General features: G+C 62.6%; 51 protein-coding genes, 4 tRNA genes, 1 other RNA gene and 1 riboswitch (2 of these 57 running past the window's edge). Of the genes, 23 read left to right on the forward strand and 33 right to left on the reverse strand.

The window, feature by feature from the left end:
• On the reverse strand, positions 1 to 1454 hold the 5' portion of the coding sequence (thiD, locus tag PQ627_RS17600) for a bifunctional hydroxymethylpyrimidine kinase/phosphomethylpyrimidine kinase (protein ID WP_274262719.1). 64 nt of this gene lie to the left of the window's left edge; the window shows 1454 of its 1518 coding nt (coding positions 1–1454); the start codon lies at positions 1452 to 1454; its stop codon lies off the left edge, out of view.
• A riboswitch (TPP riboswitch) is annotated at positions 1445 to 1543 on the reverse strand. Its footprint overlaps the gene before it by 10 nt.
• 86 nt (positions 1544 to 1629) lie before the next feature.
• Positions 1630 to 4785, reverse strand: coding sequence for an Rne/Rng family ribonuclease (locus PQ627_RS17605; protein ID WP_274262720.1), 3156 nt, complete (start codon positions 4783 to 4785; stop codon positions 1630 to 1632).
• Positions 4786 to 5268: 483 nt separating this feature from the next.
• Here PQ627_RS17605 and PQ627_RS17610 point away from each other — a divergent pair, with 483 nt between their 5' ends.
• Positions 5269 to 5940, forward strand: a complete 672-nt coding sequence (locus PQ627_RS17610) for a vitamin K epoxide reductase family protein (RefSeq protein WP_274262721.1) — start codon at positions 5269 to 5271, stop codon at positions 5938 to 5940.
• A gap of 68 nt (positions 5941 to 6008) precedes the next feature.
• Here PQ627_RS17610 and ndk read toward each other — a convergent pair whose 3' ends face one another.
• The 4 genes from ndk to ileS are packed head-to-tail and all read right to left on the reverse strand — an operon-like array spanning position 6009 to position 11573.
• Entirely contained in the window at positions 6009 to 6425 is a 417-nt protein-coding gene (gene ndk, locus PQ627_RS17615; RefSeq protein WP_144659015.1) for a nucleoside-diphosphate kinase, read from the reverse strand.
• A 41-nt stretch (positions 6426 to 6466) separates the two neighbouring features.
• Positions 6467 to 6919 carry a DUF4233 domain-containing protein gene (locus PQ627_RS17620; protein WP_144659016.1) on the reverse strand — a complete coding sequence of 151 codons (453 nt, stop codon included), beginning with the start codon at positions 6917 to 6919 and terminating at the stop codon, positions 6467 to 6469.
• Position 6920: 1 nt separating this feature from the next.
• A complete protein-coding gene (locus PQ627_RS17625) occupies positions 6921 to 8282 on the reverse strand; it encodes a bifunctional folylpolyglutamate synthase/dihydrofolate synthase (RefSeq protein ID WP_274262722.1) in 1362 nt (453 codons plus the stop codon).
• Positions 8283 to 8285: 3 nt separating this feature from the next.
• Positions 8286 to 11573: an isoleucine--tRNA ligase gene (gene ileS / locus PQ627_RS17630; RefSeq protein WP_274262723.1), complete on the reverse strand. Its 3288-nt coding sequence runs from the start codon at positions 11571 to 11573 to the stop codon at positions 8286 to 8288.
• 329 nt (positions 11574 to 11902) lie between these two features.
• On the opposite strand from ileS, the gene PQ627_RS17635 reads away from it, so the two are divergent.
• Entirely contained in the window at positions 11903 to 12937 is a 1035-nt protein-coding gene (locus tag PQ627_RS17635) for an endonuclease/exonuclease/phosphatase family protein (RefSeq protein ID WP_274262724.1), read from the forward strand.
• On the opposite strand, the gene PQ627_RS17640 is transcribed toward PQ627_RS17635, so the two are convergent.
• Entirely contained in the window at positions 12934 to 13713 is a 780-nt protein-coding gene (locus tag PQ627_RS17640) for an SDR family oxidoreductase (RefSeq protein WP_274262725.1), read from the reverse strand. The genes PQ627_RS17635 and PQ627_RS17640 overlap by 4 nt on opposite strands.
• Before the next feature lie 72 nt (positions 13714 to 13785).
• Between PQ627_RS17640 and valS the strand changes: the two genes are divergently transcribed.
• Both valS and PQ627_RS17650 read left to right on the forward strand, forming a co-directional pair.
• Positions 13786 to 16407 carry a valine--tRNA ligase gene (valS, locus tag PQ627_RS17645; protein WP_274262726.1) on the forward strand — a complete coding sequence of 874 codons (2622 nt, stop codon included), beginning with the start codon at positions 13786 to 13788 and terminating at the stop codon, positions 16405 to 16407.
• Positions 16408 to 16750: 343 nt separating this feature from the next.
• Positions 16751 to 17626 carry an Fpg/Nei family DNA glycosylase gene (locus PQ627_RS17650; RefSeq protein ID WP_274262727.1) on the forward strand — a complete coding sequence of 292 codons (876 nt, stop codon included), beginning with the start codon at positions 16751 to 16753 and terminating at the stop codon, positions 17624 to 17626.
• Between the two features lie 13 nt (positions 17627 to 17639).
• On the opposite strand, the gene PQ627_RS17655 is transcribed toward PQ627_RS17650, so the two are convergent.
• The 6 genes from PQ627_RS17655 to PQ627_RS17680 form a co-directional block, all read right to left on the reverse strand.
• Complete coding sequence (locus PQ627_RS17655; RefSeq protein ID WP_274262728.1) at positions 17640 to 18284, reverse strand: mycothiol-dependent nitroreductase Rv2466c family protein; 645 nt, start codon at positions 18282 to 18284, stop codon at positions 17640 to 17642.
• Between the two features lie 81 nt (positions 18285 to 18365).
• Complete coding sequence (clpX, locus tag PQ627_RS17660) at positions 18366 to 19655, reverse strand: ATP-dependent Clp protease ATP-binding subunit ClpX (protein WP_144659024.1); 1290 nt, start codon at positions 19653 to 19655, stop codon at positions 18366 to 18368.
• 182 nt (positions 19656 to 19837) lie between these two features.
• Positions 19838 to 20497: an ATP-dependent Clp protease proteolytic subunit gene (locus PQ627_RS17665; RefSeq protein ID WP_144659025.1), complete on the reverse strand. Its 660-nt coding sequence runs from the start codon at positions 20495 to 20497 to the stop codon at positions 19838 to 19840.
• 40 nt (positions 20498 to 20537) lie between these two features.
• Positions 20538 to 21149 carry an ATP-dependent Clp protease proteolytic subunit gene (locus PQ627_RS17670; protein WP_144659026.1) on the reverse strand — a complete coding sequence of 204 codons (612 nt, stop codon included), beginning with the start codon at positions 21147 to 21149 and terminating at the stop codon, positions 20538 to 20540.
• Between the two features lie 220 nt (positions 21150 to 21369).
• Positions 21370 to 22752, reverse strand: coding sequence for a trigger factor (tig, locus tag PQ627_RS17675; RefSeq protein WP_274262729.1), 1383 nt, complete (start codon positions 22750 to 22752; stop codon positions 21370 to 21372).
• Between the two features lie 69 nt (positions 22753 to 22821).
• A tRNA-Pro gene (locus tag PQ627_RS17680) sits at positions 22822 to 22896 on the reverse strand.
• Between the two features lie 126 nt (positions 22897 to 23022).
• Between PQ627_RS17680 and PQ627_RS17685 the strand changes: the two genes are divergently transcribed.
• Positions 23023 to 23096: transfer RNA gene (locus PQ627_RS17685), tRNA-Gly, on the forward strand.
• Between the two features lie 81 nt (positions 23097 to 23177).
• Here the strand turns inward: PQ627_RS17685 and PQ627_RS17690 are convergent.
• From PQ627_RS17690 to PQ627_RS17700, 3 genes are all read right to left on the reverse strand, one after another.
• A complete protein-coding gene (locus PQ627_RS17690) occupies positions 23178 to 24065 on the reverse strand; it encodes an Fpg/Nei family DNA glycosylase (RefSeq protein ID WP_274262730.1) in 888 nt (295 codons plus the stop codon).
• The gene (locus tag PQ627_RS17695) at positions 24065 to 24547 is read right to left on the reverse strand and encodes a ribose-5-phosphate isomerase (RefSeq protein WP_144659029.1); all 483 of its coding nucleotides are present in this window, start codon (positions 24545 to 24547) and stop codon (positions 24065 to 24067) included. The genes PQ627_RS17690 and PQ627_RS17695 overlap by 1 nt, the downstream gene beginning before the upstream one ends.
• Positions 24548 to 24654: 107 nt before the next feature.
• Positions 24655 to 25659: a hypothetical protein gene (locus tag PQ627_RS17700; protein ID WP_144659030.1), complete on the reverse strand. Its 1005-nt coding sequence runs from the start codon at positions 25657 to 25659 to the stop codon at positions 24655 to 24657.
• Between the two features lie 129 nt (positions 25660 to 25788).
• On the opposite strand from PQ627_RS17700, the gene pepN reads away from it, so the two are divergent.
• Positions 25789 to 28350 (forward strand): aminopeptidase N, encoded by a 2562-nt coding sequence (pepN, locus tag PQ627_RS17705; RefSeq protein ID WP_274262731.1) that lies wholly within the window; start codon positions 25789 to 25791, stop codon positions 28348 to 28350.
• A gap of 49 nt (positions 28351 to 28399) precedes the next feature.
• Positions 28400 to 28879 (forward strand): OsmC family protein, encoded by a 480-nt coding sequence (locus PQ627_RS17710; RefSeq protein WP_274262732.1) that lies wholly within the window; start codon positions 28400 to 28402, stop codon positions 28877 to 28879.
• Here PQ627_RS17710 and PQ627_RS17715 read toward each other — a convergent pair.
• Complete coding sequence (locus tag PQ627_RS17715; protein WP_274262733.1) at positions 28876 to 29874, reverse strand: epimerase; 999 nt, start codon at positions 29872 to 29874, stop codon at positions 28876 to 28878. The genes PQ627_RS17710 and PQ627_RS17715 overlap by 4 nt on opposite strands.
• Positions 29875 to 29961: 87 nt before the next feature.
• On the opposite strand from PQ627_RS17715, the gene PQ627_RS17720 reads away from it, so the two are divergent.
• Complete coding sequence (locus tag PQ627_RS17720; protein ID WP_274262734.1) at positions 29962 to 30660, forward strand: mechanosensitive ion channel family protein; 699 nt, start codon at positions 29962 to 29964, stop codon at positions 30658 to 30660.
• Entirely contained in the window at positions 30653 to 31135 is a 483-nt protein-coding gene (locus PQ627_RS17725) for a globin (RefSeq protein ID WP_144659035.1), read from the forward strand. The genes PQ627_RS17720 and PQ627_RS17725 overlap by 8 nt, the downstream gene beginning before the upstream one ends.
• Here the strand turns inward: PQ627_RS17725 and PQ627_RS17730 are convergent.
• The gene (locus tag PQ627_RS17730) at positions 31132 to 31809 is read right to left on the reverse strand and encodes a hypothetical protein (RefSeq protein ID WP_274262735.1); all 678 of its coding nucleotides are present in this window, start codon (positions 31807 to 31809) and stop codon (positions 31132 to 31134) included. The two genes, PQ627_RS17725 and PQ627_RS17730, sit on opposite strands and share 4 nt — an antisense overlap.
• A 63-nt stretch (positions 31810 to 31872) precedes the next feature.
• Between PQ627_RS17730 and PQ627_RS17735 the strand changes: the two genes are divergently transcribed.
• Complete coding sequence (locus tag PQ627_RS17735; RefSeq protein ID WP_274262736.1) at positions 31873 to 32778, forward strand: acyl-CoA thioesterase; 906 nt, start codon at positions 31873 to 31875, stop codon at positions 32776 to 32778.
• Between the two features lie 58 nt (positions 32779 to 32836).
• On the opposite strand, the gene ettA is transcribed toward PQ627_RS17735, so the two are convergent.
• Both ettA and PQ627_RS17745 read right to left on the reverse strand, forming a co-directional pair.
• Entirely contained in the window at positions 32837 to 34519 is a 1683-nt protein-coding gene (gene ettA / locus PQ627_RS17740; protein ID WP_144659038.1) for an energy-dependent translational throttle protein EttA, read from the reverse strand.
• Between the two features lie 56 nt (positions 34520 to 34575).
• On the reverse strand, positions 34576 to 34845 hold the full coding sequence (locus PQ627_RS17745; protein ID WP_274262737.1) for a DUF6993 domain-containing protein: 270 nt from the start codon (positions 34843 to 34845) through the stop codon (positions 34576 to 34578).
• Here PQ627_RS17745 and PQ627_RS17750 point away from each other — a divergent pair.
• Positions 34835 to 35143 (forward strand): hypothetical protein, encoded by a 309-nt coding sequence (locus PQ627_RS17750; protein ID WP_274262738.1) that lies wholly within the window; start codon positions 34835 to 34837, stop codon positions 35141 to 35143. The two genes, PQ627_RS17745 and PQ627_RS17750, sit on opposite strands and share 11 nt — an antisense overlap.
• Before the next feature lie 140 nt (positions 35144 to 35283).
• On the opposite strand, the gene PQ627_RS17755 is transcribed toward PQ627_RS17750, so the two are convergent.
• Positions 35284 to 35356, reverse strand: a tRNA-Arg gene (locus PQ627_RS17755).
• Positions 35357 to 35575: 219 nt separating this feature from the next.
• On the opposite strand from PQ627_RS17755, the gene PQ627_RS17760 reads away from it, so the two are divergent.
• Positions 35576 to 36139 carry a single-stranded DNA-binding protein gene (locus tag PQ627_RS17760; RefSeq protein ID WP_274262739.1) on the forward strand — a complete coding sequence of 188 codons (564 nt, stop codon included), beginning with the start codon at positions 35576 to 35578 and terminating at the stop codon, positions 36137 to 36139.
• 40 nt (positions 36140 to 36179) lie between these two features.
• Positions 36180 to 36863 carry a DNA alkylation repair protein gene (locus PQ627_RS17765; RefSeq protein ID WP_274262740.1) on the forward strand — a complete coding sequence of 228 codons (684 nt, stop codon included), beginning with the start codon at positions 36180 to 36182 and terminating at the stop codon, positions 36861 to 36863.
• Between the two features lie 8 nt (positions 36864 to 36871).
• Here PQ627_RS17765 and mptB read toward each other — a convergent pair whose 3' ends face one another.
• Positions 36872 to 38428: a polyprenol phosphomannose-dependent alpha 1,6 mannosyltransferase MptB gene (gene mptB / locus PQ627_RS17770; protein ID WP_274262741.1), complete on the reverse strand. Its 1557-nt coding sequence runs from the start codon at positions 38426 to 38428 to the stop codon at positions 36872 to 36874.
• Positions 38429 to 38575: 147 nt separating this feature from the next.
• Here mptB and orn point away from each other — a divergent pair, with 147 nt between their 5' ends.
• The 4 genes from orn to PQ627_RS17790 all read left to right on the forward strand — a co-directional run bounded on the left by orn (position 38576) and on the right by PQ627_RS17790 (position 40928).
• Complete coding sequence (gene orn / locus PQ627_RS17775) at positions 38576 to 39211, forward strand: oligoribonuclease (RefSeq protein WP_274262742.1); 636 nt, start codon at positions 38576 to 38578, stop codon at positions 39209 to 39211.
• 132 nt (positions 39212 to 39343) lie between these two features.
• Positions 39344 to 39419: transfer RNA gene (locus PQ627_RS17780), tRNA-His, on the forward strand.
• 120 nt (positions 39420 to 39539) lie between these two features.
• Positions 39540 to 40112, forward strand: a complete 573-nt coding sequence (gene def, locus PQ627_RS17785; protein WP_144659061.1) for a peptide deformylase — start codon at positions 39540 to 39542, stop codon at positions 40110 to 40112.
• Between the two features lie 3 nt (positions 40113 to 40115).
• Entirely contained in the window at positions 40116 to 40928 is an 813-nt protein-coding gene (locus PQ627_RS17790; RefSeq protein ID WP_274262743.1) for an acyltransferase domain-containing protein, read from the forward strand.
• Here PQ627_RS17790 and PQ627_RS17795 read toward each other — a convergent pair.
• From PQ627_RS17795 to rnpB, 4 genes are all read right to left on the reverse strand, one after another.
• Positions 40913 to 41713, reverse strand: a complete 801-nt coding sequence (locus PQ627_RS17795; protein ID WP_274262744.1) for an HNH endonuclease family protein — start codon at positions 41711 to 41713, stop codon at positions 40913 to 40915. The two genes, PQ627_RS17790 and PQ627_RS17795, sit on opposite strands and share 16 nt — an antisense overlap.
• A 122-nt stretch (positions 41714 to 41835) precedes the next feature.
• The gene (locus PQ627_RS17800) at positions 41836 to 42045 is read right to left on the reverse strand and encodes a hypothetical protein (RefSeq protein WP_144659064.1); all 210 of its coding nucleotides are present in this window, start codon (positions 42043 to 42045) and stop codon (positions 41836 to 41838) included.
• A 74-nt stretch (positions 42046 to 42119) separates the two neighbouring features.
• Positions 42120 to 43607 (reverse strand): glyceraldehyde-3-phosphate dehydrogenase, encoded by a 1488-nt coding sequence (locus PQ627_RS17805; RefSeq protein WP_274262745.1) that lies wholly within the window; start codon positions 43605 to 43607, stop codon positions 42120 to 42122.
• Positions 43608 to 43871: 264 nt separating this feature from the next.
• Positions 43872 to 44260: RNase P RNA component class A (rnpB, locus tag PQ627_RS17810), an RNA gene on the reverse strand.
• A gap of 57 nt (positions 44261 to 44317) precedes the next feature.
• On the opposite strand from rnpB, the gene PQ627_RS17815 reads away from it, so the two are divergent.
• Entirely contained in the window at positions 44318 to 45082 is a 765-nt protein-coding gene (locus PQ627_RS17815) for a YaaA family protein (RefSeq protein WP_274262746.1), read from the forward strand.
• Positions 45083 to 45104: 22 nt separating this feature from the next.
• Here the strand turns inward: PQ627_RS17815 and PQ627_RS17820 are convergent, their stop codons facing one another.
• Together PQ627_RS17820 and PQ627_RS17825 are read right to left on the reverse strand one after the other, a co-directional pair.
• Positions 45105 to 45842, reverse strand: a complete 738-nt coding sequence (locus PQ627_RS17820; protein WP_274262747.1) for a zinc ribbon domain-containing protein — start codon at positions 45840 to 45842, stop codon at positions 45105 to 45107.
• A 58-nt stretch (positions 45843 to 45900) separates the two neighbouring features.
• Positions 45901 to 46827 carry a Nif3-like dinuclear metal center hexameric protein gene (locus tag PQ627_RS17825; protein ID WP_274262748.1) on the reverse strand — a complete coding sequence of 309 codons (927 nt, stop codon included), beginning with the start codon at positions 46825 to 46827 and terminating at the stop codon, positions 45901 to 45903.
• Between the two features lie 123 nt (positions 46828 to 46950).
• On the opposite strand from PQ627_RS17825, the gene msrA reads away from it, so the two are divergent.
• The 3 genes from msrA to epsC all read left to right on the forward strand — a co-directional run bounded on the left by msrA (position 46951) and on the right by epsC (position 49104).
• A complete protein-coding gene (gene msrA / locus PQ627_RS17830) occupies positions 46951 to 47475 on the forward strand; it encodes a peptide-methionine (S)-S-oxide reductase MsrA (protein WP_144659069.1) in 525 nt (174 codons plus the stop codon).
• A gap of 67 nt (positions 47476 to 47542) precedes the next feature.
• Positions 47543 to 48478 (forward strand): cysteine synthase A, encoded by a 936-nt coding sequence (gene cysK / locus PQ627_RS17835; RefSeq protein ID WP_144659070.1) that lies wholly within the window; start codon positions 47543 to 47545, stop codon positions 48476 to 48478.
• Between the two features lie 41 nt (positions 48479 to 48519).
• Positions 48520 to 49104, forward strand: a complete 585-nt coding sequence (gene epsC / locus PQ627_RS17840) for a serine O-acetyltransferase EpsC (protein ID WP_144659071.1) — start codon at positions 48520 to 48522, stop codon at positions 49102 to 49104.
• A gap of 105 nt (positions 49105 to 49209) precedes the next feature.
• Here the strand turns inward: epsC and gndA are convergent, their stop codons facing one another.
• On the reverse strand, positions 49210 to 50646 hold the full coding sequence (gndA, locus tag PQ627_RS17845; protein WP_274262749.1) for an NADP-dependent phosphogluconate dehydrogenase: 1437 nt from the start codon (positions 50644 to 50646) through the stop codon (positions 49210 to 49212).
• A gap of 253 nt (positions 50647 to 50899) precedes the next feature.
• Here gndA and PQ627_RS17850 point away from each other — a divergent pair, with 253 nt between their 5' ends.
• Complete coding sequence (locus PQ627_RS17850; protein ID WP_274262750.1) at positions 50900 to 51646, forward strand: FadR/GntR family transcriptional regulator; 747 nt, start codon at positions 50900 to 50902, stop codon at positions 51644 to 51646.
• Here PQ627_RS17850 and PQ627_RS17855 read toward each other — a convergent pair.
• The 3 genes from PQ627_RS17855 to PQ627_RS17865 are packed head-to-tail and all read right to left on the reverse strand — an operon-like array spanning position 51630 to position 54417.
• Positions 51630 to 52679, reverse strand: a complete 1050-nt coding sequence (locus PQ627_RS17855; RefSeq protein ID WP_274262751.1) for an L-idonate 5-dehydrogenase — start codon at positions 52677 to 52679, stop codon at positions 51630 to 51632. The two genes, PQ627_RS17850 and PQ627_RS17855, sit on opposite strands and share 17 nt — an antisense overlap.
• A complete protein-coding gene (locus tag PQ627_RS17860; protein ID WP_274262752.1) occupies positions 52679 to 53449 on the reverse strand; it encodes an SDR family oxidoreductase in 771 nt (256 codons plus the stop codon). Before PQ627_RS17860 ends, PQ627_RS17855 begins: the two co-directional genes overlap by 1 nt.
• 53 nt (positions 53450 to 53502) lie before the next feature.
• Positions 53503 to 54417 carry an NAD(P)-dependent oxidoreductase gene (locus PQ627_RS17865; protein WP_274262753.1) on the reverse strand — a complete coding sequence of 305 codons (915 nt, stop codon included), beginning with the start codon at positions 54415 to 54417 and terminating at the stop codon, positions 53503 to 53505.
• 70 nt (positions 54418 to 54487) lie between these two features.
• Between PQ627_RS17865 and PQ627_RS17870 the strand changes: the two genes are divergently transcribed.
• Positions 54488 to 55555, forward strand: a complete 1068-nt coding sequence (locus PQ627_RS17870; RefSeq protein ID WP_274262754.1) for a D-2-hydroxyacid dehydrogenase — start codon at positions 54488 to 54490, stop codon at positions 55553 to 55555.
• 6 nt (positions 55556 to 55561) lie between these two features.
• Here PQ627_RS17870 and PQ627_RS17875 read toward each other — a convergent pair whose 3' ends face one another.
• A protein-coding gene (locus tag PQ627_RS17875; protein WP_274262755.1) for an acyltransferase family protein crosses the window boundary here: on the reverse strand, positions 55562 to 57199 show its 3' portion. 417 nt of this gene lie beyond the right edge of the window; 1638 of the gene's 2055 nt are visible here — the last part of the coding sequence; the start codon falls outside the window, past its right edge; its stop codon occupies positions 55562 to 55564.

Here is a 57199-nt window from a genome sequence, read left to right on the forward strand (position 1 = left end):
TCCAGCATGTCCGCACGCTCACGAGCGGTAGCTGAGAGTGCAGCTGCGTCCGTGAAGTTGATCGCTTCGCGGGTGGCAGCGGCGAAAGCTTCGTCCGCATACGTCCTCAGCCACTCCGCGTAAGGGTGGGCGGCTGAAGCCCCCGCCTCCACAAAGGCGGCATGGAGCTTCTGCCCTACTTCGGCGTACAACCAGTAGCAAGGCAGGATCGCGGCCAGAACCACTGCATAGCTGCCCGACGTCGAAGCGGCCAGCAGGTGGTCCACATAGGCTTTGGTCACTGGTCCCGTCACGCCCGATGCCTCGCGGGTACTCAGCCAGTTCCTGTGCAGTTCCGATTCCACTTCGAGGCACTGCTGTGATCCCTTGGCCCAGAACAGTTGTTCTTCTTCAGTTGGCGCCAACGCGCCGGCCCGGGCCAGCACCCTGGAATAGCCATTCAAATAGATGGCATCCTGTGCCAGGTAGTAACTGAATGCAGGCTCCGGCAGCTGCCCGGACTGCAGTTCCTGGATGAAGTTCAGCTCATGGATTCTTTCAAGCTCAGGGACGGCTTCTTTCCACAAGATGGCAGCGAACCCGCCCGTTTGGAGCTTGCGCTGGTGATGGAAGTGGTCCACTGGTCCGTTGCCTTCGCCGACCTCCAGCTCAACTGAACCCCTCAGCGCCTGGAGCAGCCACGGCTTTACCTCGCGCAACGACGCTTCCCAGTCACCCGTACGTACCTGGACGGTGGCCATCGCCGACGACAACGAGCACCCAGTGCCATGGCTGTTCTTTGTCTCAATCCGTGGACCGGCTACCTCGACGACATCCTGGTGCAACAAGCCAACGGTGTTGATCAACGCGTCCGGACACTCGGCGCCAGCCAGGTGACCGCCCTTGACCAGGACGGTGTTTCCGCATTCCGCGGCAAGGCGCTTGCCCTGCTCCAGGGCCGAAGCCCAATCGGCCGCCTCAGACTCGCCCAACAATATGGCAAGTTCCGGCAAGTTGGGCGTGATGAGGTCCGCCAACGGCAGCAAGGAACGAAGGGCCTCGACGGCAGACTCCGTCAGGAGGCGGTCACCGCTGGTGGCCACCATCACCGGGTCAAGGACGACGACGGCGGGATGCACTTCCCCAAGCCACCTGCGGACTTCATCAATCACCTCTGCGTCCCCCAGCATGCCGATCTTGACGGCATCGATGGCGATGTCGCTGCTGATCGCGGTCAACTGTTGCCGCAGGAACTCCACCGGGGGTACGTGGACGGCACTGACACCCTGGGTGTTTTGTGCGGTCAGGGCCGTGATGGCAGCCATTCCGTAACCGCCGTGGGCGGCGATGCTCTTAAGGTCTGCTTGGATCCCGGCGCCTCCGGAGGGATCTGAGCCTGCGATGCTCAGTACCCGTGGGGTCTGCCTGTGGTCCGCCACCAGCGGATACACAGAGGAATATGACAACTCGGCCATGAGGACATCCCTTCGCCGGTGCTAACCGGACAGGTTCAACGGGTCTGGATCTCAGCCCGGCCCACCGCCTGGCACCCCGTGTCAGTCCCCCAGCCTAACGCACCGAAAAGGGCGAGGGCCCCGTAATGCCCGCTCCTGGCGGATATTACAGGGCCCTCGAAACCACTGACGTCGATCAGAGCTCGGAGGCAGGCACGCCGACACCCAGGATGATGGGTTCCTCCGAAGCCGGTTTCCGGACCGGTTCTGCCGGCGCCTTGGACTGGTGTGCCGATCCCTGGGCAGCTGTGGCAGCTTCCTCGTGGTGCTCAACACTGGTCTCGTTGGCCGCACCTTGTGCCCTGCTGGCACTGCGGTTGCGGCGGCCCCGGCGACCCCTCGAAGCCGCAGGAGCTTCTCCGGACGAAGGAACCTGTGCGGCGGCTGCCGGGGCCGCCCCGGCAGCTGGAGCCGCTGCACTCTCCGAAGCGCCCTCTTCCTCGGCGGACGGAGCGGCACCGAGGTGCGAGAACGCCTCGGCCAATCGGTCCAGGCTCATGGCAGGCTTGGACGTTTGCGGCTCGTCATGGTGTTCGACGAAAGGCAGCGCAACCTCTTCGCCGCCGAAGCGCAGCACCGGGGTGGAGCGCGCTTCACGGACGGCGGCATCGTGGGCCTCAGTGGCCTGGTCGGTTGGAGCATCCTTTGCCGCAGCAGAAATGGATCCTGTCCCGGCCTCGTGCCGCCCGGCAGCCCGTGCCAGCTCTTCGGCCTTGTGGATTTCGTCATCGTGCAGGTGGGCAGCATGCGCTGCGGCGGCAATGGTCGCCAGCGCTGCACGGGTCGCTTCAGCTTTTGCCTGGCGCGCAGGGTCCTGTGGTTCCGGGTGTGCCGCCAGGGCAGCCGGAGCTGAGGGCGCCGTGTGGACCTGGGCGGGTGCTTCGGCTGCCCCCTGCGCTCCTCCCTTGCCGCGACGACGCTTGCGTTCCGTGCGCGCGGTGGGCTGTTGCGCCTCGGTGTTGGGACGGTGCTGCTCGACAGCCGCCACGTTGGCACGACGATGCTCCACGGGCTCGTCGTGTGTCACGACACCGCGGCCTGCGCAATGCTCACACTGTTCACCGAAGACCTCAAGGAGTCCGGTACCCATGCGTTTGCGCGTCATCTGCACCAAACCGAGCGAGGTCACTTCAGCAACCTGGTGCTTGGTACGGTCGCGGCCCAAGCATTCGACCAGGCGGCGCAGCACGAGATCGCGGTTGGATTCCAGCACCATGTCGATGAAGTCGATGACAATAATGCCGCCGATGTCACGCAGGCGAAGTTGCCGGACTACTTCCTCGGCAGCTTCAAGGTTGTTCTTGGTGACTGTCTCCTCGAGGTTGCCGCCGCTGCCGGTGAACTTACCGGTGTTGACGTCCACCACGGTCATGGCCTCAGTGCGGTCGATGACCAACGAACCACCGGAAGGCAGGAAGACCTTGCGTTCGAGTGCCTTGTGGATCTGCTCATCGATGCGCCAAGCGGAGAAGATGTCCTGGTCCTTGGTCCACTTTTCGAGCCGGCCCACCAGATCGGGAGCAACGTAGGTGACGTAGGCCTCGATGGTGTCCCAGGCATCGTCACCGGAGACGATCAGCTTGGAGAAGTCCTCGTTGAAGACGTCGCGGACCACCTTGATGGTGAGGTCCGGTTCGCCGTAGAGCAGTTCCGGTGCCAGCACCTTGGTGGAGGCAGCCTGCCCTTCGATGCCCTCCCACTGCGCGCGCAGCCGGTTGATGTCGTGGGTCAGTTCTTCTTCCGATGCGCCCTCAGCGGCGGTGCGGACAATGACGCCGGCGTTTTCCGGCAGGCGGTCCTTGAGGATCCGCTTGAGGCGGTTGCGTTCGACGTCGGGCAGCTTGCGGGAGATACCGGTCATGGATCCACCGGGCACGTACACCAGGTAGCGGCCCGGGAGGGAAATCTGGCTTGTGAGGCGGGCACCCTTGTGCCCCACGGGGTCCTTGGTGACCTGGACCAGGACAGAGTCCCCCGACTTCAGTGCGTTCTCGATCCGGCGAGGCTGGCCTTCAAGGTTGACCGCGTCCCAGTTCACTTCACCGGCGTAGAGCACCGCGTTGCGGCCGCGTCCGATGTCCACGAAGGCAGCTTCCATCGAGGGCAGGACGTTCTGGACCTTGCCCAGGTACACGTTGCCGATCAGTGAGTCCTGCTGCGTCTTGGACACAAAGTGCTCAGCCAGTACGCCGTCCTCAAGGACGCCGATCTGGATTCTGTCATCGCGCTGGCGGACGATCATCTGCCGGTCCACCGACTCGCGGCGTGCCAGGAACTCCGCTTCGGTGATCACCTGGCGGCGGCGTCCGGTCTCGCGTGACTCGCGACGACGCTGCTTCTTCGCCTCGAGGCGGGTAGAGCCCTTTACGCTGGCGACCCGGTTGGAGGGGGCAGTTTCCGTGATGGGGCGCGGTGCGCGGACACGGGTGACCGTGTTGGGCGGATCATCGTCCGAGCCGCCGGTCAGTTCAAGGTCCTGGTCTCCACGGCGGCGCCTGCGACGACGACGCGAGGTAACGCCGTCTTCGAGGGCTTCAGCTGCCGGAGCCTCGTCGTCCCCGGAGTCGCTGCTGTCTTCGCTGTCATTCTCTCGCTCGGTCCCGCGGCGGCCACGGCGGCCACGGCTCCGGCGGCGGCGACGGCTGCCACCTTCGTCCAGTTCGCCCTCAGCGCCGGTTTCAGCGTCGTCCTCAGCCTCGTCGCCTTTTTCTTCCACAGCCGCGGCGCGCGGAACAGTGGTCAGGTCCGGAGCCTGGAAAATCATGGAAGTAATGGAAACCGGCTCCATGAACAGTGACGTCGCAGCAGGAGCGGCTTCTTCAGCAGGCGTGGCCTCCTCGACAGCTTCTTCTTCAGCGGCAGGCGCCTCCGGCTGGGAGCCGGCGTCCGGCGTCGTGGTTTCCGCGGCAGGTTCTTCGACCACTTCCGCAGCAACCGGGGCCTCTTCCGCTTCTACCTTCGGCTTGGCAGCACGACGACGGCGGACCGGCTTTTCGGGAGCGGCTTCCACGATTGCTTCGGGCTGGCTTTCGGCAGCGGCTTCCTGGCCGACGGCGGTTTCCTCACCAAGTCCGGGCAGCGGCTCGGCCGGTTCCACCTTCTTGCGGGCCCGGGTCCGGCGTACGGGCTTTTCCGTGGCTTCGAGAGCTGGCGCCTCAGCTGCAGGGGTTTCTACTGCATCGACTGCTTTAGGCGCAGCCTTGCGCCGGGTGCGGGTGGTTTTCTTCGGCGCTTCCGCGTTTTCCGCGGCCGCTGCCTCATCATTAACGGCTACAACCTGGTCATTATCCATATATGGCAACACTCCTGCCCCAGCGACACCGCCACATCCGGCGCCCAGTGGGGCACATATTGTCAAAACCCGCAGGCGTTGACAGAAGTCGATAGTATGCCTTCCGGTTCGCACCATCCTTGGGGTGCGGCAGCCCTGGAAGACCGGTGGCTCAGCTCTGAAACCCGTTGTTCTGCTGCCACAACCAGGTGCCGTCCATTGTCATGGCGGGCCTACCGAAGATCGACGTGATCCTGGCATGCCCAGCTCATGCTGGCGGTCTTGGGAACAAGTCACCGGACCGGAATCCGAATGTGGGTCGGCTTCCAGCCATGTTCATTCTCTCACACCCATACGACTTTGCCCGCTAGGGAGCTGTGTCGCACCGGGCGGCAAAGCCGGGTCGGGAAAAGCTGGGCGCTGCGTCCAGCCTCCGGCGCTACAATCCTCCCAAGAGCACTTCCCGGGCTGCCGGGCATACTGTCGAAAAGGATCAGATCCGCGATGCCGAGCACCGCCAGGGAGAACCTGGCCAAGAAAGCCTCCACCAGCGTGGAGGAACCGTCCACTCAGCAGGAAATGTTGCCAAGGGCCGTACGCGACAAGCCGTTCGCGTGGCTGCTGCTGGTTACCGGCGTCATTGGATGGCTGGCGTCGGGCGCCCTGGTCCTGGAGAAGCTCCAAGTGCTCCAGGATCCAAACCACATCACTGCTTGTGATGTGAACCCGTGGGTTTCCTGCGGAACCGTGATGAAGACGTGGCAGAGTTCCCTCTTCGGGTTCCCCAATATGTTCATCGGCATCGTTGCCTTCGCCGTCATCATCACCACCGCCGTGGGATTGCTCTCCGGAGCGCGTTTCTCACGCGGCTATTGGTTGGGACTCCAAGCGGGCGTGACCCTGGGCTTTGCCTTTGTTGTCTGGTTGTGGTCACAAGCGCTGTACGTCATCAACGTGCTCTGCCCGTTCTGCATGATCGTATGGGCTGTCATGATTCCCATGTTCGTCTGGGTAACCATCCGCAACATCGCCCACGGGGTCATTAAGGCACCGCCGTCCCTGGCCAAGTTGCTCGGCGACTCCGGGTGGATCATCGTGGTGCTGCTGTACGTGGCGGTCATCGCCACCATCTTCTTCGCTTTCATCCACGTCTTCGCCGGGACGTCGGGCTACTAAGCCACGCCGCCAAAAGAAAGGTCCCGTGTTCAAACGAACACGGGACCTTTCGCCTGTCCATGCCTGGATCAGTTGAACCAGATCTTGATTTCGCGCTCTGCCGAATCAACGGAGTCGGAACCGTGGACCAGGTTCTGCTGGACAGCCAAACCCCAGTCGCGGCCGAAGTCACCGCGGATGGTGCCGGGTGCCGCCGTCGTGGGGTCCGTCGTCCCGGCGAGGGAGCGGAAGCCTTCGATGACGCGGTGGCCCTCGAAAACGGCTGCGATGACCGGGCCGCTCAGCATGAACTCAACCAGGGGCTCGTAGAAGGGCTTGCCCACGTGTTCCTCGTAGTGCTGTTCCAGCAGCTCGCGGGTGGCATTGACCTTCTTCAATTCGGCCAAGGTGTAGCCCTTGGCTTCGATGCGGGCCAGGATGCTGCCGCCCAGGTTGCGGGCGACGCCGTCGGGCTTGACCAGGACGAGGGTCCGTTCAATGCTCACAGTTGCTCCAATGTGATGTATTCGGTGGTTTCCCAGCCAGTTTACGGGGTTTGCGGGCCGGCTTCGTCACTGTGGGCCGCGTCCCATTCGGCCTGCTCGCGGTCACGCTGGGCCACCTCGCGGTCAATCCTCATGCCGGCGCGGATCCCGTACCACCAGCAGATTGCGAACAGGACACCCACGATGAACATCATGGGCTCCGCCAGCCCGGTCAGAATGAGCACAATCTGCAGCACCCACCCGAGGGCCACGCCCCACGGCTTGGACAACACGGCGCACGCAAGAACCAGCACCACGCTCAACGCAATGCCCACACCCAGGATGATGCCCGGATCGACCTCGCCACGCTTAAGTCCGAATACGGCGAGCGTGCCGAAGAACGCAACGAAGGCTTCGAGCAGCAGCACCGTGGACGCGAACATCACCTTGGTCGAACGGCGCTTCTTCGGCATCCCGGGACGCCATTCGCGCTGCGCTTTGGTCATTTTCGCCATACTAGGCACCCGCCTTTCCCAGCAGAATCCGGGCCTCCGCCACCACCGTGATGGAACCGGTCACCAACACTCCGCCCGCAAGGTCATCGTTCGATTCGGAACGCTCAACGGCCCACTCAATGGCGTCGTCGAGCTTCTCGGCGATGTGCACGTTTTCTTCGCCGAAACCAAGATCGACGGCGAGCTCAGCCAGTTCAGCGGCGGGCACAGCCCGCGGCGAGGTGGACTGCGTGAAGCAGAACTCCTCGGCGAGGTCCCCCAGTGACTCCTTGAGCGTTTTCAGGATCTCCTCGGCGTCCTTTTCGCGCAGAACTCCCACCACAATCACCAATTTGCTGAAGCTGAACGCTTCCTGGATGGCCTCGGCCGACACCCTGATGCCGTCGGGGTTATGGGCTGCATCCACCACGATGGTCGGTGCGGTCCTGACAACCTCGAGGCGGCCGGGTGAGCTCACGGTGCCGAAGGCCTCCCGGAGTACATCGGCGTCGAGTTCCTTCGCGCCACCGCCGAAAAAGGCTTCAAGGGCAGCCACAGCGACAGCTGCATTCTCGGCCTGGTGGGCACCATGCAGCGGAAGCAGCAGGTCTTCGTAGCGTCCTGCCAGTCCCTGGATGGTCACAACCTGCCCGCCCACGGCCACGTTGCGCGCTTCCACGCCGAATTCGACGCCCTCGAAGCGGAACGGCACGTCGACTTCGCGGGCCTTTTCCAGCAGGACCTGTGCGGCGTCAACCGGCTGGGCAGCGCTTACCAAAAAGCCTCCTGGCTTGATGATTCCGGCTTTCTCGTAGGCGATGTCTTCGGTGGTGTCCCCCAGGAGGTCCGTGTGGTCCAGGGAAATCGGAGTGATGACCGATACCTGGCCATCGCCAACGTTGGTGGCGTCGGTGATGCCACCCAGGCCGACTTCGATCACGGCCACGTCAACTGGCTGGTCCGCGAAAATGGCGAAGCCGAGGATGGTGACGCACTCGAAGTAGGTCAACCGGGGCTGGCCATCGGCGACGAGTTCGTTGTCCACAATCTCGAGGTACGGCCGGATTTCGTCCCAGATCCGCACGAAAGTGTCATCAGAAACGGGTTCACCGTTGATGCTGATCCGTTCGGTCACCTTGGACAGGTGCGGGCTGGTGTAGCGGCCCGTGCTCAGACCGTGCGCGCGCAACCCGGCCTCGATCATGCGGGCAGTGGACGTCTTTCCATTGGTGCCTGTGATGTGGATGATCGGGAAAGCCTTGTTCGGCTCCCCCAGCACATCCATGGCCCGGAACAGCGGCGCAAGGCGCGGTTCCATCTTGTTTTCCGGTGCGCGGCCGAGGAGTTCGGCATAGACGCTCTCGACGGAGAATTCGTCAGTCATGGATCAGGCCCCTGCCTTCTCTACGGTGATCCGGGGTTCTCCCGCACCCGAAACCAGGGCTTCCAGCTCCAAGGTCAGCGTTTCCGTCTTGACCAGCCCGGCGTTGGCCTTGAGGGCATCGACGACGTCCTGCTGTGCTTCCACCGTGGTGTTGATACGGTCGCTCACATTGAAGCCGGCATCCTTGCGTGCCTGCTGGATGGCACGGACCATGTCACGGGCGAGGCCTTCGGCCGCGAGTTCCGGGGTGACCTCGGTGTTCAGGACCACGAAGCCGCCACCTGGCAGCACCGCAACGGAAGCGGAACCGCCGTCGACGGCGTCCGAAACAACGGTTTCCAGCGTGTATTCCTGCGCTTCAAGTTCCAGGCCACCGGCAACAACCACACCGGCGTCGTTCACGGACCAGTCACCGGACTTGGAACCCTTGATCGCCTGCTGCACGTTCTTGCCCAGGCGCGGGCCGGCGGCACGGGCATTGACCACGAGCTTCTGCTCGATGCCGAACTCCTCGGGCGAGGCCGTGGCGGCATCCAGCAGCCGCACCGACCGCAGGTTCAGTTCATCGGCGACGACGGCGGCGAAGCCTTCCAGCGCATCTGCGCCCGGTGCCACTACCGTCAGTTCCTGCAACGGCAGGCGAACGCGAAGGTTCGCGGCCTTGCGGAGGCTGGAACCTGTGGAACAGATCTGCTGGACGCGGTCCATGGCTTCGACGAGTTCGGGGTTGGACGGGAACATGGAAGCGTCCGGCCAGTCGGCCAGGTGTACCGAACGGCCACCGGTCAAGCCACGCCAGATTTCTTCCGAGACGAGTGGCAGCAGGGACGCTGCCACGCGGCATACAGCTTCCAGTGCCGTGTACAGGGCGTCGAAGGCGTCGACGTTCTCGTCAAAGAAGCGCTGGCGGCTGCGGCGGACGTACCAGTTGGTGAGCATGTCCAGGTAGCTGCGAAGTTCATCGCAGGCACCGGAGATGTCGTAGGTGTCCAGGTTCTCGGTGACCTTGCGCACCAGGTCACCGGTGTTGGCCAGGAGGTACTGGTCCAGCGTGTCCGAGTAGCCGTCATAACGAAGCTTCGCGTCATATCCGGAACCACCGTTGGAAGCGTTCGTGTAGAGCGTGAAGAAGCTGTACACATTCCAAAGCGGAAGGATGACCTGGCGGACACCGTCGCGGATGCCCTGCTCGGTGACGATCAGGTTTCCACCACGGAGGATGGGGCTGGACATCAGGAACCAGCGCATGGCGTCGGAGCCATCACGGTCCAGGACCTCCGAGACATCCGGGTAGTTCCGCAAGCTCTTGGACATCTTCTGGCCATCGGAACCCAGCACGATGCCGTGGCTGATCACGTTGCGGAAAGCCGGCCGGTCGAACAGGGCCGTGGACAGAATGTGAAGCATGTAGAACCAGCCACGGGTCTGGCCGATGTACTCCACGATGAAGTCCGCGGGGTTGTGGGTGTCGAACCAGTCTTCGTTCTGGAACGGGTAGTGCACCTGGCCGTAGGGCATCGAACCGGAGTCGAACCACACATCCAGGACATCCTCGACACGGCGCATGGTGGACTTGCCCGTGGGGTCATCCGGGTTCGGGCGGGTGAGCTCGTCGATGAAGGGCCGGTGCAGGTCCACCTGGCCCTCGTTGTTGACGGGCAGGCGGCCAAAGTCGGCTTCAAGGTCGGCCAGGGAGCCGTAGACGTCCGTGCGCGGGTATTCGGGGTCGTCGGACTGCCACACCGGAATGGGCGAGCCCCAATAACGGTTGCGGCTGATGGACCAGTCACGGGCGTTGTCGAGCCACTTGCCGAACTGGCCGTCCTTGACGTTGCCGGGGATCCAGTTGATCTCCTGGTTCAGCTCCGACATGCGGTCCTTGAACTTGGTGACCTCCACGTACCAGGAGGAGACCGCCCGGTAGATCAGGGGGTTGCGGCAACGCCAGCAATGCGGGTAGCTGTGCTCATAGCTGGCCTGGCGGACCAGGCGGCCATCTGCGCGCAGCACCTGGGTGATGGGCTTGTTGGCGTCGAAGACCTGCAGGCCAACGATGTCGGCGAGCTCACCATGGGCGAACAGCGGCAGGAACTTGGCGCCCTCATCCACCGACAGGACAACCGGAATTCCCGCTGCCTCACAGACCTTCTGGTCATCCTCACCGTAGGCGGGAGCCTGGTGGACAATGCCCGTACCGTCTGTGGTGGTGACGTACTCCGCTACGAGGACGCGCCAGGCGTTCTGCGTACCGTACTTCTCCGTATCGGCGAAATCGTTCCACAGCGGCTCGTATTCGAGGCCCTCAAGCTGGGAGCCGGTGTAGGTGGCCGTGACAGCGGCGGTTGCGGCAGCACCGTCGTCGTACCCCAGGTCCTTGGCGTAGGACCCCACAAGGTCGGCAGCCAGCAGGAAGCTGCCGGTCAACGGCGCCTCTGCGGAAGCGGCCTTGACGCCGTTGGGTCCAGCGGGCAGGACGGCGTAACTGATGTCAGGCCCGACGGCGAGCGCCAGGTTGGTCGGAAGCGTCCAGGGGGTGGTGGTCCAGGCAAGGGCCTGAACGCCTGCGAGCGCCCGGGAAACTTCGGACTCCCCAGCCTTGATGGGGAAGGTGACCGTGACGGTCTGGTCTTGCCGGTTCTTGTAGACGTCATCGTCCATGCGCAGTTCGTGGTTGGACAAGGGGGTCTCGTCCTTCCAGCAGTACGGCAGGACGCGGTAGCCGTTGTAGGTCAGGCCCTTCTCGTGCAACTGCTTGAAGGCCCAGAGGACCGACTCCATGTACTCGACGTTGAGTGTCTTGTAGTCGTTCTCGAAGTCAACCCAGCGTGCCTGGCGGGTGACGTAGGCCTTCCACTCGTTGGCGTACTTCATGACGGAGGCGCGGCAGGCGTCGTTGAATTTGTCGATGCCCATGGCTTCGATCTGGGTCTTGTCGGTCATGCCCAGTTGCTTCATGGCTTCGAGCTCTGCGGGGAGGCCGTGCGTGTCCCAGCCGAAGCGGCGTTCGACGCGCTTGCCGCGCTGGGTCTGGTAGCGACCCACGAGGTCCTTGGCGTAACCGGTCAGCAGGTGTCCGTAGTGCGGCAGTCCGTTGGCGAAGGGCGGTCCGTCGTAGAAGACGAATTCGTTGCTGCCGTCTTGCCCGGCGTCGCGCTGGTCGATGCTGGCTTGGAACGTGCCGTCTTCATCCCAGTATTTGAGGATGCGCTCTTCGATTTCCGGGAACTTCACGGAGGCGGACACGCCCTGCGCGCCGGACGAAGACGCTGAGGCCTTGGGGTAGTGGGTCATCTCATATCCTGTGATAGCTGGTTGACTGTCAGGATGCGAGGACGGCTTCTGTTCTGCCTGTCGGCAGCTCAGGTACCGCGGTACCACCTCACTTACCGGAACGTAACGCTCCGGCCTCTCATTACTGCTGTGACGGGCTTACCCGTCCGGTTCTACTGGGCGCTGACTGCCGTTTTGGCACTCACTGCGGTTCTTCCGGAAGCTCACCGGTGATGGCCGGGTCGATGCTGGTCCCCTTAGTCTAGCGGCAGCCGGGCGTGCTGCTCCACTCACAGAGTCATCCTTGAGGAGGACGGCCTGACGCCGCGGGGCTGCCTAGACTCGGGTCCATGTCCAACCACGCACCTGCCCTGCAGGCCGGAAGCCCCGCCCGACACCGCCCCTCCCTTGCGTGGACAGTGTTTGCGCTGATCGTGGCGGTGCCCACGGCGGGGGTTTCCCTGTTCAGAGCGGTCCCCGCCGAATGGCCTTTGCCCGTGGTGCAGCTGGTGGCGTTCACGCCCTGGCTGGTCATCCCGGCGGTCCTGGCACTGGTGCTCGGCGTGGTGGGGCGCCGGGTCTGGGTCATCATCTCGACGGCGGCCCTGATGGCAGCGCAGTTGTTCTGGTTGTTCCCTTTCGACGCCGGCATGCCGGAACGGCTGCCCGACGGGACACCTACTGTTTCCGTGAAAGTCATGAGCCTGAACACCGAATTCGGCGAAGCCGACGCGGCGGGCATCGTGCAGCTGGTCCGGGAGAACGGTGTCCAGCTTCTGGCACTGCAGGAGCATACACAGGGGTTGGAGGATCGTCTTCAAGCGGCAGGCCTGAAGGATCTCCTCCCCCAGCGTGTGAGCGACCCCCGTGACGATGCCGGCGGTGGTGCCGTCTACTCGGTCTTCCCGTTGGAACCCGATGGACTTCTTCCGGACACGCCTTTCCACATGGGCGTCACAAGGGTGCTGGCAGCAGACCCGAACACAGGCCAGAGGTCGGCGCTGGATCTCACGAACGTCCATGCCCTGCCTCCCGTGGACGAGAGGATCGAACAGTGGCGCAGCGACCTGGCCAAGATCGGCCGCCAAGCCTCAAGCCCTGGTACCCAGCTGCTGATGGGCGACTTCAATGCGTCCTACGACCACGTGGAGTTCCGGGAGATGCTGGACTCCGGGAATGGCGGCGCCAAGCTGGTGGATGTAGGTACAGCAGCCACGGCGCGGTTCTCCCCCACCTGGCCCATGGAAGGGCCGCTGCTCCCGGGAACGGTGCTGGACCACGTGGTCACGTCCTCCCGAATCAGCAGCAGCGGCTACCAGGTTCAGAAAGTGCCTGGCTCAGACCACGCGGCTGTGCTCGCTACGCTTGCTGTTCCTGCGGGCTAGTCCTGCTTGCGGATCAGTTTGTGGTTCGCTGCCTGGGCTACCGGGCGCACTACGATCTGGTCCAGATTGATGTGGTGCGGAAGCGAGACCGCGTACTTGACGACGTCGGCTACGTCATCGGCCGTCAAGGGCTTTTCCACCCCTGCGTAGACCTTGGCTGCCGCGTCCTTGTCCCCCAGCCTGTTGAGGGCGAATTCCTCCGTGTACACCAGTCCGGGAGCCACTTCGATGACGCGGATGTTGTTGCCGACTTCCTCAAGCCGCAGTGCGTTGGTCATGGCATGCTGGGCGAATTTGGCGGCGTTGTAGCCTCCACCGCCTTCATAAGCGGACAGCCCTGCAGTGGAGGTGAGGTTCAGCACCGTGCCTTCGCCGGTCGCTCGCAGCATGGGCAGGAAGGCCCGGGTGATTTTCATGGTGCCCAGGACGTTGACCTGGTACATCCATTCCCAGTCCTCGGTGTCCGCGTTCCCAATGGTGTCGGCGCCCCTCGCGCCGCCGGCGATGTTGATGAGCGTGTCAGCACCCCCGGCCTCGGTGACGGCCGCGAGAAGGGCCGCGACGTCGTCGTCGTTCGTGATGTCTGCCGGGAACGGCACCGCGCCGGTTTCGGCACCCAGGGCCTCGATCCTGTCGGCGCGTCGTGCAACGGCAAACACCGTCCATCCGCTCGATGCCAGGGCCTTCACGGTCGCCTCACCGATTCCGGTACTGGCGCCAGTGACGACGGCTGTCTTGTTCTCTGCTGCGGGGGTGCTGTGCGCTGCCAAAGTCATGGCACCACCCTATCGGGCGTTCGCCATCGACCCGCGGCGGGTTGTAACGCCAAGCCATGAAACAATTGGTCCATGGCTGAATCAACGCAGGGTACAGACACGCCCGCCACCGCCCCCATTAACGTCCCCGACAAGCCGGCCCTTGAAGGCCTCGAGGCTGCTTTGACGCAGCGCTGGCTCGAAGAGGGAACCTACAAGTTCAACCCGGACACCACCCGGGAGCAGGTCTACTCGATCGATACTCCCCCGCCGACGGCTTCCGGCTCGCTCCACGTGGGCCACATGTTCTCCTTCACCCAGACGGACGTCCAGGCCCGCTACATGCGGATGACCGGCAAGAACGTCTTCTACCCCATGGGCTGGGACGACAACGGCCTGCCCACGGAGCGCCGTGTCCAGAACTACTACGGTGTTCGCTGCGATCCCGCCATCCCGTACAACGCGGACTACCGCCCGCCTGCCCAGCCTGCGAAGAACCAGCGCGATTTCGACGTCGTTTCGCGCCAGAACTTCATCGAACTGTGCGAAGAGCTCGCCGTTGAGGACGAGAAGGTCTTCGAAAACCTCTTCCAGACGCTCGGCCTGTCCGTCGACTGGGACCTGACCTACCGCACCATTGATGACACCTCCCGCGCCGTCTCGCAGCGAGCCTTCCTGGCCAACCTGGCTGCCGGTGACGCTTACATGGCCGAAGCCCCCACTCTGTGGGATGTCACGTTCCGTACCGCTGTGGCCCAGGCCGAGCTTGAGGACCGCGAAGTCCCCGGTGCCTACTACCGCTACCCCTTCTTCACAGAAGACGGCGAAAAGATCTTCATCGAGACCACCCGTCCCGAGTTGCTGGCTGCCTGTGCAGCGCTGGTGGCAAACCCCGACGACGAGCGGTACCAGCCCCTGTTCGGCAAGACCGTGAAGTCGCCCCTGTTCGACGTCGAGCTTGAGGTCAAGGCCCACCCGCTTGCCAAGGCGGACAAGGGTTCCGGTATTGCCATGGTCTGTACCTTCGGCGACCTGACCGACGTCACCTGGTGGCGCGAACTGCAGCTGCCTACCCGCGCCATCATGGGTCGTGACGGCCGCATCATCGCCGAAACTCCGGAGTGGATCACCACCGAAGCCGGCAAGGAAGCCTACGCGGCCATCGCAGGCAAGACCGCCTTCTCCGCCAAGGAAGCAGTAGTGGAACTGCTCAAGGCAGCCGAACTGCTCGATGGTGAACCGAAGAAGATCACCCACCCAGTGAATTTCTTCGAAAAGGGCGACAAGCCCCTTGAGGTGGTCACCTCCCGCCAGTGGTACATCCACAACGGTGGCCGCGACGAAGAACGCCGCCAGCGCCTGATCGGCCGAGGCCAGGAAATCAACTTCCACCCGTCCTTCATGCGCTCCCGGTACGAGAACTGGATCGCCGGCCTCAACGGTGACTGGCTCGTATCCCGTCAGCGCTTCTTCGGCGTGCCCATCCCGGTGTGGTACCCGCTGGACGCCCAAGGCAATCCGGACTACGACAACCCCATCCTGCCTTCCGATGAGATGCTGCCCGTCGACCCGGCGGCAGACGCTGCCCCCGGTTTCGATGAGTCCCAGCGCGACCAGGCCAACGGCTTTACCGGAGACGCTGACGTTCTCGACACCTGGGCCACGTCGTCGCTGACGCCTCAGATCGTTGGTGGCTGGAGCCGGGATGACGAACTGTTTTCCAAGGTCTACCCCTTCGACCTCCGTCCGCAGGGCCACGACATTATCCGTACGTGGTTGTTCTCTTCGGTCGTCCGCGCCGATGCACTCCAGAACAGCGCACCGTGGAAGCATGCGGCCATCTCCGGCTGGATCCTTGACCCGGACCGCAAGAAGATGTCCAAGTCCAAGGGCAACGTAGTGGTACCTACCGATGTGCTGAACGAATATGGTTCGGATGCCGTCCGCTATTGGGCAGCTTCGGCCAAGCTCGGCGCTGACACCGCGTACGAGATCGCCCAGATGAAGATCGGTCGCCGCTTGGCCATCAAGCTGCTGAACGCATCCAAATTCGTGCTCAACCTCGGTGCCACGGAGAACTCGGTGGTGAACAGCGACCTGTCGGTTCTGGCGAACCCGCTGGACCGCGCTCTCCTGGCGCAGCTGTCCGACGTCGTCGCCCAGGCCACCAAAGCGTTCGACAACTACGACTATGCCCGCGCATTGCAAATCACGGAGTCCTTCTTCTGGCAGTTCACTGACGACTACGTCGAACTGATCAAGGACCGTGCCTACGGCGCAGCCGGAGAGTCGGAGCAGGCTTCCGTCCTGGCTGCACTGGCAACGACGCTGGACTCGTTGCTCCGCCTCTTCGCCCCGTTCCTTCCCTTCGCTACCGAAGAGGTCTGGGGCTGGTGGCGCACGGGTTCGGTCCACCGTGCCGAATGGCCCACGGCCCTTGAGATCACCGACGGCGACACCACCATGCTTGGCACGGTCGGTATCGCTTTGAGCGGCATCCGCAAGGCAAAGTCCGAGGCCAAGGTCAAGCAGCGCACCGAGGTGCTCTCCGCCTCCATCACAGCTTCTGAGGTACTGGTTGCGCAGCTGAAGGCCGGCCTGGGTGACTTGAAGGCGGCAGCCAACGCGCAGGAGATCACCTTGCAGTCCGGTGAAGGTGAGTTGACCGTCAGCGACGTCGTCTTGGCTCCTGCCGAGGAGGCCCCGGCCTCCTAAGCGACACGAGCGCCCAAGGGACTTTTGGGCAAAGGGAAAGCCCCATCAGCGTTTTGCCGTTGGTGGGGCTTCGACTTTTCGGCTGTCCGGTGACGACTTGACAGTCTGGCGGAATCCTTGGAATTTCAGGTCTTCCTACCTCGTCACAGGTAGCTTGCTTCCAACTTTGCCAAAGGCTGCGTTGGTTGCATATCACTGAATCTTTGGTTTCCGTGTCCCTCTTCTTTCGAAGTGGGTAAGAACAATTGTTGTCCTGCTGACCGGGATACACAAGGCTTCGGAAAGAACTACAGACCTGTAGTTATCCTGACGATCTGCGAGCAGCTGTGGCAGAGTAATGTCCATGCCGGAACTGCCCGAAGTGCACGGCCTGTGCATGTACCTGGACACCCAACTCCGTGGAGCCACGCTGACCGAGGTCCGCATCAACTCCTTCTCTGCGCTCAAGACTGCCGATCCTCCCTACAGCGCCTTGGAGGGAAGGACCGTTCAGGGGGCGCGGCGCCTTGGAAAGTTCGTTTGCCTTGATCTGGACGGGCTTTTCTTCATTTTCCATTTAGCCAAAGCAGGCTGGGTCCGCTACACCGAGCACCCTTCCTCCGCGGGATTGCGGATGGGGAAGAGCAACATCTCGGCGAGGCTGCTGTTCCACCGTCCCGCCGACGACGCCCACATCGGAGTGGACCTGACAGAAGCCGGAACCAAGAAGAGCCTGGCCATCTATGCAGTCAGGGACCCGCAGGACGTTCCGGGTATCGCGACGCTTGGCCCTGAACCGCTGAGTCCCGACTTCGATGAGGCCGCTTTCGCCGACATAGTGAAGTCCAGCCCGCAGCAGATCAAGGGCCTGCTGCGCAGCCAAAGCGTGATCGCTGGCATCGGCAACGCCTATAGTGACGAGATTCTCCACGCCGCGAAGATCTCCCCGTTCGCCATCGCAAAGTCGCTGGACAAGGAAACGGTGGCCCGTTTGTATGACTCCATGCAGGAAGTCCTGGTTGGCGCCGTCAACGCAGCTGCCGGAAAACCCTCCAGCGAACTCAAGGACACCAAGCGCAGCAACTTCAGGGTACACGCCAGGACCGGTTTGCCGTGCCCCGTGTGTGGGGAAACAGTAAGGGAGGTGTCCTTCGCGGACACCTCCCTCCAATACTGCCCCCACTGCCAGACCAACGGAAAAATCCTGGCCGACCGCCGGACCTCGCGCTTCCTGAAGTAGCGCTTGGGTACAGCTAGTTGAATTCCGGGCTCTCCGTGCGGCTGCGCTTGAGTTCAAAGAAGTGCGGGTAGCCGGCCAACGTGACTGTCGCATCCCAGAGCTTCCCGGCTTCCTCGCCCCGGGGAATGCGGGTGAGGACAGGCCCGAAGAACGCGGTCCCATTGACTGCGACCACGGGAGTCCCGACATCCTGGCCCACCAGGGAGATACCGGCCTCGTGGCTGGCCCGCAGCTTGGCGTCGTATTCGTCCGACTCTGCGAAGCGTGCCAGGTCGGCTGGAAGCCCGGTCTCTGCAAGGGCTTTCTGGATCACCGAAGCGCGGTCCTTGTTGCCCTCATGGTGGATCTGCTCTCCCATGGCGTCATAAAGCGGCTTGACGTAGCTGCTGCCATGGAGCTCCTGCGCCGCGATGATGACGCGAACAGGACCCCAGCTGTCATCCATCATGGCCCTGTACTCGGCGGGGAGGTCGCGGCCTTCGTTCAGGACGGACAGGCTCATCACATGCCAGGTGGTTTCGATGCCGCGTACTTGCTCCACCTCTCCGATCCAACGTGACGTGATCCATGCAAAGGGGCACACAGGGTCGAACCAGAAGTCGGCTTTATTGACGGTGTTTTCGGGCGCGGTCACTTCAGACACAATCTGTTCGGACACAGAGAACTCCTCGACAAGAGTGGAAACGTGGGCAATCACGGCGGTCCCTGGAGAACCGCTCCTTCTTTGGCCAACGGCCGGTCAGGCTGACTTATTCCGCCGCTTGGCCACTACGTCATGGGCGATCATGGTCGGCTGGGCCTTCTTCGCTACCGCATCGGCTGTGATGACCACCGTTGCAATGTCATCCCGGCTGGGAAGATCAAACATGACCGGAAGCAGCACTTCTTCCATGATGGCCCGCAGGCCACGTGCGCCGGTTCCACGCTCCAGGGCCTGGTCGGCGATCGCGTTCAAGGCCTCCTGCTCGAACTGCAACTCCACGCCGTCGAGCTGGAACATCTTCTGGTACTGCTTCACCAGGGCATTCTTCGGTGTGGACAAAATCTGGATGAGGGCCGGCCGGTCGAGGCTGGACACGGTGGTAATGACAGGGAGACGGCCGATGAATTCAGGGATGAGTCCGAATTTCAGCAGATCCTCGGGCATGACCTCGCCGTAGGTATCCACGGTATCGCGGGCTTCGTTCAGCGGAGCACCGAAGCCGATGCCCTTCCGCCCGGACCGCGAACCGATGATGTCTTCCAGGCCGGCAAAGGCGCCCGCCACAATGAAGAGGACATTGGTGGTGTCGATCTGGATGAACTCCTGATGCGGGTGCTTCCGTCCGCCCTGGGGAGGGACAGAGGCCACTGTACCCTCAAGTATTTTCAAAAGCGCCTGTTGGACGCCCTCACCCGAAACGTCGCGCGTGATCGAGGGGTTTTCGCTCTTACGGGAAATCTTGTCGATCTCATCGATATAGATGATGCCCTGCTCGGCCTTCTTGACGTCGTAGTCGGCGGCCTGGATGAGCTTGAGCAGGATGTTCTCGACGTCCTCGCCGACGTAGCCGGCTTCGGTCAAGGCCGTGGCATCAGCGACGGCGAACGGCACATTGAGCCGCCGGGCCAGGGTCTGTGCCAAGTACGTCTTACCGCAACCGGTGGGCCCAATCAGCAAAATGTTGGACTTGGCGATCTCCACGTCCTCGTGATGGGAGCCCTCCCCCAAGCTGCCGGTCTTGGGTGCATGGCCTGCCTGGATCCGCTTGTAGTGGTTATAGACAGCCACTGCCAAGGACCGTTTGGCGGGTTCCTGGCCAATGACGTATTCCTGCAGGAAATCGAAGATTTCGCGGGGCTTGGGCAATTCGAAGCTGCCGAGATCGGAAACTTCCGCAAGCTCCTCTTCGATGATCTCGTTGCACAGCTCGATGCACTCGTCACAGATGTACACACCGGGCCCGGCAATCAGCTTCCGCACCTGCTTCTGGCTCTTTCCGCAGAAAGAACACTTCAGCAGATCCGTGCTCTCACCAATCCGAGCCATGTGGGAATCCCTTCGTTGCATGCGGGTGATGCGGCTCCGCGCCGTACTCAAGTGTGCGGCCAAGCCGCGGTTGGCACCACCGTGACACCATCCACTCTAGGTCACAATGGGCTGCTTGCGTGGAAACAGAACGCCGGTGCGGTCCATATTTCGCGAACCGCACCGGCGTCGTATTCCGTGTGCTACCGGGCGATCGCCTGCGGCTTGATCTTCCGGGAGTCCAGAACCTGGTCGATCAGGCCGTAACTCATGGCTTCGGCCGCCGTCAGGATCTTGTCGCGTTCGATGTCGTTGTTGACCTGCTCGGAGGTGCGTCCCGAGTGGTGGGCCAGCGTGTCCTCAAGCCAGGTCCTCATGCGCATGACCTCCGCAGCCTGGATTTCGAGGTCCGAGGCCTGGCCTCCCTGGCCGCCGGAAAGGGCCGGCTGGTGGATCAGGACGCGGGCGTTCGGCAGGGCCAGGCGCTTGCCGGGGGTGCCGGCGGCGAGCAGGACCGCGGCCGCACTGGCTGCCTGCCCCAGGCACACCGTCTGGATCTCCGGACGGATGTACTGCATGGTGTCGTAGATCGCCGTCATGGCCGTGAAGGAACCACCGGGCGAGTTGATGTACAACGTGATGTCGCGGTCCGGGTCCGTGGACTCAAGGACCAGCAGCTGGGCCATGATGTCGTCGGCAGAGGCGTCATCGACCTGGACTCCGAGGAAGATGATGCGGTCCTCGAAGAGCTTGGTGTACGGGTCCTGGCGCTTGAAGCCGTAGGGCGTGCGCTCTTCGAACTGGGGCAGGACGTAACGGCTGGACGGGAGGTTACCGGCAGACCATCCGAAGTTGTAGTTCATGTTCTTACTCCTGGGTTTTCAGTGGTTCTTTGGTGCCGGATCAGTTCTCGGAGTTCGTCTGGTTGGCCGTACCGCCGCCACCAGCTACAGAACCGGCGTGCGCCGAGATCTTGTCGAAGAAGCCGTATTCCAGGGCCTCAGTGGCGGTGAACCACTTGTCGCGGTCATTGTCCTTGAGGATGGTTTCCACGGTCTGTCCGGTCTGCTCCGCGGTAAGTTCGGCCATGACCTTCTTCATGTGCAGGATCAGTTCGGCCTGGATCTTGATGTCCGAGGCCGTTCCGCCGATGCCGCCGGAGGGCTGGTGCATCAGGATACGTGCATTCGGGGTTGCGTAACGCTTGCCCTTGGTTCCGGAGGACAGCAGGAACTGGCCCATGGAAGCGGCAAGTCCGGTTGCCACGGTGACGACATCGTTCGGGATGAACTGCATGGTGTCGTAGATGGCCATGCCGGCGGTCACCGAACCACCGGGCGAGTTGATGTACAGGTAGATGTCTTTCTCCGGGTCTTCGGCGGAGAGAAGAAGGAGCTGGGAGCAAATGGCGTTGGCGTTCTCGTCACGCACTTCAGAGCCGAGCCAGATAATGCGCTCTTTCAGCAGGCGGTTGTAGATGTAGTTGTCCTGGGCTGCGGGATCGACAGTTGCCATCCGGGGAGCCTCTGATTGCTGTGACATAAGTACTTACCTCTCGCTGGTGCCAGTGACGTCACTGAACTTCACTACTTGGACACTAACCGTTTTCCGGAGCGATTTGTTCGCCGGAATCGCACTGTTCGCTGACGGCGCACGTCTGCATGGAGCACCGGTGTCCGGGCTTAAAGAAAACCGACCCCGGATCATCAGATCCGGGGTCGGTTTGCGTTGTTGCTTAGAACTTCACTGCTGCGGGGTCATCGCTTGCAACGGCGTCGGACTCTTCCGTTGCTTCGACGGCGGCGGCTTCTTCAGCTGCTGCTTCGCCGGCAGGGCGGACGAAGTCGGTCAGGTCAACCTTGTTGCCCTCGGAGTCGACAACCTCTGCCTGGCCCAGCACGACGGCCAGCGCCTTACGACGGCGGACCTCGGAAACCATAATGGGAACCTGGCCGCTCTGGTCGATGATCTGAGCGAACTGGTTGGGGTCCATGCCGTACTGGCTGGCGGTGGTCACGATGTAGTCGATCAGCTCGTTCTGGCTGACCTCTACTTCTTCCTTGTCCGCAATGGCGTCAAGGATGATTTCGTTCTGGAACGCACGCTCGGTGTTGGCCTTGACCTCGGCGCGGTGCTCCTCGGTGTCGTGGTCACCTTCGCCGTGGGCGTTCTCCGGGTTGAAGTGCGCTTCGAGCTGCTCTTCCACGACGGATTCCGGAACAGGAACCTCTACGAGTTCAACAAGCTTGTCCAGGACCTTGTCGCGGGCCTCGACGCCCTGCTCCACAACCTTGGAGTCGGCAGCCTGCTTGGCGAGGTCCTCACGGAGCTCTGCAAGGGTGTCGAACTCCGAAGCCAGCTGGGCGAAGTCGTCGTTGGCCTCCGGAAGCTCGCGCTCCTTGACGGCCTTCACTACAACCTTTACCTGGGCAGCTTCACCGGCGTGGTCGCCACCAACAAGGGTGGTGTCGAAGATGGCTTCTTCGTCCGCGGAGAGGCCGGTCACGGCTTCGTCGAGGCCTTCGAGCATGGTGCCGGCGCCTACCTGGTAGGACAGGCCCGCAGCGGAGTCGATCTCTTCGCCGTCGATGGTGGCGGTGATGTCGATGGTGAGGAAGTCATCGTTCTTGGCAGGACGCTCAACGGACTTCAGCGTGCCGAAGCGGCCACGCAGTTCGTCGAGGGACTTGTCGACGTCGGCCTCGGAGGATTCGGCAGCGGCAACCTCAACCTTGATGCCTGCGTAGTCCGGCAGCTCGATCTCGGGGCGGACGTCGATCTCCACCTGGAACTTCAGCTCGCCATCGGTTGCGGAGGGATCCGGAACCTCGGTGATCTCAACCTCGGGACGGCTCAGGGGGCGTACGCCCGTTTCCTGGACTGCGGCCTGGTACCAGCCGTTGAGGCCATCGTTGATGGCCGTCTCCAGGACATACCCACGGCCAACGCGCTGGTCGATGAGCTTGGAGGGAACTTTGCCCTTGCGGAATCCGGGAACCTGGATCTGCGAAGCAACGGTCTTGTACGCGGCATCGATGCTCGGCTTCAGTTCCTCAAAGGGAACCTCAACGTTGAGCTTGACCCGCGTTGCGGTGAGGTTCTCGACAGCGCTCTTCACAGTCTAAGTACTCCTGATTTTGTGGGTATGGGGTTCTGTTGCGTCCCGGAATCGGACGCAAACACAGAGTCGGGGTGACAGGATTTGAACCTGCGACTTCCTGCTCCCAAAGCAGGCGCTCTAGCCAAGCTGAGCTACACCCCGAATGCACAGGACAGTCTACGGGCAAGCGGGCCGAGAATGCACATTTGACACCGCCGCCGGAATTAGGTTTAGTTATACCCGGCTTGAACAGCCACCGGGAAGATGTCCTGAACAGGAGATCCTTTCGGGGACGTAGCTTAATGGTAAAGCCTCAGTCTTCCAAACTGATTACGCGGGTTCGATTCCCGTCGTCCCCTCCAGGGAAAAGGCCCCGATTTTCGGATCGGGGCCTTTTCTTTTTGCCGTCGCATCCGGCGTATTCACCGGATACCAAGGCTTTTCTACACCTGGCAGCCAGGGCACCAGTAGAGTTTCCGCGCTCCTATTTCGGTCACCCCCACCAGGGTGCCGCAAGCCCGGCAGGGCATTCCCTCGCGCTTATAGACAAAGTGGGCATCGGCGTCGGACGGCAGTACCCCACCTTCGCTCCAGAGTGACGAAGGCGTCGTAACAATCCGGCCGTCGCGGACGCCGTCGGCCATGGTCCTGACGGTGTCGTCCCACAACCGGCCTGCCGTTTCGATATCGATGCCGTTCCCAGGCGTCCACGGATCCACCGCCTGCCGAAAGAGCACCTCGGCCCGGTAGATGTTGCCTACCCCTGCCAGCACGGACTGGTCCATCATCAGCAGGGCAACTGCCGTCTTGCGGCGGCGCAGGCGCCCGATGAATTCCTCCCGGTCCCCCGGCCGGTTATGGAGGGGATCAGGCCCCAGGCGATCCATGACCGCTTCCGCCTCGGCTGCGGTGATCGCCGCGCAGGTGGTAGCACCCCTGAGATCCGCCCAGCCGTGTTCGGACACCAAGCGGACGCGGACGGCCCCAACGGGCGGCGGCGGCCCCGTGTACTGACCGCCATCCTGGCCTGCACCGCTTTCACGCTCACCGATGCGGCGGGGAGCCCCGATACTGGAGGAACCGGTAAAGGTACTGTCTCCTCCAAAGCTCCAGGCACCGTACAGCCCCAGGTGGACATGGAGAAACAGCCCGTGATCGAATCTCAGGAAGAATTGTTTGCCGTGGGCCAGGGCCTCCACCATGGTGTGCCCTGTCAACAGCTGCGCCCCGGCAACAAAACGTCCCTGCGGACTGGAAACTTCCAAGCGCTGGCCGCCAAAGACATCCTGGAATTGGCGGGCAAGCCTATGGACCGAATGCCCCTCCGGCACTACGGGACGATTTCGCCGGTGGTTTCGTACACGGCGATCTTGCCGATGCGGCGCACGTGTCGCTCATCATTGCTGAAGGGTTCCTGCAGGAAAGCCTCGATAAGTTCGGTTGCCTCCTCCACTGTGTGCTGGCGGCCGCCCACGGCCACGACATTCGCGTCGTTGTGTTCGCGGGCCAGTTTTGCGGTGGAAAGGTTCCACACCAGCGCTGCACGAACTCCCTTGACCTTGTTCGCCGCGATCTGCTCACCGTTTCCCGATCCGCCCAGCACGATGCCCAGGGCGTGAACACCCGCCTGCTGGTCTGCGACGACCGCAACGGCCGCATTGATGCAGAACGACGGGTAGTCATCCAGTGCGTCGTATTCCTTGGGGCCGTGGTCCACTACTTCGTAGCCCTTCGCTGTGAGGTGGCTGACCAGGTGTGCGCTCAGTTCCATTCCAGCGTGGTCGGTGGCGATGTGGACGCGGGGTGTAGTCACGGAAAGTCCATTCTTTTCTGGGCGCCGTGCGGCGCTGGCGGCGGCTCTGGGCAGCGGCACAGCATCTGCCGGGCGCGGCGTTGAGGGATGCGCTACCTAGATTACCGCTACCGGGGTTGCGGGGCCTGCCCGTCATCACGCGCCCGGTGCGCAGCCCGGTTGAGGATGCCGGCAAGCCTGTCAGCAGAAGCAAGCGTGCCAGCGCTCAAGGCAACGCGGCCTCCGTTGAGTTTCCTGACTACTACTGCAGGGCCACTGCCGACCAGCATTGCGGTGGCGTCGTCATGGTGCCTCAGGCCCCACCCGCCGTAATCGGCTGCTTTGACCTCTGCCGCGGCAGCCGCGGAAATCTCGACGGCGGGAACGGTCAGGACCCGCACGATGCCTCCAGCGAACACCTGCAAGCCGCCCCTGTCAGCACGGACCCTGGCAAACAGGAACCCGGCACCAACCAGTGCTGCTACGGCTACAAGCGCCCCAAGCCACGGCACCGCAATGGCAATCAAGGCAGCGGGAAAGACCGCCGACACCATGATCATGACGAAAACCGAGCTGCGGGCGTGCACCCACATTCTGAGGCTGTCGCGGGCCAGATCCGGGTCCGCCAGGAGTGCCAACTCCTGCTGCAGCGCGGCGTCATCTTCCCTTGTCCAGCGGGGGTCGGGCTTGAAAGCGAACATCATGACGACGCCCAGCGCCAACGCCGCTCCACTGCCCATGGCCAGCACAATGGGGTCCACATGGGTCCCGCGGGCATCCACTGCCCCGGTTTGGCCTACCAGTCCGGCCGCGAGCACGGTAGTGATGAACAGGCTGACCATCAGCCCAACACCCATCATCACCCGCCGCATGATGACTGGCCTGGAAATGGGGACGGCTTGCAGGAACACCGCCCACCCACACAAGGTGATCAGCGCTGCGCCGACTGTTACATAGGCGCCGAAAGGCGCAAAGGACGTGCCGCCGTCGGCACTCCACATGACCGCGACGGGATTGGGAAGATCATTGCGCAGCATCTGGGCGCACACCATGAAGCCAATGGCGAGCAGCAGTGGAAAAGCAACCGCGAACCTCAAGGCGCGGAAGTCGAGTTTTTCGCGGATCGTTCCCATATCCCAACGCTACTCCGTGGGAGCGACACTGTGGCGATCACTCCTTGCCTTCCGCCCTCGGAGTGAAAGAATAACTTCATACCAGCGGCCGGCGGACCGGCCGGTCATCCCGATTCCCGGAGGCACCACTTGCCAGGCCTGAACCTCACGCGCGATGAAGCCGCGAACCGCGCCAAACTGCTCACTGTCGACTCCTACGACGTCACCTTGGACCTGACGAAAGGGGCGGAAGTTTTCGGATCCACCACCACCGTCCGGTTTTCCGCCACGCCGGGAGCATCGACGTTCATTGATGCCATCACCAAAACCGTCCACAGCGTGACGCTTAACGGTAAAGAGCTGGATCCCGCGGACGTTTCCGACGGCCTTCGCATCCAACTGCCTGGACTTGCAGCTGAGAACGAGCTCACGGTAGTGGCAGATGCCCCCTACATGAACACCGGTGAGGGCCTTCATCGCTTCGTGGATCCCGTGGATGGGGAAGCCTACCTCTACACCCAGTTCGAAGTACCCGACTCGCGGCGCATGTTTGCCGTCTTCGAACAACCGGACCTGAAGGCCAGCTTCACGTTCAAGGTCACAGCAGCGTCGCACTGGGACGTTGTTTCCAACTCCCCCACTCCGGTTCCCTCCGAAACCACCCCTGGTGCGGACGGAAGTGCCCGGTCGGTCTGGGAATTCGCTCCCACTCCGCGCTTGTCTTCCTATGTCACCGCGTTGATTGCAGGCCCGTACCAGTCCGTCCGGTCCGAGGTCACCAGTTCGGACGGCAGGGTCATTCCGCTGGGAGTGTTCGCCCGCAAGTCCCTGATGCAGTACCTCGACGCGGACAACATCTTTGAGCTGACCCGCCAAGGCTTCGAATTCTTCGAGGCCCAGTTCGGCTGCCCGTACCCGTTTGAAAAGTACGACCAATTGTTCGTCCCCGAGTTCAATGCCGGCGCCATGGAAAATGCAGGCGCCGTGACCATCCTTGAGGGCTACGTCTTCCGGGGCAAGGTCACCGGAGCACAGATCGAACGGCGGGCCATCACGGTCCTGCATGAACTGGCGCACATGTGGTTTGGCGACCTTGTCACCATGCGCTGGTGGAACGACCTCTGGCTCAATGAGTCCTTCGCCGAATACATGTCACACCTGGCAGCAGTGGAAAACACCGAGTTCGACCACGCGTGGACCACCTTCGCCTCCGTTGAGAAGTCCTGGGCCTACAAGCAGGACCAGCTTCCCACTACCCACCCGATCTTCGCCGAGATCAACAACCTCGAGGACGTGGAGGTCAACTTCGACGGCATCACCTACGCCAAGGGCGCCTCTGTCCTGCGACAGCTGGTGGCCTGGGTAGGCCCCGAGCAGTTCATGGCCGGAGTCAGGAGCTATTTCAGCAAGCACGCCTGGAAGAACACGGAGCTCGCTGACCTCATGGTGGAACTTGAAGCGGCGTCAGGACGCGACCTTGACCAGTGGGGCAAGCTCTGGCTTGAGACCGCGGGGGTGAACACCCTTACGCCCGAGCTGTCAGTCGGCTCCGACGGCACGATCACCGGTTTCGCCATCCTGCAGACCGCCATCGGAGAACAGCCCACACTGCGCCCGCACCGCCTTGCCGTCGGCTTCTATTCGGTATCCGCCGAGGGTGCCCTGGAACGCACGCACCGCGAGGAGCTCGACGTGGACGGTCCCCGCACCGAGGTCCCGGCTCTGACGGGACTTACCCGTCCGGACCTGATCCTGCTCAACGATGACGACCTCGCCTACGCCAAGGTCCGGCTGGATCCCGAAAGCCTGGAAACTGCCAAAGCGCACCTGAAGGACTTCGCGGCCAGCCTGCCCCGCACCCTGGTGTGGGGCTCGGCGTGGGATGCTGCCCGCGACGGCGAAACGCCCGCGCGTGGCTATGTGGACCTGATCCTGGCCAACATCGCGCACGAAACAGACTCCTCGGTGATCCTGGTCCAACTGCGCCAGCTTGCAACGACCTTGACCTACTACGTCGCCGCCGAACACAAACAGGAGACCACCATCGCAGCGGCGGACACACTGTGGGACCTTGCAGCCTCAGTGGAGCCCGGCTCCGACGCCCAGCTGCAATTCGCCAAATCCTACGCCCAGCTCGCCCGCAGCCAGGCACAACTGGACCGCGTGCAGGCCCTCCTCGACGGAACAGACACCCTCGACGGGCTCACTGTTGACCAGGACATGCGTTGGGAGTTGCTGACCGCCCTTGTCGCAGGCGGCCGCCAAGGCCAGGAACGCATTGACGAAGAACTTGCCCGTGACAACACTTCCAACGGCCAGAACGCTGCCGCACAGGCCAAGGCGGCCATTCCTACCCCGGAAGCCAAGGCGGCAGCGTGGGAGTCGATCGTGGTCAAGGGAGAACTCTCGAACGCACTTCAGTCCTCCGCGGTGGCAGGCTTCATGCGCGTGGCGGACACTTCCCTGCTGGAACCCTACGCGGAGAAGTACTTCCAGGCCGTGCCCGGGGTAGTCAAGGAACGGACCCACGCCCTCGCCCAACAGATCGTGGTGGGCCTCTACCCGGCCCAGCTCACCACGCAAGAGATCGTAGACCGCACCGACGAGTTCCTGGCGGGCCTTCCTGAGGAAAGTGCGGCGCTTCGCCGGATGATGCTGGAAAACCGCGACGGCGTAGCCCGCGCCCTTCGAGCAAGGGCAGCTGACAGCTAGGCTCAGTGGCCCGTGCGGACAGTCAGCTGCGCTTGGCTAGACTGTCCGCATGGGGCTCAATGAACACTACTACGCGCTCACTGTCCGCTGGACCGGAAACCTCGGGGACGGAACCGCCAGCTACCGCGCGTACTCGCGGGACCACGACATCGAGATCAGCGGGCTGCCGACGTTGAAGGGATCCTCTGATCCCACCTTCCACGGTGACCGGACGCGCTACAACCCTGAGCAGTTGTTGCTCGCGGCTCTGTCGCAGTGCCACATGCTGTCTTTCCTGCACGTCGCGGTCAAGCATGGTGTGGTGGTCACGGCCTACGAAGACCAGGCCGAGGGGCTGATGAAACTCAATCGTGACGGCAGCGGCCAATTCGAAAGCGTGACACTCAAGCCGAACGTCACCATCACCGATCCGTCTCACGCGCAGTTGATGGCGCAGCTGCATCACGAAGCAAACCAGGTCTGCTTCATCGCCAGGAGCGTGAACTTCCCTGTCCACCACGAACCGACGACGACGGCGTCACCCGCCTAGCGCTGCTGCTCCCGCCAGAGCGCCACGAGCTTTTGTTCGGTTCCCCGGCTGAGTCCGGCCTTGCGCTCCCGCTCCAGTCCGCGCCTGCGCTCATCGGCCAACGTTGCGGCGAGCGTTTCCTGCCACGGGCGCAACACCATCCCCCGGCTTTTGGCTGCTGTGTTGGAACGGGCCTGGAAACCTCCGTGATCCGGCGGCAGCCATAGCGGCAAGGAATCGGGTCCAGCCCAGTAATCCACGCCCTGCTCCACGAGCCAGTCCTCGGATGCACTGATAACATCGGCTCCGCCGAAACCTGCCTCAGCGCGGCATTGGTCGACATAGTCTCCGAACCGCACCACATCCCCGAGGGCGTTGTACGCTCCAGTGAGTTTGCTCTCCGCGCCCTGAAGAATCCAGGCAGCCAGGTCCCTAACGTCAATGATCTGGGTGGGTGCATCCGGGATGTCAGGCAGCAGGACGGTGCCGCTGTCCACGGCGAAACGGGCCGGCCAATAACCGTAACGATCACTGGTGTCGCCAGGGCCACCGATCAATCCTGCGCGGACCAGATGGGCCTTCTCCCCCACCAGCGAGATGGTCTCTTGTTCGATGGCGGACTTCGACTCGCCGTACTTTTCGGGCGTGCCGGCCTCTCCTGCAGGCAGTGGCTCCAGCAACGCGGCGCTTTCGTCCGCACCGGGTACTGAGTGATCCGCGTACACAGAACAGCTGGAGACGAACGTCCAGTGCTCTGTGACTGGTCCCAGCACCTCCAACGCATCCCGGGCCTGGACCGGATCCCTGGATACGTCCACCACCGCGTCCCAGCCACCTGCCAATTCCGCATAGGCTGCTGCACCCAAGGCGCGATCGCCCCGCACCCAGTTGGCGCCGTCGGGCGGGCCGGCCGAAGAACCCCGGGCAAAACAGGTGACATCATGCCCGGCGGCCACCGCCTGCCGGGCTGTTTCTGCTGACAGGAAGGCAGTACCTCCGAGGACCAGGATGCGCATACCGTCACGCTACGGCGCTAGGGTTAAACGTGGACAGAGTGTTCCGCGCCCGGCGAACACGGGCCGACCACAAGGAGTTTTACCACTTTGACCTTCATCCCCCTTGCGGAAGCCATCAACATCGAACCCGAAAAGATCGACCTCGTGTCCATCCTCATCACCGTTGGCATTGGCCTGTTGGTGTGGGTGGTGGCACGCTTCATCATCCTGCGGATCACCCGGCGTGTATCCGCCGGCAGTTCCTTCTTCAAGAAGGCGCATTTCAAATGGGTGCAGCCGGCCATCCGTGCGCTGGACCACGAACGCCGTTCCCAGCGGGCTGAGACCATCGGCTCGCTGCTCACCAGCCTGGTGAGTGTCGTGGTGGTGGTGATCGTCATTATCTACGTCCTCAAGTTCATGAACGTCGACGTCGCTCCGCTGCTGACCAGCGTGGGTATCCTCGGTGTCGCCATCGGTTTTGGCGCCCAGCAGCTGATCCGGGACTTCCTCGCGGGGATCTTCATCACCATCGAGGACCAGTACGGCATTGGCGACGTGATTGTCACCGGCGAAGTCATTGGTACCGTTGAATCCGTGGGCCTGCGAATTACCCGCGTCCGTGCCGAGGACGGGGCCATTTGGTACCTCCGGAACGGTGAAATCCTGCGGGTTGGGAACCGTTCCCAAGGAGACTATGTGCCGCTGGATTCACCCGATACGCCCGCCGAACCAGGCGCGACAGCGGCGCCCGTCACAGCCGGCGCACCGCGCATCGCCAAAGCCGAGGAGAAATCCAATGAGTAACACCGCAAGCGGAGAACCGCAGTCGCCGCAGGCAGGTCCTCGACGCCAGCTGATGCAGAACGATCCCTTCAGCCAGCCTGTCTATACCGACAGTTTCTACGCTGCCGTCGGCGGGCATGAAACGTTCGTCAAGCTGATTGATGTCTTTTACGACGGCGTGGCCACTGATCCACTGCTGCGGCCCATGTATCCCGAAGAGGACCTTGGCCCGGCCAAGCGTCGTTTCCTGATGTTCCTGGAGCAATACTGGGGCGGACCCACCACGTACGGCGAGGAACGCGGCCACCCCCGGCTGCGCATGCGGCACATGCCTTTCCAGGTGACGCCAGAGGCAAAGGACCGGTGGCTGTTCCACATGCGGGCGGCCGTGGATTCGCTGGACCTTTCGCCGCTGCATGAGGGAACGCTTTGGGACTACATGGAACGGGCGGCGTTGACCATGGTCAACAGCCCGTCAACCGGCCCAGGGAACTAGACGGAAAAACCGAGTCCGAGCCCCGCGCCCGTGCGCACCAGCACATGGCCGCGGGGTCCGCTCAGCCGGTACCACCGTCCGTTGCGGAAGACCTGTTGGGCGTCGTCGCCAAGGAACCCCAGGGCGAACGCCGCGAACGCTGCCCCCGCAGGCAGCGAGCCTTCGCCAGGAAGCGTACGGCCCCACACGGCAGCCCGTACCGTATTAACCACTGCAGCACCCGCTGAGGCGGGAATAACGCCGGCCACCTCCGCAATGCCGGCTTCGGCTGCTGCCCTCAGGTCGGCGTCGGACATTGTCCCCTGGGCTTCCCAGCCGCTTCGCGGCGCACTGACACCGGCCCATGACTCCGAAACGGTCGACGGCGGCACGGGCAGTTCGACGTCATCGGCGCCTGAGCGGGCCAAACGGTCCGTAATGGAGGCCAGCGCCACTGTAACGTCCGCCTGTGCCGGCTCCGCGAGGGCCATGGTGCGGAGGCCAAGGATCGTGGGAGTCGATTCCCCCAGAATCCGGGGCCTGAGAACGCAAACGTAGGCAGCGAGCACGTTGCCTGCGGCCTGGAGGCGGATGGCGCCGTCGTCAATGCTCTTTGCCCGGGTGACGAAGGTCCGCAAATCAGCGAGGTCCCGGGGATCGGCGAAGCGGAAGGACTGGGTCAGAACGTCTGTCACATCATCGACTCTACCGGCATGTCCGCGGTTGAGAGGGGTCGGAGCGGCGTCTAAAGTCGAACCATGACTGAGACGAACGCTGGCCTCCAGGTGGAAGCACCCGCAGAAGACCCCATGGAAGTACTGATAGGCCTGCTGGACCTCGGTGACTTTGACGGAGCACGGACCAACGAGGACATCTTCCTCGGCCCATCACAGAAGCAGCCCCGGCATCGTGTTTTTGGCGGGCAGGTTCTCGCCCAGTCCATGATGGCAGGAATGCGCACTGTCGAACCTGACAGGGTGGCGCACTCCATGCACGGGTACTTCCTGCGTCCGGGCGACGCGAACAAGCCCATCACCTTTGGTGTTGAACGGCTGCGCGATGGCCGTTCCTTTTCCGCCCGCCGCGTGCATGCCTACCAGGACGGCGTCCCCATCCTTTCGATGATTGCCTCGTTCCAGGTCGAAGACGGCGGCCTGGATCATCAGGCAACCATGCCCGAAGGCATCCCGGATCCCGAAACACTGCCCAGCACTGCCGAACTGCTGTCCCACTTTGACCACCCGCTGGCGCGGCATATGTCCTCCGAGCGCCCCTTCGATGTCCGCCACATCGACCCCGCGCTCTACGTCTCCCCACCAAGCGAGCACGTGGCCACCAACGCCGTCTGGATGAAAACCATGGGCCCGCTCCCCGATGATCCCCAGCTGCACATCGCCGCCTTGGCCTACGCCAGCGACTACACGCTGCTTGAACCCATCCTCCGCAAGCACGGCCTGTCCTGGATGACGCCGGGCATGAGCGTTGCCAGTCTCGACCACGCCATGTGGTGGCACCGGCCCGTGAAGGTGGATGAGTGGATGCTGTACGTACAGGAGTCCCCCAGCGCCCAAGGAGCCCGCGGATTGGCCACGGGCAGGATCTTCAACCGCGACGGCGTGCATGTCGCCACGGTGGCCCAGGAAGGCATGGTCAGGATCCCGTAGCCTGGTGAGGCAAAAGAAGAGGCCGGTCCCAGCAGGGTCCGGCCTCTTCTTTTTCGTACTAGTCGCGGGTGAGGCGACGGTGAGTCACGCGGTGCGGCTTGGCAGCATCGGGGCCCAGGCGCTCCACCTTGTTTTCCTCGTACGAATCGAAGTTGCCCTCGAACCAGTACCACCTGGACGGGTTCTCGTCGTCACCTTCGTAGGCGAGGATGTGCGTTGCCACCCTGTCCAGGAACCAGCGGTCGTGCGAAACCACCACGGCGCAGCCCGGGAATTCGAGAAGGGCGTTCTCAAGGCTGCTCAGGGTTTCGACGTCGAGGTCGTTGGTGGGTTCGTCAAGAAGCAGGAGGTTGCCACCCTGCTTGAGCGTCAGTGCCAGGTTCAGGCGGTTGCGCTCACCACCGGAGAGGACTCCGGCCTTCTTCTGCTGGTCCGGGCCCTTGAAGCCGAAGGCCGAGACGTAGGCACGGGAAGGCATTTCGACCTGACCCACCTGGATGAAGTCATTGCCTTCGGAAACAACCTCCCACAGGGTCTTGTTGGGGTCGATGCCGCCACGCGACTGGTCGACGTAGGAGATCTTTACCGACTCGCCGATCTTGAGGTCGCCGCCGTCGAGCGGTTCCAACCCGACGATGGTCTTGAACAGTGTCGATTTGCCCACACCGTTGGGACCGATGACGCCAACAATGCCGTTGCGGGGAAGGGAGAAGGAGAGGTCCTCGATCAGAACGCGGTCATCGAAGCCCTTCTTCAGGTCCTTGGCTTCGATCACCAAGGACCCAAGGCGCGGTCCCGGCGGAATCTGAATCTCTTCGAAGTCCAGCTTGCGGGTGCGCTCGGCCTCGGCAGCCATTTCCTCGTAGCGGGCCAAACGAGCCTTGGACTTGGTCTGGCGGCCCTTGGCGTTGGAGCGTACCCACTCAAGTTCCTCGCTCAGGCGCTTGGAAAGCTTTGCGTCCTTCTTGCCCTGAACCTCAAGGCGTGCCTTCTTCTTCTCCAGGTAGGTGGAGTAGTTGCCCTCGTACGGGTAGAGGTGGCCACGGTCCACTTCTGCGATCCATTCAGCCACGTGGTCCAGGAAGTAACGGTCGTGGGTGACGGCGAGGACAGCACCGGGGTACTGGGACAGGTGCTGCTCGAGCCACAGAACGCTCTCGGCGTCCAAGTGGTTGGTGGGTTCGTCAAGGAGCAGGAGGTCAGGCTTCTGCAGCAGGAGCTTGCACAGGGCGACGCGGCGACGTTCACCACCGGAGAGGACGGTGACGTCGGCATCTGCAGGCGGGCAACGCAGTGCGTCCATGGCCTGCTCAAGCTGGGAGTCGATGTCCCAGGCGTCAGCGGCATCGATGGCTTCCTGGAGCTTGCCCATTTCATCGAGCAGCGTGTCGTAGTCCGCGTCCGGATTGGCCATCTCTTCGGAGATTTCGTTGAAGCGCTGGATCTTGCCGTAGATCTCGCCAACGCCCTCCTGGACGTTGCCCAGAACGGTCTTTTCCTCGTTCAGCGGCGGTTCCTGCAGGAGGATGCCCACGGTGTATCCGGGGCTCAGGCGGGCCTCGCCGTTGGAAGGGGTGTCCAGTCCGGCCATGATCTTGAGGATGGTGGACTTGCCAGCACCGTTCGGGCCGACGACGCCAATCTTCGCGCCGGGGTAGAACGACATGCTGACGTCGTCCAGAATAAGTTTGTCGCCAACGGCCTTGCGAGCCTTGGTCATCGTGTAAATGAATTCCGCCATGCCTTTAAATCTAATGGGTAGGCGTACATAACTCACATTCGCACAGCGCGGGTGAACTAGCGGGCGTCCCCTACGAAGCACTTCCCCGTCGCCAGAACGGGCAGCACGGTCATCACGACGCCTCCGTCACGTATCTGGCCCATGACGCAGGACTTACCGGACAACGCGGCCGCCTCCATGGCATCGACGTCGAGGCCTGTCGGTGTGCGGCTGATCGACACCTCGAGGTTGCCCTCAGGGATTCCGGCCGACACCAGGGCAGACCGCAGCGATTCCCGGTCCGGTTTGGGATTGCCGGCCACCAGGTTCTTCAGTGTGGACTCCACGGTTTTCGTGGTTGCCAGGACAGCAGGATCGGGACTTTCCGAGGGTCGGGTGCTGGCACTGGGACCGGCTTCGGTGCCTGTCGACGGAGTCGTGCTGTTGGCGCTTGGGCTCGACGTGGCCGCGGGCTGCGTCGACGAACCACCTGCGGGTGTGGGAGAGGCCGGCGCCCCCGTGCAAGCCGTCATCATGATGATTGCCGAGGCAAGCATCAACGCCCCTCCTGCAAGCCGGATGCTGGTGGTGGATGCCGGTGCAGCCCGGTCAGGTTTCGGTGTGGTTCCCCTGCGTATCACCTAGCCATTGTGCCATTCACAGAAATGGGTAGCGGCAATCTGCCGCCACGCGGCAACACGTATCCGCGAAGCTGAAGGTCTTCCCGGAGTCCGTCGCTTAAAGAAACACACCCTCCTTGGAGAGGATCCAAGGAGGGTGAACGGTGCCCCAGGAGGGAATCGAACCCCCGACCGGCGGATTAGAAGGCCGCTGCTCTATCCCCTGAGCTACTGGGGCGCACTGACTCGACGACCACCTGGGCCGTCCGCGCCACAAAGAGTTTACATGCCATCACACGGCCACATGCCATCCGGGCTCCGGGCGCCACTGTTCCTCAACAACTGGCCCAACCAGGCACTTATTCACATAGCAAAAGACAGTACTGCCATCCCGAAGGTCACTCGATGAAGCTGAAAGAGCCGGACAGGCACTTCCCTACATCGTGAAGGACCACCAATGAACGACATCATCACCGTCAGGGGCTTCGTGGCCTCGGACGTGAAGAGTTCCACCACTGCCCGCGGCACTGCAACGGCATCTTTCCGCCTCGGAACTACCGAGCGGCGCTACGACCGTGCCAGCAACACCTGGGTGGACGGCAACACCAATTGGTATACAGTGCAGTCATTTCGCTACCTTGCCGGACATGTGGGCTGCAGCGTCAAGAAAGGGCAAAGGGTCCTGGTCGTTGGGAAGCTTCGCCTGAGGCAGTGGGAGCATGAGGGCCGCATCTACCACGTCGCGGAAATCGATGCTGAATCTGTTGGCCATGACCTCATGTGGGGCTCAGCCAACTTCACCCGCATGAACGGGACCGCTCCGGCGCCCCTTGAGTCAGTCCCGGTGACGGAAGACTCAGGCAATCCGCCAGCGGCAGGCGACTGGAACGCCGCCGACAATGACGAGGACCAGGTCCCACCGGAAGATGAATCGGTGCCGGCAGGGCTGGAGGATTCGGAGGGCGACGGCGGCCTCATGGTCAACACCACAACCGGTGAACTGGTGGGTGCCGGGGCTTGAACGATCCCCCGGCATCCCGAAACCACCCTAGAGTTGGTGCATGTCCACTGCAGCCCTCGTTGAATCCATTCGTACAAGGTTGCGCGCCGCGGGCGACGCCGAGCGTGCCCGTGGCGCCCAGGCCTACATGAAGTCCGAGATGCCTTCCCATGGCGTCAGGGTGCCGGAGGTGCGCAGGATCGTCAGCTCTGTGGTCAAGGAGTTCCCCCCATCATCACCGGAAGAGTTGCGAACGGCAGTCCTGACTCTCTGGCGGGAAGCCGTGGTCCGGGAAGAACGCTACGCGGCCATCGACCTCACCGGCCTGCGGATGGTCAAGGGAGATCTGGGCATGCTGCCGATCTATGAGGAAATCATCCGGACCGGCGCCTGGTGGGACCTCGTAGATGGGGTATCACACCGGATCTGCGCACTTCTGTTGGCCCACCGGGACGTCATGACCCCGCTGCTGCTTCGGTGGGCCAACGATGCGGACATGTGGATCCGCAGGGCAGCCATCACGGCGCAACTGGGAGCAAAATCCACGACGGACACCGAGCTCCTGGCTCAAGTAGTCACAGCAAATCTGGCTGACAACGAGTTCTTCATCCGGAAAGCCATCGGTTGGGCACTGCGCGAGTACAGCAAGACTGATCCCGACTGGGTCCGCGGCTTTGTCGAAGAGAACCTTGTGGCGCTGAGCCAATTATCCAGACGGGAAGCAACCCGGCTTTTGCCGGCATGACCTGCTGCTCAAATGACAGGACGGTGTCCGGGCTCATCCCGCTTGCGGAACAGACTCTTGGTTTTCGGATCCACAAAGATCAGGTAGACGGCGAAGAGGAGCGCGATGATCGCGGCGGCATTCCTGGCCAACGTAAGGGCGAGCCCCAGGTCTTCACTTTGCAGGTACGGGAAGACGTCCAGTTGGTCGGAGATGGCGTACACCATGAAGAACGACACGATGAAGTAGACAGCCTTGACCTGCCAGTCGTTGCGGATACCTGTAACAGCGAAGAGCGGAATCAACCACACCACGTACCAGGACTGGATCATCGGAGCGAGAATAACGATTGCAGCAAAAGCCAGCGTCAGTCGACGCATCAGGCGGTCGTAGTCGCCGCGGAAGATCTGCCAGGCAACGGCGCCAACCATGAGGACCTTTCCGGCGTCGTAAACCCACTTCGCCATGCCCCATCCGTCCAGGCCAAAGACGTTGACAATCGATGCGACAACCAAGCCGATCAGCCCCACGGGCGCGTACCAGATCCAGATGCTGCCCGGAGCGGAGAGTCCGTTGATCCAGCCGAACCCAAAGCCATTGACCAGGCTCAGGGCGTACAGCAGCCCGAAGCTGATGCCCGCGGTAAGGAACCAATACAGGAATTTTCGCGGCCAAGACGCCCCTTTGCCCGCCCACAGGAGTCCGATGAAGGGCAGGAACACAATGGTGATGGGCTTGACGGAGATCGATAGAGTCACCAGGACGATGCCCAGAATGACCCGGCGGGTCGCGCAGTAGTAGAGGCCGGCCAGAGCGAGGCCGATCATGAGGGCATCGTTGTGGACGCTGGCGATGAAGTTGGTGAGGAACAGCGGATTGGCCGCCGTCAGCCACAGTGCACGGTGCGGATTGACTCCGTGAAGCTCCGCCAACTTGGGTACGTACACAATGCAAAGCACAATCCCCACCAAGGCAACCAGCCGGAAAAGCATGACGCTGGCCTCCGGTTGAACATTGGTTACCCAGACGACAAACTGCTCGATCCACAAGAACAACTGCCCGTACGGGACCGGAGCTTCAGTCCACATCTTGTCGGCACCCAACTGGAAGTAATTGGGCAGGGCGGAGATACCGTTCTTGTACGGATTCATGCCCTCGACCATGAGGCGGCCTTGACCGATGTAGGCGTAAACGTCCCTGCTGAACAACGGGACCGTGAACATCATGGGCAGACCCCAAGCCACCACTGCCTGCAGCGTGGCTTTCCGGGCTTCCAGTCCCCAAACCCGGACACGTTGGCCCAACCGCAGCCAGGCCCGCACCAACAGCATCCCGCCGATGGACAGAAGAACGATGGAGAGCGCGACGCCTGTGCCCTCGGTCCGCATCCAGATAAAGAGCGGCAACCGCCGGAGTTCAGACACGGGCGCCAGCCAACCCACGCCCAGGGAACCCACCACCATGAACATCGAACCAATGAAACCGGCGATCAGCGGGGAACGTGCGTTATCCACCTCGCTGGTTACAGCATCCGCCGTCGGCGCTGCTGTCCCTGCCTTCTGGGCGGCGGGTACGGGCACCGTCATGTGGTCGTCATCCAATCGTTCGCCCGGTAATTTCGGGACAAAAGTTCTGCGTCTTCGGGGCTTAAGCGACAGGAAGAAACGACACTGCCGCGCTCAAAAATCGTACCATCGGAGCACTTGGAACGGCCGGAAGGATAGGCTAGGCGCGTGCCTATTACTAATGAACGCATCGTCTGGATCGACTGCGAAATGACCGGTCTTGACCTTAAGAACGACGCCTTGATCGAAGTAGCCGCCCTGGTGACGGATTCCGAGCTCAACATCCTCGGTGACGGCGTCGATGTCGTCATCAAGCCCGATGATGCCGCGCTGGAACAGATGAACGATTTTGTTCGCGACATGCATACCCGGTCCAAACTCCTGGACGAGCTCCCGTTCGGAAAGACGATGGCCGAGGCCGAAGCCCAGGTCCTGGAATACATCGAGAAATGGGTTCCGGATCCCCGCAAGGCCCCTTTGGGCGGCAACTCCGTGGGAACGGACCGCATGTTCCTGGCGCGGGACATGCCGAACATCGTGGAACACCTGCACTACCGCGTTATTGATGTCAGCACCGTCAAGGAGCTTTCACGGCGTTGGTTCCCGCGCGCCTACTTCCAGTCGCCCGCAAAGCACGGGGGCCACCGCGCCCTGGGTGACATCAAGGACTCCATCGACGAGCTCCGCTACTACCGCGAGGCCGTCTTTGTTCCAGCTCCGGGCCCGGACACCGCCACGGCCCAGCGCATTTCCAAGGAGATCATCGCCAGTGCCGAAACCCTGGGATCCAGCGAGGCAGTGTGATCTGCGCCATTTTTGAAGGTTTTTTCGCCAAAACCGGCAAAAGTGGACATTGCACCCCAAAACAGCAGGTAAGCTATTTGTCGTTGCCTTCGAGGAAAGCCGGTCAAACGGACTAGCCGCAGAGGGCACATGGTGGGCTTAGCTCAGTTGGCAGAGCGCCTGGTTGTGGTCCAGGAGGTCGCGGGTTCAACCCCCGTAGCTCACCCCACCGAGATTGGCTGCAGAGCCGGTTTCCACAAAGGCCGCACCGGTTATCCGGTGCGGCCTTTGCTTTTAACCCGGATCCGGAACATCCCGGACCCCAGCGATAACCAGAGGAAGAACCGACATGACCGTCCTGCCAGTGACTATTTGGGGCGAACCCGTCTTGCACCGCCGGGCAAGTGAAGTGGAAGTCTTCGACGACGAACTGCGGACTTTGATCGCGGACATGTTCGAGACGAATGACGCCGCGAACGGCGTTGGACTCGCGGCACCCCAGATCGGTGTGGGCAAGCGCATCTTCGTCTACAAGTACGACAACGAGGACGACGTCCCGCCGCAGGGTGTCCTGGTCAACCCGGTACTTACCCTGTCCAAGGTCTCGGGCGCACTTCCTGATCCGGATGAAGACGTTGAAGGCTGCTTATCCTTCCCCGGCGAGTACTACCCATTGCAGCGAGCCGAATGGGCGCGGGTCCAAGGCTTTGATGGCGATGGCAACCCGGTGGAATTCGAAGCGACCGGCTGGTTCGCCCGGATCATCCAGCACGAGTTCGATCATCTGGATGGCAAGCTCTACGTCAACCGCCTGGTGGACCGCTACTCGAAGAAGGCCATGAAGCAAGCCAAGAAGAACGGCTGGGGCGTGCCCGGCCTGACCTGGATGCCCGGCGTCGACCCTGATCCGTTCGGACACTAACCCATGATCGCCGGCACCCACACCGAGCTCTTTACCCTTCTGGACATCAGCGCCGAGGATGCGCCGGAGTGTGCACGTCTGCTGTCCACGCCCGCTGACACCAGCGTGATGCAGGCCCTGGATGCCATGACAGCGCGGTTGGGCACCTTTCCATTGGAAAGCATCAAGGCAGAGGGAGCATCGGAGGAAACCTGGATCGAAGCACTCCTGCGCTTCGCTCCCTCCGTCCATGCCTACCACCTGGAGTTGGGCATCAGTCCTGCCGTTTCGGCGGCGTCACTGGCCGACGTGGGCTTGCAGCTGCGGATCAACCGGCGGGTTCACGGCCGGTTCGGATTGGATACGTGGGGTTGGCTGACGCTGCATATGGCCGGCAACCTCTTCCGGCTTGGCAGGCTGCAGTTCCACCTCGTTCCAGCCGATGGTGCTGCCTCGTCCTGGGTGTTGGGTGTGCATATCCCGGAAGACGGCGGCCTCTCCCCTGCCCTGGTGGACCAGAGCTTTGCCGAAGCCCGCGCCTTTTTCACGCATCACTTTGCGGACAAGCCGGCAACAGTGGCCACGTGCGATTCATGGATGCTGGATCCCTATCTGGCCGAGCGGCTCCCACACAGCAACATCGCCTCCTTTGCCCGGCGGTTCACCGTTGACCGCTGCACGGACGCTCCCACCGACGCTGTCTACTTCACCTTCCGGCAACGGGGATTGAAAGACCTGGACAGACTCCCCCGCGAAACGTCCCTCCAGCGAGTGGTCCTGGAGCGGATCGACGACGGCGGCACCTGGCAGCTGGGGCACGGTCACCTGGCGCTGTAGATCGTTTGCTGTCCGGGGCAGGACGAGAGCACGCCCTTCATGGCGTCCTTCTCGGCCTGGGTAACCCACAGGCGGTATGCGGTCTTGACGGAAATTTGCCGTGCGACATAGTGGCAGCGGAAGTTCTTGTTCGCGGGGAGCCACGTGGCGGCATCCCCTGCCCCCTTTTTGACGTTTGCCGGCCCATCGGCCGCGATCAGATTCAGGGGGTCGTTGGCGAGGGTTTGCCGCTGCTGGACGGTCAACTGCTGGGCTCCCTTTTGCCAAGCGTCCGCCAAGGCCACCACGTGGTCAATTTGCACCGCCGAGCTGGTGTCCTGCCCCCGCTGGAACGACACTTGGCGCCCGGTGTAAGGCTCGTTCAACATGCCCGAAGCAACTTTGCAGGAGGAACCTTCCGTGAACTTGACCGCCGTCAAGTCGCGGCGAAGGATGTCATTCCTGGTGTCGCAGCCGTTACGGTCCGCATCGGCCCAGGCCTGCCCGAACGCGGCCCTGTCGTAGTCCGATTTCGCCGCCCGGCCTTTGACCTGAAGGCGCTCCAGGGCGTCTGCAGCTTTTTCAGGGGCTACCGCTGCTGCACCGCGGACAGGTTTCATCCACTCGGGGTTGTAGACCGGAGCTTCACTCGGTCCGGACTGCGCAGGTTGGGCTGCATCGAATTGACCCGTGGTGAAGAACCAGGACAGCCCCGCAGCAATGGTGGCGGCGGCCAGGGCCAGAACCGCCCATGCTTGGCGTGACCGACGTCGGGCGCGTTTGTAGGCGGACCAGGTGATGCTCAAGGGACTCCATCCAGTGGGGCAGGGTGTGTCCTACGAGCGTATGGCAAGGCCCCGACAGTCAGAGTCGGTATCCACAGTGTGTAGGAGAAGTCACACCGCACCGTGGCTGAAAGTAGGCTCCTTTATTGCTCGCGCATCACGCGTTGAAGGTCCTCGGCAGCCACTTCCAGAAGTCCGCGCAGTTGCTCCACGCGCTCGTCGGAAACGTCTCCGGCAGCGTTGGCCGCGACTGCCTGGTCCAGGAGCTTCTGGGCTTGCTTATGGTTGGCCTTGGCCACGTCCAAGGCATGTTCGAGCGTGGTCTCATGTTCGATGGTTGATTCGTTGTCCATGAGTGCCATTCTGCTCAGGTTTCCCGGCCGATTCCAGTGACCCGGCCGGGAAACCCGTGAGAACTGATCGGGTATCAGGCGTCAGCAGTTTCCAGTACAGCAATCGGAGCGATGACGTCTTTGGCGGGGAAGGACGGCGGGTTCACACCGGCCATTTCTTCCATGACGCGGACAACCTGGCAGGAGTAGCCGAACTCGTTGTCGTACCAGACGTACAGCACGAGGTTCTTGTCGTTGGAGATGGTCGCGAGACCGTCAACGATGCCGGCCCGGCGCGATCCAACGAAGTCGGTGGAAACTACGTCAGGGGAATCGATGTAGTCGATCTGCTTGCGGAGATCCGAGTGCAGGGACATCTCGCGGAGGTAGTCGTTGACTTCCTCGCGGGTGGTGCCGTTCTCAAGGTTGAGGTTCAGGATGGCCATGGAGACGTCCGGCGTGGGTACGCGGATGGCATTGCCGGTGAGCTTTCCCTGCAGTTCGGGAAGAGCCTTGGCGACGGCCTTTGCAGCACCGGTCTCGGTGATCACCATGTTCAGTGCGGCCGAGCGTCCACGACGGTCGCCCTTGTGGAAGTTGTCGATCAGGTTCTGGTCGTTGGTGAACGAGTGGACCGTTTCGACGTGTCCGTGAATGATGCCGAACTTGTCGTTGATGGCCTTCAGCACAGGGGTGATGGCATTGGTGGTGCAGGACGCCGCGGTGACGATCTTGTCGTCGTCGTTGATGTCGCGGTGGTTGATGCCGTGGACGATGTTCTTGAGCTCGCCCTTGCCTGGCGCGGTCAGCAGGACGCGGGCAACGCCCTTGCTCTGCAGGTGCTGGGAGAGGCCATCGGCGTCGCGCCAACGTCCCGTGTTGTCGACAACCAACGCATCCTTGATGCCGTACGCGGTGTAGTCGACGGTCGCGGGGTTGTCCGAGTAGATGACCTGGATCTGGACTCCGTTGGCCGTGATGGTGTTGGCTTCCTCATCCACGCGGATGGTGCCTTCGAAGGAGCCGTGGACGGAGTCGCGGCGCAGCAGGCTCGCACGCTTGACGAGGTCGTTGTCTGCCCCTTTGCGAACCACGATGGCGCGCAGGCGGAGGCCGTGGCCGCCACCGGCCTTTTCGATCAGGAGGCGGGCCAGCAGGCGGCCGATGCGCCCAAAACCGTAAAGAACGACGTCGGTGCTGGTGCGGTCGTCAGCGCCGCGCCTGCCCACGATCTCGGCCAATTCGGACCGCAAGTACTCGTCCAGGGAGGCGCCATTGCCTTCTGCCCGGTACTTCTCCGTCAAACGCGCAATGTCGATGGCAGCGGCGCCGAGTTCCAGCTCAGAGAGGGCATTCAGAAGGGGTGCGGTCTCTTCGAGCAGGAGCTCGTGGTTGCTCATCCGGCGTGCAAAGCGGTGGGCCTTGAGGATGTTCATGGTGGACTTGTTGATCAAGCTCCGGCCGTGGATGCTGGTGACCACGTTGTTTTCCCGGTACAACCGGCCGATCACCGGAATCATGGCCTCGGCGAGAGCCTCCCGGCCCATCCACTTATCAAGACAAGAATCTGACGTCTGGCTCACAGAACTACCTTCCTTGGGTCAACCACATACGTCCTCGTATGCAGATGGCAGCGGCCGCCCGGAGTAGTCCTGCGGCACATGCGCCAGCGGGCTTCGGTCCACCCACTGCGCCTTGAACGAGAGCAAAGAAAATCCGCCGGCTGCGAACGCAGTCCCGGCGGCAGAACATCTACGTTCAGTAACCATTCTAGGCGGGAAGGGCGGGGCATAGTCGTCCCGAAGGCGTGAAATCACTCACACGCCCGTGATCCCGGCAGTCATAAATGGATGGGTTGACCGATACGCCGGGTTCTGTCATCCGTTGTCGTTGCCAACAAGGGAGTGGCGGCCATCCATCTACGAACGCCGTTGCCGACGCCCTCCAGCGGCCTACCCGGACACTCGGGCGAGCAGCCCTCGAACGTGTCCTGTCTGGCCTTGCTCCGGGTGGGGTTTACCTAGCCTCCCCGGTCACCCGGGGAGCTGGTGGTCTCTTACACCACCGTTTCACCCTTACCTGCTGCAACCGGTGCAATACCGGAAACGCAGGCGGTCTGTTCTCTGTGGCACTGGCCTGCGGGTTACCCCGAGTGGGCGTTACCCACCACCCTGCTCTGCGGAGCCCGGACGTTCCTCGAGCCACTTTCGTGACGCGCGGCCGCCTGGTCAACCCATCCGCCGTACAGTCTACCGGCGTCCAAGGCGGCCCGAGTCACCGGTAATATCGACTGGTGCTGATTCTCCTGCCGCCTTCAGAAGGCAAGACCCCCGCCACCAAAGGCCCCGCCATTGACTGGGAGTCATTGAGCTTTCCGGAACTGAACCCGTATCGGGCGAAGGTCCTCGAAGCCTTGGGAACAGTGAGCGCGCACGAGGACGCCCTTGCGTTGCTGGGCGTCGGCGCCTCCTTGCGTGACGACGTCGAACGCAATACCCGCCTCCACGCCGAACCGGCGGCCCCCGCGCACCAGGTCTACTCCGGCGTCTTGTACGACGCCCTCGGCTTCAAGAGCATGACCCCGGCACAGCGGCGCAAGGCCACAGAATCCATCCTTGTCGTCTCGGCGCTCTGGGGCGCCATCGGCTTCGGCGACCACGTGCCGGCCTACCGCCTGTCCATGGGAACCGCACTGCCCGACGTCGGACGCCTCGCCTCCTACTGGAAGCCGCAACTTAACGCCGCCCTGGCCAAACGCTCGGAAGGAGAGCTGCTTATCGACTGCCGCTCGAGCACCTACGCCGCGGCGTGGGCTCCCCCGGCCGAGCAGACGGTGACCGTCAACGTGTTCAACGAGGCCAACGGCAAGCGCACGGTGGTGAGCCACTTTGCCAAGCACACCCGTGGTGAACTGGCCAGGCATCTGCTGACGAGGCGTGGCAAGGCGCCGGCAACTCCCCAACAGCTCCTGAAAGCATCCAGCGAGCACTGGACCACCGAACTTGTTGAAGGCACTGCCCGCAAACCGCACGCGCTGAACATCATCCTGACGGGCTAAGCCCCCGGATCCGCAGCGGAGATCAGTTCCACTCCGCAGATCGGACAAGGATCACGCCCGAGTCCGGGCAGAAAACGATGTCGTCCTCGGCAGCGGCTTTGACCTCGCCGAGGTCCCCCGGGCTGAGCATCATCCCCGAGCCTTCGGACTTTCCATGGAAGAGCCGGGCAGCACCGACTCCCCGCTTGGCGATGGTCTTTTCGTAGACTGCGAGCATCCCTGCATCCAAGGCCTCGGCGAAGGCTGCCCGCTGCCCGCGGACCACCGTTTCCTCGGCAGCGATCTCTGCGATGGCTTCATCCAGCTCCGCACGGATGCTGCCGAAGGAGCCCTGGATGTCATCAACGATGGCCTGCTGGGCAGCTTGGCGTTCGCGCAGGGTGTCCAGGCGCTCCAGGATTTCCAGTTCAACGTCTTCAAGGTCCGATCGGCGCTTGGTCAGCGAGGCGATGTCATTCTGCAGAGCCACCAGGTCCTTGGACAGTCCGGTACCGCTGTTGAGCCTGGTTTCGTCACGTTCGATCCGCGAGGCAACCTGCTCGACGTCGGCTTCCGCCCGGCGGAGTTCGGCTTCAGCGTCGTGGACGGCTACTTTGGCGGCCCCCAGTTCACCGTTGGCCACCGCGAGGGCATCGGTCAGGTCAGTAATGCGGGGATCGTTTTCCAACACTTTCCGGCGGCCGGCCAGCGATTTGAGCTTGGCATCCAGTCCCTGCAGTTCAAGCAATTTCAATTGTTCTGCCGGTGCCGCTTTTGCCACGCTTACCTCCGCTTGTCGCCGCCGGACCTGGAGATCAGTTCCGGATCTTTCCTAGACTCTAGTCGCCGCCTGGAGTCAGTATGAAGTCCCAAGGGTCGCTGTTGGTGCTGCTGACGCGGATATCGACGTCGTAGCCTTGGTCCGCGAGGACATTGCCCAATGCTTCGGCCGCAGCCGGGAGCCACAGCCATTCACTGGCAAAATGCGAAACGTCAATCAGGTAGGGACGGCCGTTGGTGGCGCCTTCCCGCGCTTCCGAAGCCGGATGGTGCCGCATGTCTGCCGTGACGTAAACGTCGGCATGGTTGGCGCGGACGGCGTCGAGCAAGCTGTCCCCGGCGCCCCCGCAGACCGCCACGCGCCGCACAAGACCGTCCTTGTCACCGGCCACCCGCACACCGCCGGCGACGGCCGGGAGCATTTCAAAGACGCGTGCTGCAAAGTCACCCAGGGTTTCAAGCTCCGGAAGATCGCCCACCCTGCCGATTCCTTCCTCAGGCAATCCGTTGGATGCGGCCGTCAGCGGCGCGACGTTCTCCAGCCCGAAGGCGTCGGCGAGCACGTCCGAGACTCCACCGACGGCTGAGTCACCATTCGTATGCACTGTCAGCAGGCCGGTGCCAGCCTCAATCAACCGGTGAACGGCAAGGCCCTTGGCCGTGGTTGCCGCTACCGAATTCACGCCTTTGAGCAGCAAGGGGTGGTGGGTGATGAGCAGTTCGGCGCCCCATTCGATGGCTTCGTCAATGACAGCCAGGGTGGGGTCCACGGCGAACAGTACTTTGGTCACCGGAACCGTGGGCCGCCCGACCACCAGACCGACTTCGTCCCAATCCTCGGCCAGCGACTCGGGCCAGAGCTCTTCCACAGCCAGCAACACCTGGCCGAGGCTGGGTTCGGCGCTGGCTGCCTCTGTTTCGTCGTGTTCTGTTTCGTCCTCTTCGACGGAATCCGCATCAGAAATGCCAGTGTTTACTGCTTCCATGTTCCTATTCTTCACTACCGTGCCGGATCAGGCAGTCCTTGCCGCCGGGTATCTGCCGGGAGCCGTAATTCTCCCGTAAGGTGAAACGGGAATCATCAGGACATCCCAACCATTGAAGAGAACATGAAAACTTTCGTACTTGGCGGCGGCTGCTTCTGGTGCCTCGACGCCGTTTACCAGAAGACCCGTGGCGTCAGCTCGGTGGTCTCCGGCTACACCGGGGGCCACGTCCGCAATCCCGACTACTACGAGGTATGCTCCGGAACCACGGGCCACGCGGAGGTCGTTGCAGTGACCTTTGATGAAACCGTGGTTCCCGAGGACGTCATTCTGGACATGTTCTTCGCCCTCCACGACCCCACCACGTTGAACCGCCAGGGCTACGACGTCGGAACCCAGTACCGGTCATCCATGTTCTACACCACCACGGAAGAGAAGGTGTTGTTCGAGGAAGCCATCGAACGCGCCCAGGCCCTCTGGTCCGATCCGATTGTGACTGAAGTGGTCCCGCTCCCGGACTTCTACGAGGCCGAGGAAGTTCACCAGAATTACTATGCCAAGTTCCCTTATCAGGGGTATTGCCAGGTGATCATTAATCCCAAGCTGGCCAAGGCGAGGAAATATTACTCTGCATGGCTTACTGCTTAGCAAGGTTTCGTTCCCGCTGGTTAGGCTGACCTCAGCATTCCCTCTTCAGAGATAGGCGTAAATTTTCATGGCAAGGATCTACGACGACGTCACCCAGCTGGTCGGCCGCACTCCGCTGGTTCGGTTGAACCGGCTGACCGAAGGCCTGGACGCCCAGGTTGCGGTCAAGCTCGAGTTCTACAACCCGGCCAACAGCGTCAAGGACCGCATCGGCGTGGCCATCGTTGACGCTGCGGAAAAGTCCGGTGCCTTGAAGCCAGGCGGAACGATCGTTGAGGGCACCTCCGGCAACACCGGTATCGCACTGGCCCTGGTCGGTGCTGCCCGCGGTTACAAGGTCATCCTGACCATGCCCGAAACGATGTCCACCGAACGCCGGGTCATGCTCCGCGCCTACGGTGCCGAGATCGTCCTCACCCCCGGTTCGGAAGGCATGCGCGGCGCTGTCGAGAAGGCCCAGGAGATCGTCGCCACCACGGAGAACGCCATCTGGGCCCAGCAGTTCGCCAACGAGGCAAACCCAGCGATCCACCGCGCCACCACGGCCGAGGAAGTCTGGGAAGACACCGACGGCGAAGTCGACATCTTTGTCGCAGGCGTTGGCACCGGCGGCACCGTCACCGGCGTCGGCCAGGTCCTCAAGGAACGCAAGCCCGGCGTGCAAATTGTTGCCGTCGAGCCGAAAGACTCGGCCATCCTCAACGGCGGAGCACCCGGCCCCCACAAGATCCAGGGAATCGGTGCCAACTTTGTTCCCGAAATCCTGGACACCAACGTCTACGACGAGGTCCTGGATGCCACGCTCGAGGATTCCGTCCGCGTTGCCCGTGACCTCGGTGCCCGCGAAGGCATCCTTGGCGGCATTTCTTCCGGTGCCATCGTGTGGGGCGCGCTGGAACTGGCCAAGCGTCCGGAGAACGCCGGCAAGCTGATCGTTGCGGTCGTCTGTGACTTTGGAGAGCGCTACATCTCCACTGTGCTGTTTGATGACATCCGCAGCTAACACAACGCCTGCATTCCTTCATTTCCTGTAGAAAGGTCTTTGTGAGCTTCTTCGCAAGACTTAAGGAAGACCTCGACGCCGCCCGGTCCCACGACCCGGCGGCGCGAGGTTCTTTCGAGAACTTTTTCGCATACTCCGGCTTGCATGCCATTTGGGCGCACCGCGTCACGCACAAGCTCTGGCAAAACCCGGCACTGAGGTTTCCTGCCCGCTTGATTTCGCAGCTGGCCAGGTTCCTGACCGGCATTGAAATCCACCCCGGTGCCACAATAGGCCGCAGGTTCTTCATCGACCACGGCATGGGCGTCGTCATTGGTGAGACGTCCGAGATCGGCGACGACGTAATGATTTATCACGGTGTCACTCTCGGCGGCCGGTCGCTGGCCAAGGTCAAGCGCCACCCCACGATTGGTGACCGCGTCACGATTGGTGCGGGCGCCAAGGTTCTGGGCCCCATCACCATCGGAGCGGACAGCGCAGTCGGAGCAAATGCCGTGGTGGTCAAGGACGCTCCCCCGGAGTCAATCATCACCGGCATTCCGGCGACGTGGCGGCACCGTGATGCACGGTCCGAGACCAAGCCTGCTGTGGATCCTGCCGAGTACTACATCGAATACCGGATCTAGAACGCGCCAAACGTCACGGTGACCAAACCTCACTTTGACTCAGTACGGCAAAGGCCGGCCCCTCCCAGTCTGATCGGGAGGGGCCGGCCTTTGCAGTTGGTGGCGCTAGTGGGTGTCGACTGCCGAGATCTCGGACTTGTCTTCGCCCCAGAGGGTGTGGAACGTCCCTTCGGTGTCCACGCGGCCATAGGTGTGTGCGCCGAAGAGGTCGCGCTGGCCCTGGATCAAGGCAGCGGCAACGCGCTTGCGGCGGAGGCCGTCGTAGTACGCCAGCGACGAGGAGAAGACCGGTACCGGAATACCGAGCTGCACGGCGGTGGCGACAACGCGGCGCCAGGCCGGGAGAGCCTCTGCAATGGCCTTGGTGAAGGCCGGAGCGAACAGCAGGTTGGCGGGCTTCTCGTCGGCTGCGTAGGCCTTGGTGATGTCCTTGAGCAGTTCGGCACGGATGATGCAGCCTGCGCGCCACAAGGAAGCGATCTCGTCCAGCTTGAGGTCCCAGCCGTACTCCTTGGCAGCGGAGGTCAGCATGTCCAGACCCTGGGCATAGGAGACCAGCTTGGAGGCGTACAGAGCCTGACGGACGTCCTCAACGAACGTTTCGGGGATCTCCACGGAAGCCTCTTCGCCAGCGAGCAGTTCCTGGCCGAGCTTGCGCTGCTCGGTCTGGGAGGACAGCGCGCGGGCGAACACAGACTCAGCGATGCCCGAGACAGGCGATCCGAGTTCAAGGGCGGAGATGACGGTCCAGCGTCCGGTACCCTTCTGGCCGGCGGCGTCAACGACGACATCCACGAAGGGCTTGCCCGTCTTGGCGTCAACGTGGCCGAGGACCTCAGCGGAGATTTCGATGAGGAAGGAGGACAGCTCGCCCTTGTTCCACTCCGCGAAGATCTTGGACTGCTCGGCCGGCTCGATGCCAGCGCCGGAGCGGAGGAGGTCGAAGGCCTCGCCGATGACCTGCATGTCGGCGTATTCAATGCCGTTGTGGACCATCTTGACGAAGTGGCCGGCGCCGTCGGTGCCGATCCATGCGCAGCAGGGCTCGCCGTCGACCTTGGCGGAGATCTTCTCCAGCAGCGGGCCGAGAGCGTCGTAGGACTCGCGGGAACCGCCGGGCATGATGGACGGGCCGTTCAGTGCGCCCTCTTCGCCACCGGAGACACCGACGCCTACAAAGTGAAGGTCCTTCTTGGCCAGCGCGGCTTCCCGGCGGCGGGTGTCCTCGTAGTGCGAGTTACCGGCGTCGATGATGATGTCGCCGGCTTCAAGCAGCGGTTCAAGCTGCTCGATCACGTTGTCGACGGGAGCGCCTGCCTTGACCATGATGAGGACGCGGCGGGGCTTTTCGAGGGAGTCGACGAGCTCCTGCAGCGTTTCCGTGCGGATGAAGTCGCCTTCCGTGCCGTGCTTTTCCAGCAGGGCGTCGGTCTTTTCCACGGAGCGGTTGTGGAGAGCCACGGTGAAGCCGTTGCGTGCGAGGTTGCGGGCCAGGTTGGCGCCCATCACCGCAAGGCCGGTGACACCGATGTGTGCTGACATCAAAACTCCAATTCGTTCGTGTACAAACAGTCCCAACGTACCCTCAGGGGGCAAGGAGGAAACGATTTCAAAACCAGGGGCTGAAATAAACCATACGTATTTAAACCTTGGGCGGGAAAGCGGCGCCCACGTTGTGGAAGCTGCCGCGTCATAAACAGTCTATGATGTCCGCACCCCGACACAGCGGCCAGTGACCACTCCCGGGAACCCCCACCCGCCGCTAGGGGCCTCCCACGCCATTATGCTTACCTCTATGTCAACCAGCCTTCACCACCGCGCCATAGAGCATTTGGGAACCCGGATCGTAGGTGGTGCCCTTCCCTCGGGCCACGTGATGTTGGCTGAGCATCTGGAAGATGAACTCAACGTCTCGCGATCCGTGGTGCGTGAAGCCGTGCGTGTCCTCCAATCGCTTGGGCTCGTCGAGACCATCAAACGCGTTGGCATCCGGGTCCTGCCGGCGCATCGTTGGAATCCCTTCGACCCCCTGATCATTCGTTGGCGCCTGGCCGGTGAAGGCCGCGGTGCGCAGTTGCGGTCGTTGGCCGAGTTGCGTTCCGCCGTCGAGCCCGTAGCTGCCGAACTTGCCGCGGGCAACGCGCCGGAGAGTCTCCGGCAGGAGCTGGTGGGTATCTCCCTGGCGATGAAGCAGGCCGGTGACGCCGGGGACATGGCAACATTCCTGGACCTCGACATCCGCTTCCACGCCCTGGTGTTGTCCGGATCGGGCAACGAAATGTTCGCCAACCTGATCGGGCAAGTCACCGAGACCTTGACGGGCCGGACCGTTCATGGCCTGATGCCGGAGCACCCGCAAAAGGAAGCGCTCCAGTGGCACATGGATGTGGCCCATGCGATTGATGCCGGTGATGGCCCCTTGGCCCGGGAAGCAGCGGCCAAGATCATGCGGCAGACGATCGCGGAGCTGGCACCCAGCTGGGATGACCAGCCCCGCGTCTTCGTTCCCGTCGCAAAGAAGCCCGCTACTCCTGGAAGTTGAGCAGCACTTTGCCGGACTCGGCGGAGTTCCGGGCAACCTCGAACGCCTCCAGGCCGTGCGCGAGATCAAATTCATGCGTCACTACGGGATCTACATACAGGGAACCGTCTGCAAGCGCCTCGATGACGTCGTCGATCTCGTCGTTGAAGCGGAACGAACCCAGCAACTCCAGCTCCCGCGTGATGGCCAGCGAGATGAATACCGGCTGGGGCCCGGACGGAAGCAGTCCCACCATGACCACTTTGCCACCGCGCGTGGCACCTTTGATAGCCGAGGCAAGGCCGTAGTGGCTGCCTGAGGATTCAATGACGACGTCGGCGTCCACCGCCGCGATGGCTTCCGCATCGTCCCCCTTGAGGACGGCGTCAGCGCCAACGGAGCGGGCGATCTCCAATGGTTTGTCATGCATGTCGACGGCGACGATCCGCTCGGCGCCGGCGCGTTTCAGGACGGCAACCGAGAGGGCGCCGATCGGTCCGCTGCCGATGACAAGGGCCGTCTTCCCCTTGACGTCACCAGCGCGTGACACGGCGTGCCAGGCCACGCTGGCCGGTTCCACCAGCGCAGCCGTGCGAAGGTCCAGGTTCGCCGGGAGCGGGCGAAGCATCCTGGAGGGCAGGTTTGCGTAGCGGCTGAAGGCACCGTCTGTGTGGGGGTAGCGGGCCGCGCTGCCCAGGTAGGTGCATCCCGGTGAGAGGTTTGGCCGGTCCTCTGGGTACCTGGCGTCTCCTGGTGCGGGTGTCGCAGGATGGACCGCCACGGGCGTTCCTGCTGCCGGGCCGGTTCCGTCAGCAGCCTGCCGGACAACCACGCCAACAATTTCGTGGCCGAGCACCATGGGTTCTTTGAGGATGGATTCTCCGGCCGCACCGTGCAACCAGTAGTGGAGATCCGAACCGCAGATTCCGCCGTAGGCGATCTCCACGACCGACTCAGCGGCGGCAGGCGGCGCCAACGGAATGTCTTCGATGCGCAGGTCACCCTTGCCGTGGGCGACAACAGCCGGACCTGATGCGGGAAGGTCGAGGCTCATCAGACCACCACCGTCATTCCGCCGTCTACGAAGATCGTCTGTCCGTTCACGAAGTTCGATGCCTGGGATGCGAGCCAAACCGTCGGTCCGGCGAGGTCGGCCGTCGTACCCCATCGCCTGGCCGGGGTACGGCCAAGGATCCAGGAGTTGAAGTCCTGGTCATCGACGAGGTTCTGTGTCATTTCGGTATGTATGTAGCCAGGAGCGATGCCGTTGATCTGGAGGCCGGAGGAAGCCCACTCCGCTGTCATGGCACGGGTAAGGTTCCGCAACCCACCCTTGGCCGCGACGTAGGGCGCGATGGTGGGACGGGCCAGATCGGTCTGGACCGAGCAGATGTTGATGATCTTGCCGTGGCCGCGGGGAATCATGTGGCGGGCGGCCTCCCGACCCACCAGGAAGGCGCTGGTGAGGTCCGTCGTAATGACCCGCTCCCAGTCCTTGACGTCCAGGTCCAGCATGGGCACCCGGTGCTGGATGCCTGCGTTGTTCACCAGGATGTCCAACGGTCCAACGTTCTGCTCCACCCAAGCGACCCCTTCAGCGGCCGAATCGGCATCGGTGACGTCGAAGGCGTGGCTGTGGACCCTGCCCTCGGGGTACTGCGATGACATCGCCTCCCGCGCTGCCTCCAGGCGTTCGATATTGATGCCGTTCAGGACTACGGTAGCCCCCGCATCCGCGAGACCGCGGGCAAGGGCGTTGCCTATCCCCCTGCTTGAGCCGGTGACCAAGGCCACCTGGCCGGTCAGATCAAAAAGTGCGCTCATGGTGTGATTGTCATTCCTTCTTAGGTTGCGCGGTTCAGTTCGTAGTGCACTGTTCAGTTCATGGTGGACCTGGTTGCGGCCAGTGCGCCGCCCAGGTTCGCGATGGTCTGCCGGACGACGGCGAGGTCCTGGTCGCCGAGGCCTTGGCGTTTGAGTTCTGCATAAAGGTCAATGGCCGCTGATGCCATGGGCACGGCGGACCCTGCCGCGGCAGCGCTGGCAAGGACGAAACCAAGGTCCTTGTGCATGAATTTGGCCGGACCTGTGGGCGCATAGTCCTTCGCTGCCAGGCGCGGACCCACGATCTCGAGCACCCTGCTTCCGGCCAATCCCCCGGACAGCACCTCGAAGAGCGCCTCCACATCCATCCCGGAGCGTTCGGCGAGTTCGGCCGCTTCGGCGAGGGCCGCCGTCGTGGTTCCGACGATCAACTGGTTGCACGCCTTGGCGAGGGACCCGGCACCCAGTGGGCCCATGCGCCGGATGGTGGTGCCCATGGTCCTGAAAAGCGGTTCAAGCTGCTCGAAGCCGTCGACGGAAGCCCCCACCATGATGGCCAGCGTTCCACTGCGCGCGCCAGCCGTCCCTCCACTGACCGGAGCGTCCACCACAACGGCATTGCCCGCGCTCGCTTCCCCGACAGTTTCGCCGAAGCGCTGGACTTCCGTGGGCGAGACACTGCTCATGACGACGACGACGGTACCCGGGTTGGGTGGTTGGTGCCGCCAGGAATCGAGCAATTCCGCGGCCGCCTCCTCGATGAAGGGAAGGTCCGGAAGCATGAAGACGATGACATTTTCATCCCGCAACCCGGCGACAGTGGCGGCACGCTTAACACCGGGAAGACCGTCAAAGGCAGCTTCGGAGCGATTCCATGCGGTGACGTTCCATCCGGCGGCGGCAATGTTCGAGGCCATGGGAGCTCCCATCAGCCCCAGGCCGACGAAACCCACTCGTTGGATGGTCATGGCTGGTAACACCTCACTTCGTTGTGGTCATCTAAAGAAAATCTGTTCAATATCCTAGCCGTCATTCAGTATGATGAACACTATGACGACTGATGAACATACCATCGCCATCGCTGTACCGCTCGAAGCTGAGTATGTAGAGCAGATCCGCGCTGTGGACCCCTCCGTAACAGTTCTCTACGAACCGGATCTGCTGCCCCCGGAGCGGTTCCCTGCGGACCACGCGGGTGATCCCTCCTTCACAAGGACGCCTGAGCAGGAAGAACGCTATTGGGCGATGCTGAACCGCGCCCAGGTCCTGTACGGCTTTCCGAATGAAAGCCCTGCCGGATTGGCACGTATCGCCACCAGCAATCCGCACCTGCAATGGATCCACGCCATGGCAGCAGGTGCCGGCGGCGCCGTCAAGGCCTCAGGCCTGGACACCGAAACGCTCCGTAAATTCCACGTCACCACCTCAGCCGGCGTCCATGCCTTGCCCTTGGCGGAATTCTCGGCCTTCGGAATCCTGAACGGCTTCAAGCGCAGTGCCGAGATGGCCAAGGATCAGGCCGCCAAGGTGTGGCCCGAGCTTCGGACGCCCACCAAGCTGGCCAACGGCTCCAAGGTAGTCATTGCTGGCCTCGGTGAAATCGGCATGGAAACTGCGCGCATTGCCCGCGCCTTGGGCATGAGGGTCAGTGGAACCAAACGCAACGTAGCTGCCATTGAGGGAATCGAGGAAGTAACCAACAACGACAGCCTCTCCGCCCTGGTTGCCGACGCCGACGCAGTGGTCAACACTCTTCCGGGAACTCCCTACACGGAAAAGTTGTTCAACAAGGACATCTTCTCTGCCATGAAGCCCGGAACGGTTTTCGTCAACGTCGGACGCGGAACGGTTGTCGACGAAGACGCCTTGCTCGAAGCCCTTGACAACGGCCAGGTTGCGTACGCATGCCTTGACGTCTTTGCAGTGGAACCGTTGCCCCTGGAGAGCCCGCTGTGGAACCACCCCAAAGTCCTGGTCTCACCGCACACCTCCGCCCTGAGCACGGCCGAGAACCGGCTGATCGCCGAGCGCTTCTGCAGCAACCTCCGCACATTCCTCGACGGCGGCGAACTCCCCCACCTCGTGGACCCGGTCCACTTCTACTAAGCCGGACTACCACCCAGTGGCGTTTAACCACCTCTCGGACAATGCATCGGCCATACTCCTGGTGTAGGTGCTCGAGAGGTGGTTATCGTCCAAGTACACATAAACATTGCCGATGATCCCAGGGCATGAGGCACCGTCACAGATCAGGTCCGTCATGTCAAGGATGGACAGGCCCGTATAGTTCCCTTCCAGCTGATCCAGCGGATTGGTCGCGGCAAGCACGGAAGACAAAGCGGGCCGACACCGCGGCTCATCGACGCCGGAAGCCATGGCACATTCGCTGGGGCTGAAGGAGAAGCGCGGGTTGTCACGCATGGCAATGACCTCCACTCCCTGATCGGTGATTTCCCCCACGAGCTCGTCAAGCCCCCACGTGAGGTCCTCGTCGGGAGAATCCGGCACGGCTGCCGTCCCCACAAGGAACACGGCGTCCGGATGGTGGAGCCGGATATGCTCACGGACCCTCCGATTGAAGGCGTTGCATTCATCGCCCACCTCGTCCGTTGGGGTCATGAAGGGGCAAGCGCCGAAGGTGATGGCCTGGACCCGCCAATGGTGTTCCTTGGCAATGGGACCGATCGCGCCGAGCCATTGCAGGGAATGCGACTGCCCCACGACGAAGATCGTCTTGTCCGCATCCGCACCGACGTCGTTCTGCAGACACTCCGCAGACAGCACCGGGTCCTGCGGCCGCAGTTCACCTGAGCAGGGCCCATCGAGCTTCCCCCAGTCCGCCGGCAGCTGCTCAGGCGTAGGCAGCGTCCTGGCATCCTTTCCGACACGGTTGACATAGCCCGGGAGCAAGGCCCTGGCACCGGGGTTGTCATCAACGTCCTGGCCGGCAACGGCGTTCTTCTCCACCTGTTGCTGATACCCGAACCACGCCATCGGAGTGGAAGCCACCGCAAGGCAGGCAAGGACCGACACTGCCAAGCGCCACCGCTTTTCCTCCGGCCACCTCCACGACCGCAATGGCTGCTCCACGAACCTGGTGGTCAGATAGGCCAACAGGAGGGACACAGCCACAATCAAAGCGCCGATGGGTGCATCTGCGTGATCTTCCCCGATCCACACCAGGGTGATCACCAACAGCGGCCAGTGCCACAAGTACAGCGCATACGAGTTGGCCCCGAGCCCCACCAACACCTTCGACGCCAGGATCCGGTCGACGCCAAAGCGGCTTCCTGTCTGCCCGGCAATGATGACAGCCACAGCCGCCAGGGTGGGCCACAGCGCCACAAAACCAGGAAACGCCGTCCTTACCTGAAGGATCATGCCGCAGCTGAGCATGGCAACCACGCCCAGCCAACCCAGGACGGTTGCGACACCGCGGCTTGGACGAAGGAAAGGAAGGAGCAAGGCAACCAGGGTTCCCAGCGCAAATTCCCAAAGCCGGGCAAGAGTATCGAAGTAGGCCAGTTCCTGGTGGGCGGCCGTGAAATAGATCGAGTAGCCCAGCGATACCACGAAAATCAGCCCGAAAACGCAGAGCAACACCGTCCGGTAACGCAGTCCTGCCCTGCGGCAAAAGAAAGCTGCAGCAACGAAGATCGCCGGCCAGATGATGAAAACCTGCCCCTGAATGGACAACGACCAGAAGTGCTGCATGGGACTGGCCAGGCTATGGTCTGCGGCGTAGTAGTT

Origin of the sequence: Paenarthrobacter sp. AB444, from assembly GCF_028736865.1 — a bacterium.
In the GTDB taxonomy this organism is placed as follows: Bacteria; Actinomycetota; Actinomycetes; order Actinomycetales; family Micrococcaceae; genus Arthrobacter; species Arthrobacter nicotinovorans_B.

Bases quoted from the DNA above. Each gene is read 5' to 3' on its own strand.
- PQ627_RS17605 (WP_274262720.1), bottom strand. From the start codon at position 4,785: ATGGATAATGACCAGGTTGTAGCCGTTAATGATGAGGCAGCGGCCGCG.
- PQ627_RS17610 (WP_274262721.1), top strand. From the start codon at position 5,269: ATGCCGAGCACCGCCAGGGAGAACCTGGCCAAGAAAGCCTCCACCAGC.
- PQ627_RS17620 (WP_144659016.1), bottom strand. From the start codon at position 6,919: ATGGCGAAAATGACCAAAGCGCAGCGCGAATGGCGTCCCGGGATGCCG.
- PQ627_RS17625 (WP_274262722.1), bottom strand. From the start codon at position 8,282: ATGACTGACGAATTCTCCGTCGAGAGCGTCTATGCCGAACTCCTCGGC.
- ileS (WP_274262723.1), bottom strand. From the start codon at position 11,573: ATGACCCACTACCCCAAGGCCTCAGCGTCTTCGTCCGGCGCGCAGGGC.
- PQ627_RS17635 (WP_274262724.1), top strand. From the start codon at position 11,903: ATGTCCAACCACGCACCTGCCCTGCAGGCCGGAAGCCCCGCCCGACAC.
- PQ627_RS17640 (WP_274262725.1), bottom strand. From the start codon at position 13,713: ATGACTTTGGCAGCGCACAGCACCCCCGCAGCAGAGAACAAGACAGCC.
- valS (WP_274262726.1), top strand. From the start codon at position 13,786: ATGGCTGAATCAACGCAGGGTACAGACACGCCCGCCACCGCCCCCATT.
- PQ627_RS17650 (WP_274262727.1), top strand. From the start codon at position 16,751: ATGCCGGAACTGCCCGAAGTGCACGGCCTGTGCATGTACCTGGACACC.
- clpX (WP_144659024.1), bottom strand. From the start codon at position 19,655: ATGGCTCGGATTGGTGAGAGCACGGATCTGCTGAAGTGTTCTTTCTGC.
- PQ627_RS17665 (WP_144659025.1), bottom strand. From the start codon at position 20,497: ATGAACTACAACTTCGGATGGTCTGCCGGTAACCTCCCGTCCAGCCGT.
- PQ627_RS17670 (WP_144659026.1), bottom strand. From the start codon at position 21,149: ATGGCAACTGTCGATCCCGCAGCCCAGGACAACTACATCTACAACCGC.
- PQ627_RS17700 (WP_144659030.1), bottom strand. From the start codon at position 25,659: ATGGGAACGATCCGCGAAAAACTCGACTTCCGCGCCTTGAGGTTCGCG.
- PQ627_RS17710 (WP_274262732.1), top strand. From the start codon at position 28,400: ATGGGGCTCAATGAACACTACTACGCGCTCACTGTCCGCTGGACCGGA.
- PQ627_RS17715 (WP_274262733.1), bottom strand. From the start codon at position 29,874: ATGCGCATCCTGGTCCTCGGAGGTACTGCCTTCCTGTCAGCAGAAACA.
- PQ627_RS17725 (WP_144659035.1), top strand. From the start codon at position 30,653: ATGAGTAACACCGCAAGCGGAGAACCGCAGTCGCCGCAGGCAGGTCCT.
- PQ627_RS17735 (WP_274262736.1), top strand. From the start codon at position 31,873: ATGACTGAGACGAACGCTGGCCTCCAGGTGGAAGCACCCGCAGAAGAC.
- ettA (WP_144659038.1), bottom strand. From the start codon at position 34,519: ATGGCGGAATTCATTTACACGATGACCAAGGCTCGCAAGGCCGTTGGC.
- PQ627_RS17760 (WP_274262739.1), top strand. From the start codon at position 35,576: ATGAACGACATCATCACCGTCAGGGGCTTCGTGGCCTCGGACGTGAAG.
- PQ627_RS17765 (WP_274262740.1), top strand. From the start codon at position 36,180: ATGTCCACTGCAGCCCTCGTTGAATCCATTCGTACAAGGTTGCGCGCC.
- mptB (WP_274262741.1), bottom strand. From the start codon at position 38,428: ATGACGGTGCCCGTACCCGCCGCCCAGAAGGCAGGGACAGCAGCGCCG.
- def (WP_144659061.1), top strand. From the start codon at position 39,540: ATGACCGTCCTGCCAGTGACTATTTGGGGCGAACCCGTCTTGCACCGC.
- PQ627_RS17790 (WP_274262743.1), top strand. From the start codon at position 40,116: ATGATCGCCGGCACCCACACCGAGCTCTTTACCCTTCTGGACATCAGC.
- PQ627_RS17800 (WP_144659064.1), bottom strand. From the start codon at position 42,045: ATGGACAACGAATCAACCATCGAACATGAGACCACGCTCGAACATGCC.
- PQ627_RS17825 (WP_274262748.1), bottom strand. From the start codon at position 46,827: ATGGAAGCAGTAAACACTGGCATTTCTGATGCGGATTCCGTCGAAGAG.
- msrA (WP_144659069.1), top strand. From the start codon at position 46,951: ATGAAAACTTTCGTACTTGGCGGCGGCTGCTTCTGGTGCCTCGACGCC.
- cysK (WP_144659070.1), top strand. From the start codon at position 47,543: ATGGCAAGGATCTACGACGACGTCACCCAGCTGGTCGGCCGCACTCCG.
- gndA (WP_274262749.1), bottom strand. From the start codon at position 50,646: ATGTCAGCACACATCGGTGTCACCGGCCTTGCGGTGATGGGCGCCAAC.
- PQ627_RS17850 (WP_274262750.1), top strand. From the start codon at position 50,900: ATGTCAACCAGCCTTCACCACCGCGCCATAGAGCATTTGGGAACCCGG.
- PQ627_RS17855 (WP_274262751.1), bottom strand. From the start codon at position 52,679: ATGAGCCTCGACCTTCCCGCATCAGGTCCGGCTGTTGTCGCCCACGGC.
- PQ627_RS17860 (WP_274262752.1), bottom strand. From the start codon at position 53,449: ATGAGCGCACTTTTTGATCTGACCGGCCAGGTGGCCTTGGTCACCGGC.
- PQ627_RS17865 (WP_274262753.1), bottom strand. From the start codon at position 54,417: ATGACCATCCAACGAGTGGGTTTCGTCGGCCTGGGGCTGATGGGAGCT.
- PQ627_RS17870 (WP_274262754.1), top strand. From the start codon at position 54,488: ATGATGAACACTATGACGACTGATGAACATACCATCGCCATCGCTGTA.